General features: G+C 55.5%; 57 protein-coding genes and 1 tRNA gene (2 of these 58 running past the window's edge). 23 read left to right on the top strand and 35 right to left on the bottom strand.

The window, feature by feature from the left end; genetic code table 11:
* Positions 1-526, bottom strand: partial view of a cytochrome-c peroxidase gene (locus tag ACEWZM_RS17295; protein WP_414007618.1) — the start only. 716 nt of this gene lie to the left of the window's left edge; the window shows 526 of its 1,242 coding nt (coding positions 1-526); it begins with the start codon at positions 524-526; its stop codon lies beyond the left edge, outside the window.
* A 207-nt stretch (positions 527-733) separates the two neighbouring features.
* Here ACEWZM_RS17295 and ACEWZM_RS17290 point away from each other — a divergent pair, with 207 nt between their 5' ends.
* Positions 734-1,129, top strand: a complete 396-nt coding sequence (locus ACEWZM_RS17290; protein WP_414008073.1) for a tetratricopeptide repeat protein — start codon at positions 734-736, stop codon at positions 1,127-1,129.
* A gap of 61 nt (positions 1,130-1,190) precedes the next feature.
* Here the strand turns inward: ACEWZM_RS17290 and ACEWZM_RS17285 are convergent, their stop codons facing one another.
* The 6 genes from ACEWZM_RS17285 to ACEWZM_RS17260 are packed head-to-tail and all read right to left on the bottom strand — an operon-like array spanning position 1,191 to position 6,985.
* Positions 1,191-2,249 carry a TRAP transporter substrate-binding protein gene (locus ACEWZM_RS17285; protein ID WP_414007617.1) on the bottom strand — a complete coding sequence of 353 codons (1,059 nt, stop codon included), beginning with the start codon at positions 2,247-2,249 and terminating at the stop codon, positions 1,191-1,193.
* Between the two features lie 46 nt (positions 2,250-2,295).
* Positions 2,296-3,771 carry a TRAP transporter large permease gene (locus tag ACEWZM_RS17280; RefSeq protein WP_414007616.1) on the bottom strand — a complete coding sequence of 492 codons (1,476 nt, stop codon included), beginning with the start codon at positions 3,769-3,771 and terminating at the stop codon, positions 2,296-2,298.
* Positions 3,771-4,361, bottom strand: coding sequence for a TRAP transporter small permease (locus ACEWZM_RS17275; RefSeq protein WP_414007615.1), 591 nt, complete (start codon positions 4,359-4,361; stop codon positions 3,771-3,773). Before ACEWZM_RS17275 ends, ACEWZM_RS17280 begins: the two co-directional genes overlap by 1 nt.
* Positions 4,362-4,419: 58 nt before the next feature.
* Positions 4,420-4,941 carry a flavin reductase family protein gene (locus tag ACEWZM_RS17270; RefSeq protein ID WP_414008072.1) on the bottom strand — a complete coding sequence of 174 codons (522 nt, stop codon included), beginning with the start codon at positions 4,939-4,941 and terminating at the stop codon, positions 4,420-4,422.
* The gene (locus tag ACEWZM_RS17265; protein ID WP_414007614.1) at positions 4,941-5,831 is read right to left on the bottom strand and encodes an aldo/keto reductase; all 891 of its coding nucleotides are present in this window, start codon (positions 5,829-5,831) and stop codon (positions 4,941-4,943) included. Before ACEWZM_RS17265 ends, ACEWZM_RS17270 begins: the two co-directional genes overlap by 1 nt.
* The gene (locus ACEWZM_RS17260; protein ID WP_414007613.1) at positions 5,831-6,985 is read right to left on the bottom strand and encodes an LLM class flavin-dependent oxidoreductase; all 1,155 of its coding nucleotides are present in this window, start codon (positions 6,983-6,985) and stop codon (positions 5,831-5,833) included. The genes ACEWZM_RS17265 and ACEWZM_RS17260 overlap by 1 nt, the downstream gene beginning before the upstream one ends.
* Positions 6,986-7,086: 101 nt before the next feature.
* Here ACEWZM_RS17260 and ACEWZM_RS17255 point away from each other — a divergent pair, with 101 nt between their 5' ends.
* Positions 7,087-7,797, top strand: coding sequence for a GntR family transcriptional regulator (locus tag ACEWZM_RS17255; RefSeq protein WP_414007612.1), 711 nt, complete (start codon positions 7,087-7,089; stop codon positions 7,795-7,797).
* Positions 7,798-7,805: 8 nt separating this feature from the next.
* Entirely contained in the window at positions 7,806-8,912 is a 1,107-nt protein-coding gene (locus ACEWZM_RS17250) for a Gfo/Idh/MocA family protein (RefSeq protein WP_414007611.1), read from the top strand.
* Between the two features lie 24 nt (positions 8,913-8,936).
* Here the strand turns inward: ACEWZM_RS17250 and ACEWZM_RS17245 are convergent, their stop codons facing one another.
* Positions 8,937-10,256 carry an ATP-binding protein gene (locus ACEWZM_RS17245; protein ID WP_414007610.1) on the bottom strand — a complete coding sequence of 440 codons (1,320 nt, stop codon included), beginning with the start codon at positions 10,254-10,256 and terminating at the stop codon, positions 8,937-8,939.
* 95 nt (positions 10,257-10,351) lie between these two features.
* Between ACEWZM_RS17245 and ACEWZM_RS17240 the strand changes: the two genes are divergently transcribed.
* Complete coding sequence (locus ACEWZM_RS17240) at positions 10,352-11,266, top strand: MBL fold metallo-hydrolase (protein WP_414007609.1); 915 nt, start codon at positions 10,352-10,354, stop codon at positions 11,264-11,266.
* An 87-nt stretch (positions 11,267-11,353) separates the two neighbouring features.
* Positions 11,354-11,428 (top strand) — tRNA-Asn (locus ACEWZM_RS17235).
* A gap of 215 nt (positions 11,429-11,643) precedes the next feature.
* Here the strand turns inward: ACEWZM_RS17235 and ACEWZM_RS17230 are convergent.
* The 8 genes from ACEWZM_RS17230 to ACEWZM_RS17195 all read right to left on the bottom strand — a co-directional run bounded on the left by ACEWZM_RS17230 (position 11,644) and on the right by ACEWZM_RS17195 (position 19,687).
* Positions 11,644-12,849: an MFS transporter gene (locus tag ACEWZM_RS17230; protein ID WP_414007608.1), complete on the bottom strand. Its 1,206-nt coding sequence runs from the start codon at positions 12,847-12,849 to the stop codon at positions 11,644-11,646.
* 274 nt (positions 12,850-13,123) lie between these two features.
* Positions 13,124-14,563, bottom strand: a complete 1,440-nt coding sequence (locus ACEWZM_RS17225) for a sensor histidine kinase (protein WP_414008071.1) — start codon at positions 14,561-14,563, stop codon at positions 13,124-13,126.
* 13 nt (positions 14,564-14,576) lie between these two features.
* Positions 14,577-15,254: a response regulator transcription factor gene (locus ACEWZM_RS17220; RefSeq protein ID WP_414007607.1), complete on the bottom strand. Its 678-nt coding sequence runs from the start codon at positions 15,252-15,254 to the stop codon at positions 14,577-14,579.
* A 135-nt stretch (positions 15,255-15,389) separates the two neighbouring features.
* On the bottom strand, positions 15,390-15,758 hold the full coding sequence (locus ACEWZM_RS17215; protein WP_414007606.1) for a glycine zipper family protein: 369 nt from the start codon (positions 15,756-15,758) through the stop codon (positions 15,390-15,392).
* A 183-nt stretch (positions 15,759-15,941) separates the two neighbouring features.
* The gene (locus tag ACEWZM_RS17210; protein ID WP_414007605.1) at positions 15,942-16,400 is read right to left on the bottom strand and encodes a PepSY domain-containing protein; all 459 of its coding nucleotides are present in this window, start codon (positions 16,398-16,400) and stop codon (positions 15,942-15,944) included.
* Between the two features lie 121 nt (positions 16,401-16,521).
* On the bottom strand, positions 16,522-17,925 hold the full coding sequence (locus ACEWZM_RS17205) for a TRAP transporter large permease (protein ID WP_414007604.1): 1,404 nt from the start codon (positions 17,923-17,925) through the stop codon (positions 16,522-16,524).
* A gap of 11 nt (positions 17,926-17,936) precedes the next feature.
* Positions 17,937-18,587, bottom strand: coding sequence for a TRAP transporter small permease subunit (locus tag ACEWZM_RS17200; RefSeq protein ID WP_414007603.1), 651 nt, complete (start codon positions 18,585-18,587; stop codon positions 17,937-17,939).
* A gap of 83 nt (positions 18,588-18,670) precedes the next feature.
* Positions 18,671-19,687 (bottom strand): C4-dicarboxylate TRAP transporter substrate-binding protein, encoded by a 1,017-nt coding sequence (locus ACEWZM_RS17195; RefSeq protein ID WP_414007602.1) that lies wholly within the window; start codon positions 19,685-19,687, stop codon positions 18,671-18,673.
* 602 nt (positions 19,688-20,289) lie between these two features.
* On the opposite strand from ACEWZM_RS17195, the gene acs reads away from it, so the two are divergent.
* From acs to ACEWZM_RS17180, 3 genes are all read left to right on the top strand, one after another.
* The gene (acs, locus tag ACEWZM_RS17190; RefSeq protein WP_414007601.1) at positions 20,290-22,251 is read left to right on the top strand and encodes an acetate--CoA ligase; all 1,962 of its coding nucleotides are present in this window, start codon (positions 20,290-20,292) and stop codon (positions 22,249-22,251) included.
* 8 nt (positions 22,252-22,259) lie between these two features.
* The gene (locus tag ACEWZM_RS17185; protein WP_414007600.1) at positions 22,260-22,943 is read left to right on the top strand and encodes an adenylate kinase; all 684 of its coding nucleotides are present in this window, start codon (positions 22,260-22,262) and stop codon (positions 22,941-22,943) included.
* Between the two features lie 191 nt (positions 22,944-23,134).
* Complete coding sequence (locus ACEWZM_RS17180; protein ID WP_414007599.1) at positions 23,135-23,635, top strand: flavin reductase family protein; 501 nt, start codon at positions 23,135-23,137, stop codon at positions 23,633-23,635.
* Between the two features lie 39 nt (positions 23,636-23,674).
* On the opposite strand, the gene ACEWZM_RS17175 is transcribed toward ACEWZM_RS17180, so the two are convergent.
* The 8 genes from ACEWZM_RS17175 to ACEWZM_RS17140 form a co-directional block, all read right to left on the bottom strand.
* Positions 23,675-24,919: an ATP-binding protein gene (locus tag ACEWZM_RS17175; RefSeq protein WP_414007598.1), complete on the bottom strand. Its 1,245-nt coding sequence runs from the start codon at positions 24,917-24,919 to the stop codon at positions 23,675-23,677.
* Positions 24,920-25,239: 320 nt separating this feature from the next.
* A complete protein-coding gene (locus ACEWZM_RS17170) occupies positions 25,240-25,458 on the bottom strand; it encodes a DUF6500 family protein (protein ID WP_414007597.1) in 219 nt (72 codons plus the stop codon).
* 177 nt (positions 25,459-25,635) lie between these two features.
* The gene (locus ACEWZM_RS17165) at positions 25,636-26,622 is read right to left on the bottom strand and encodes an ABC transporter substrate-binding protein (RefSeq protein ID WP_414007596.1); all 987 of its coding nucleotides are present in this window, start codon (positions 26,620-26,622) and stop codon (positions 25,636-25,638) included.
* A gap of 118 nt (positions 26,623-26,740) precedes the next feature.
* Positions 26,741-27,586 (bottom strand): ABC transporter permease, encoded by an 846-nt coding sequence (locus ACEWZM_RS17160; protein WP_414007595.1) that lies wholly within the window; start codon positions 27,584-27,586, stop codon positions 26,741-26,743.
* Between the two features lie 88 nt (positions 27,587-27,674).
* Positions 27,675-28,592, bottom strand: coding sequence for an ABC transporter permease (locus tag ACEWZM_RS17155; protein WP_414007594.1), 918 nt, complete (start codon positions 28,590-28,592; stop codon positions 27,675-27,677).
* Positions 28,593-28,697: 105 nt separating this feature from the next.
* On the bottom strand, positions 28,698-29,537 hold the full coding sequence (locus ACEWZM_RS17150) for an ABC transporter ATP-binding protein (protein WP_414007593.1): 840 nt from the start codon (positions 29,535-29,537) through the stop codon (positions 28,698-28,700).
* A gap of 60 nt (positions 29,538-29,597) precedes the next feature.
* Entirely contained in the window at positions 29,598-31,052 is a 1,455-nt protein-coding gene (gene hydA, locus ACEWZM_RS17145; RefSeq protein WP_414007592.1) for a dihydropyrimidinase, read from the bottom strand.
* A 125-nt stretch (positions 31,053-31,177) separates the two neighbouring features.
* The gene (locus ACEWZM_RS17140; RefSeq protein ID WP_414007591.1) at positions 31,178-32,428 is read right to left on the bottom strand and encodes a Zn-dependent hydrolase; all 1,251 of its coding nucleotides are present in this window, start codon (positions 32,426-32,428) and stop codon (positions 31,178-31,180) included.
* 239 nt (positions 32,429-32,667) lie between these two features.
* Here ACEWZM_RS17140 and ACEWZM_RS17135 point away from each other — a divergent pair, with 239 nt between their 5' ends.
* Positions 32,668-33,294, top strand: a complete 627-nt coding sequence (locus ACEWZM_RS17135; RefSeq protein ID WP_414007590.1) for a TetR family transcriptional regulator C-terminal domain-containing protein — start codon at positions 32,668-32,670, stop codon at positions 33,292-33,294.
* 102 nt (positions 33,295-33,396) lie between these two features.
* Here the strand turns inward: ACEWZM_RS17135 and preA are convergent, their stop codons facing one another.
* The 4 genes from preA to ACEWZM_RS17115 all read right to left on the bottom strand — a co-directional run bounded on the left by preA (position 33,397) and on the right by ACEWZM_RS17115 (position 37,313).
* Entirely contained in the window at positions 33,397-34,701 is a 1,305-nt protein-coding gene (preA, locus tag ACEWZM_RS17130; RefSeq protein ID WP_414007589.1) for an NAD-dependent dihydropyrimidine dehydrogenase subunit PreA, read from the bottom strand.
* A gap of 53 nt (positions 34,702-34,754) precedes the next feature.
* Positions 34,755-36,089 carry an NAD(P)-dependent oxidoreductase gene (locus tag ACEWZM_RS17125; RefSeq protein WP_414007588.1) on the bottom strand — a complete coding sequence of 445 codons (1,335 nt, stop codon included), beginning with the start codon at positions 36,087-36,089 and terminating at the stop codon, positions 34,755-34,757.
* A gap of 347 nt (positions 36,090-36,436) precedes the next feature.
* Positions 36,437-36,832 (bottom strand): RidA family protein, encoded by a 396-nt coding sequence (locus ACEWZM_RS17120; RefSeq protein ID WP_414007587.1) that lies wholly within the window; start codon positions 36,830-36,832, stop codon positions 36,437-36,439.
* A gap of 217 nt (positions 36,833-37,049) precedes the next feature.
* The gene (locus ACEWZM_RS17115) at positions 37,050-37,313 is read right to left on the bottom strand and encodes a DUF2312 domain-containing protein (protein WP_414007586.1); all 264 of its coding nucleotides are present in this window, start codon (positions 37,311-37,313) and stop codon (positions 37,050-37,052) included.
* A gap of 233 nt (positions 37,314-37,546) precedes the next feature.
* On the opposite strand from ACEWZM_RS17115, the gene ACEWZM_RS17110 reads away from it, so the two are divergent.
* Positions 37,547-37,765: a hypothetical protein gene (locus tag ACEWZM_RS17110; protein ID WP_072504356.1), complete on the top strand. Its 219-nt coding sequence runs from the start codon at positions 37,547-37,549 to the stop codon at positions 37,763-37,765.
* 142 nt (positions 37,766-37,907) lie between these two features.
* On the opposite strand, the gene ACEWZM_RS17105 is transcribed toward ACEWZM_RS17110, so the two are convergent.
* A complete protein-coding gene (locus tag ACEWZM_RS17105; RefSeq protein ID WP_414007585.1) occupies positions 37,908-38,138 on the bottom strand; it encodes a hypothetical protein in 231 nt (76 codons plus the stop codon).
* A 303-nt stretch (positions 38,139-38,441) separates the two neighbouring features.
* Between ACEWZM_RS17105 and ACEWZM_RS17100 the strand changes: the two genes are divergently transcribed.
* The 4 genes from ACEWZM_RS17100 (at position 38,442) to ACEWZM_RS17085 (ending at position 40,756) form a co-directional block, all read left to right on the top strand.
* Positions 38,442-39,305 carry an MBL fold metallo-hydrolase gene (locus tag ACEWZM_RS17100; protein ID WP_414007584.1) on the top strand — a complete coding sequence of 288 codons (864 nt, stop codon included), beginning with the start codon at positions 38,442-38,444 and terminating at the stop codon, positions 39,303-39,305.
* Positions 39,306-39,427: 122 nt separating this feature from the next.
* Entirely contained in the window at positions 39,428-39,856 is a 429-nt protein-coding gene (locus ACEWZM_RS17095) for a YeeE/YedE family protein (RefSeq protein WP_414007583.1), read from the top strand.
* The gene (locus ACEWZM_RS17090; protein ID WP_414007582.1) at positions 39,856-40,287 is read left to right on the top strand and encodes a DUF6691 family protein; all 432 of its coding nucleotides are present in this window, start codon (positions 39,856-39,858) and stop codon (positions 40,285-40,287) included. The genes ACEWZM_RS17095 and ACEWZM_RS17090 overlap by 1 nt, the downstream gene beginning before the upstream one ends.
* A 10-nt stretch (positions 40,288-40,297) precedes the next feature.
* The gene (locus ACEWZM_RS17085; protein WP_414007581.1) at positions 40,298-40,756 is read left to right on the top strand and encodes a protein tyrosine phosphatase family protein; all 459 of its coding nucleotides are present in this window, start codon (positions 40,298-40,300) and stop codon (positions 40,754-40,756) included.
* Positions 40,757-40,963: 207 nt separating this feature from the next.
* Here ACEWZM_RS17085 and ACEWZM_RS17080 read toward each other — a convergent pair whose 3' ends face one another.
* The 5 genes from ACEWZM_RS17080 to ACEWZM_RS17060 form a co-directional block, all read right to left on the bottom strand.
* Positions 40,964-42,340, bottom strand: a complete 1,377-nt coding sequence (locus ACEWZM_RS17080) for a FliM/FliN family flagellar motor switch protein (RefSeq protein WP_414007580.1) — start codon at positions 42,338-42,340, stop codon at positions 40,964-40,966.
* Between the two features lie 81 nt (positions 42,341-42,421).
* On the bottom strand, positions 42,422-45,100 hold the full coding sequence (locus tag ACEWZM_RS17075) for an ATP-binding protein (RefSeq protein ID WP_414007579.1): 2,679 nt from the start codon (positions 45,098-45,100) through the stop codon (positions 42,422-42,424).
* Positions 45,100-45,435: a hypothetical protein gene (locus ACEWZM_RS17070; protein ID WP_414007578.1), complete on the bottom strand. Its 336-nt coding sequence runs from the start codon at positions 45,433-45,435 to the stop codon at positions 45,100-45,102. The genes ACEWZM_RS17075 and ACEWZM_RS17070 overlap by 1 nt, the downstream gene beginning before the upstream one ends.
* A complete protein-coding gene (locus tag ACEWZM_RS17065) occupies positions 45,432-45,875 on the bottom strand; it encodes a response regulator transcription factor (protein ID WP_414007577.1) in 444 nt (147 codons plus the stop codon). The genes ACEWZM_RS17070 and ACEWZM_RS17065 overlap by 4 nt, the downstream gene beginning before the upstream one ends.
* 97 nt (positions 45,876-45,972) lie before the next feature.
* The gene (locus tag ACEWZM_RS17060) at positions 45,973-47,286 is read right to left on the bottom strand and encodes a short-chain fatty acyl-CoA regulator family protein (protein WP_414007576.1); all 1,314 of its coding nucleotides are present in this window, start codon (positions 47,284-47,286) and stop codon (positions 45,973-45,975) included.
* A 230-nt stretch (positions 47,287-47,516) separates the two neighbouring features.
* Here ACEWZM_RS17060 and ACEWZM_RS17055 point away from each other — a divergent pair, with 230 nt between their 5' ends.
* The 9 genes from ACEWZM_RS17055 (at position 47,517) to aat (ending at position 56,354) form a co-directional block, all read left to right on the top strand.
* Positions 47,517-48,863, top strand: coding sequence for a substrate-binding protein (locus ACEWZM_RS17055; RefSeq protein WP_414007575.1), 1,347 nt, complete (start codon positions 47,517-47,519; stop codon positions 48,861-48,863).
* Between the two features lie 153 nt (positions 48,864-49,016).
* A complete protein-coding gene (locus tag ACEWZM_RS17050) occupies positions 49,017-50,039 on the top strand; it encodes a branched-chain amino acid ABC transporter permease (protein WP_414007574.1) in 1,023 nt (340 codons plus the stop codon).
* 4 nt (positions 50,040-50,043) lie between these two features.
* Positions 50,044-51,246, top strand: coding sequence for a branched-chain amino acid ABC transporter permease (locus ACEWZM_RS17045; protein ID WP_414007573.1), 1,203 nt, complete (start codon positions 50,044-50,046; stop codon positions 51,244-51,246).
* Positions 51,247-51,258: 12 nt separating this feature from the next.
* The gene (locus ACEWZM_RS17040) at positions 51,259-52,014 is read left to right on the top strand and encodes an ABC transporter ATP-binding protein (protein ID WP_414007572.1); all 756 of its coding nucleotides are present in this window, start codon (positions 51,259-51,261) and stop codon (positions 52,012-52,014) included.
* 69 nt (positions 52,015-52,083) lie between these two features.
* On the top strand, positions 52,084-52,839 hold the full coding sequence (locus tag ACEWZM_RS17035; protein WP_414007571.1) for an ABC transporter ATP-binding protein: 756 nt from the start codon (positions 52,084-52,086) through the stop codon (positions 52,837-52,839).
* Positions 52,840-53,018: 179 nt separating this feature from the next.
* On the top strand, positions 53,019-53,555 hold the full coding sequence (locus ACEWZM_RS17030; RefSeq protein ID WP_414007570.1) for a LuxR C-terminal-related transcriptional regulator: 537 nt from the start codon (positions 53,019-53,021) through the stop codon (positions 53,553-53,555).
* 160 nt (positions 53,556-53,715) lie between these two features.
* On the top strand, positions 53,716-54,213 hold the full coding sequence (gene accB / locus ACEWZM_RS17025; RefSeq protein WP_414007569.1) for an acetyl-CoA carboxylase biotin carboxyl carrier protein: 498 nt from the start codon (positions 53,716-53,718) through the stop codon (positions 54,211-54,213).
* Between the two features lie 9 nt (positions 54,214-54,222).
* Positions 54,223-55,575: an acetyl-CoA carboxylase biotin carboxylase subunit gene (gene accC, locus ACEWZM_RS17020; RefSeq protein ID WP_414007568.1), complete on the top strand. Its 1,353-nt coding sequence runs from the start codon at positions 54,223-54,225 to the stop codon at positions 55,573-55,575.
* A 146-nt stretch (positions 55,576-55,721) separates the two neighbouring features.
* Positions 55,722-56,354: a leucyl/phenylalanyl-tRNA--protein transferase gene (gene aat / locus ACEWZM_RS17015; RefSeq protein ID WP_414007567.1), complete on the top strand. Its 633-nt coding sequence runs from the start codon at positions 55,722-55,724 to the stop codon at positions 56,352-56,354.
* On the opposite strand, the gene ACEWZM_RS17010 is transcribed toward aat, so the two are convergent.
* Positions 56,318-56,482, bottom strand: partial view of a DUF2155 domain-containing protein gene (locus ACEWZM_RS17010; protein ID WP_414007566.1) — the end only. 198 nt of this gene lie beyond the right edge of the window; only the last 165 of its 363 coding nucleotides appear in the window; the start codon falls outside the window, past its right edge; its stop codon occupies positions 56,318-56,320. The genes aat and ACEWZM_RS17010 overlap by 37 nt on opposite strands.

Genomic DNA, 56,482 nt, shown 5'->3' with positions numbered 1-56,482 from the left:
ACGAAGCAATAAATCGATCTCCGTAGCCAGCCACCCCCCGTACGCGCTTGGCAATGATGGGCCAGGCCAGATCAATCCGGTCACGAGTCGCACCGATCACCGCGTTCTCACCAACATTACCAGCCATCTCTACGCTAGAGGTCATGGGAAACAGCGCCTGTGCTGCGAGCACAGACGTCAGCCCCTGCGGCAACCATTCCTCTGCCGGCGTGTTGAATCCATTCCCATAGATCGGATCGACGCTGATCCTCCCGTCATGCATCAGAACGTTGATGGATGTCGCCCCTAGATTCCAAAGTGCAGGTGCATTGCGTGGCACACGTTTTTGTACCCGATTGGTGCCGTTGTCCGATATGCGTGAGCGGCCCAGACCCTGTCCGCCCTCGCCCAGCCCTAAAGACAGCCCATCAGATGTGCCATGTCGCGGATGATGACAGCTTCCGCAGCTGATATTTCTGTTCCCAGACAGGATCTTGTCATAAAATAGCAGGCGACCCAGCTCCGCCTTGGCCGGATCGACAGGCAAAAAGTCTTCCGCCCCTAGAGGCCCAGGTAGCCGCACCTCTTCGGCGTAAGCCGAGCCACAACACAGACCAAGCGCCAGAACAACCGAGGAAAACACATGCGTGAGAGTTACAGACCGAGAGCGTCCTTGTTTCAGGCCACCCTTGTGGTGTGGATACTGGTCACCCCCCTGCCCGCACGCGCTGAAATTGAACAGGCGCGCGATCTGATGGAGGCGGGCGAATTTGCGGCAGCGCGCGAGGAACTTTGGCCGGCGGCGCGTTCCGGCAACGCCGATGCAGAAGAGTTGATCGGAGTGATGTATGCTATGGGGCTTGGGGTTGAGAAGGATGATGTCCGCGCATTTGAATGGTATTTGCGCAGCGCTATGAAAGGTCACCCCGGCGCGCAATCCGGCATTGGCTGGTACTATGAGATCGGTCGAGGCATGCCTGCCTCCGATCTGGTGCGCGCGTATATGTGGTACACACTCTCGGCTATTGGCGGCGATCCCGATGCGGCAATCAGCCTTGAAGAAGTGGTCAAAAAGATGACTACGGCGGAGATCGATAAGGCGCATATTCTGGTCGAGGACTATAAGGTCTGGATGTACCCGTTTCGGTAGCGAACGGGAGAGAAGCGGCGCGAGCAGATCCCGCGCCGCCCTATGGTCTATCGGCGCGCTATCAGTTCAGGTCTGCCGCGCGGGCCGCACCAATATCAGCTTCAGCCTCGGCCACCGCATCGGTCAGTGCGGTAAAGATCGCATCGCCTCGGGTTACGTTGGATTTGAACCAGTCATAGACCGGCTCAGCTGACGCTTTGAAAGCCGCTTTTTGCTCAGGAGTGGGCACATAGAGATCCCCGCCTCCGGCGACAAAATCCTCATAAGCCTGGATAGACTTGCGTTTTGGTGAAGCAAAGGTCGCCTGTTGCAGCGCGTAGAAGCCATCTACGACGACCTGCCGCATATCTTCTGGCATATCCATGAAGTTCTTATTCGACATCCACCACAACGCGCCCATATAGGCATGGCCGTCCAGCGTCACGTACTGTAGGCCCGCATCCGGGAATTTCATGCCCATGATATCGGTAATGCCGTTTTTGGAACCTTCAACCACGCCGGTCTGGAACGATGTGAAAAGTTCGGGCCAAGGGATGGGTGTAGGGGCAGCTCCCAGCGCCTTCACCAACTCCTGCGGCAGATCAGCAACCACGGTACGAATTTTCAAGCCGTCCATGTCGGCAGGCTCAGCAACTCGACGTTTGGTATTGGCAAAATTGCGCCAGCCGCCAGTATTCCCGATGGTCATCAGGCGGATAGCGTCACCGGAATCTTCAAGCGCCATCTGACGCATAGTACGGGTGAAATCGCCCGACAGCACATGCTCGGCGATACGGTCATCAGCCATCAGGTAAGGCAGATCCAGCACCTGCACATACGGAAATAGGCCGGACGCGCCGCCCGAGGTGGAGATATAGACGTCAATCGATCCATCAGCGACGCCCTGCAGACACTCCGCCCCGTTGGAACAAAGCTGGGTGCCGATGAACAACTCTACTTCGATGGCACCGTTTGAGGCCGCCTCAACGTAGTTCTTGAACACCACCAGACCGTCGTAGTCTTCGTCATTCTCGTTGGAATTCGCTGTAGCGCGGATCTTATAATCCGCTGCATAGGCCGACAGAGCAGTGCCTGCCATTAGCGCCGATAGCGCCACCGTCTTCACTATTTTCCTGAGCATTCGTTTCTCCTCCTGTTGCTCTTTTATTTTGGGTACTTGGGTATCCTCAGTTCAGAAATCCGGTCAGTCGCGGGATGGTCAGCGAAATGGCCGGCACGAAGGTGATCAAAAAGATCACCGCAATCTCAATCGCCAGAAACGGCAGGATCGCCTTGGCGATGGTTGTCACCCGTTCCTGAGAAACGGCGGCTGCTACAAACAGCACCAACCCCATGGGCGGCGTGGCCAGTCCCACCGTCAGGTTCACACACATGATAATGGCGAAATGGACCGATTCCACACCAAGATCGGTAAACACCGGTCCCAAAATCGGGCCCAGAATGATAATCGCTGGGCCTGCGTCCAGGAACATTCCGACGACAAACAGCAAGAGGTTGATCAGGAACAACAGGATCAGCGGATTTTCCGACAGCGTCAGGATGAAATCCGCCAATTGCTCCGGCGCATGACTAAGACTGACAACGGTCTTGAACGACATAGCCGCGCCCACCAGCAGCAGCACCACAGCCGAAGTTATGCCTGCGCGTGTAAACACCTCCGGTAAGTCCGCCAGCCGCATGGAACCGAGCACAAGAAAGCTGATCAACAAGGCGTATGCGACGGCCACAGCAGCAGCTTCGGTCGGGGTGAAGACACCCGCCAGAATACCCCCGAGGATCAGCACGGGCGTCTGCAAGGGCACCACAGCCCGTTTACAGATCGTACGAAACGCCGGGCTGACAACCCGGCGCAGCCCCAGCATCACCCCATGTGCAAACAGGACAGAACCAAGAAAGGCCAACCATGTCATACGGACCCCGGCGTCATCGCCAAGCGGAACAAACTGTACCAGTAGTAGACCAAGGTTGAGCCGCACGAGACCGAAAGAGAACCAACGCTCCATGCCGCCGATCTCAACACTATCAAAAACCACCCGCCGGGCGGCCGGCAGCTCGTAACGGTCGGCCAATGCACGCACCATGACCATTAGTCCGACGCCCACCAGAACTCCCGGAACAATACCCGCCAAGAAAAGAGCCGCGACGCTCTCTCCCATGACATACGCGTAAATGATCATGATGCCCGACGGCGGAATGATCGGACCGATGACGGAGCTGGCGGCAGTAACAGCAGCGGCAAATCTGCGGCTGTATCCTTCCTTTTCCATCGCAGGGATCAGCATGGAGCCAAGTGCCGACGTATCGGCCACAGCCGATCCTGATAGACCCGCGAAAAGGATTGACGACAGGATGTTCACTTGTGCCAGCCCACCGCGCAAATGCCCCATCAACGCCTGTGAAAACTCTACCAACCGGACGGTGATCCCCCCGCGGTTCATCAACTCTCCGGCCAGCATGAAGAACGGGATCGCCATTAGCGGAAAACTGTCCATACCGTTGTAGAGGTTGCGATATAGCAGCGTCAGGTCACGTTCCTGGCCGTTCAGCCAAAGTAGCGCGCCGGGGGCCGCCAGAAGGCAGAAAAACACCGGCAGGCCGACCAGCAGCAGAAATAAGAACAGAGGTAGAAACCAGATCAACATCACTCTGCCCCCCCTATGTTCAGGCCCGGACGTTCTGGCAAGCGGTCACCCTGACCAAACAATCGCACGATACGTTCAAGGATCAGTTCAATATTCACAAGGATCAGCAGGGCGATGCCAACAAGAAGCGATAGCATCATCCAGCTGCGTGGCACCCGGTACCAACTGTCAAACCCGAGAGAGGTCGGCACATAAAGCGACGCCGTGGCAAAGCGTCCGCCAAGACCGGTTACTTCTTTGTAGCCGATCTGCACGCCAACGATCAGCACTGTCAGCCCGATCGCCAGCAGCACCAGCTGCAAGACATGAAAGATTCGTCCACGCAAAATGGAATCGACGACGTCAATTGCGACGAAACCACCGCTACGCAGTGCGGTCGGCGCCATAAGGCCAGTCATCCACAACATGCAAAACCGCGCTGCTTCGTCCGGCCAAGGCAAGGCATTGCCCAGCACATAGCGAAAGAACACCTGTATAAGGATCGCAAGAACCATCAAACCAATGGCAAAAACGCCCACCCAACGGCCGACTGCAAGCAGGCCGGTGTTGAGCGGGCGCAGTATATTCAGGACAGATAGTACTGCCGTCATCGCATCTCTCTCCTCCCCATGTGCCGCGCCGACCTCCCTCAGTGCGGACAACCAACCGCTAGCTTGACCCAGCGATCTGGCCTATTTGGCCCTTGTAGAATGTCAGAGCATCCCCCTCTTCACGCATCGTGGCACGATCCACATGCCCCAGTACAATCGCATGGTCGCCTCCGTCATGAACGGCAGAACGTGTACATTCAAATCGTGCCAGACAGTTCTCGAGCAGCGGGACACCATTTTCATTCTGCTCCAGCTGCAAATGGGTCAGCCCAAAGGCATCTTTTGCGACCTGCCAACACAGATCATCCTGATCTGCAGCCAAGACATGAATGGCGTAGTGTCGTGCGGATTCAAAATAGGGAAAGCGGCGCGAATTTCTGTCAGGAGACCACAGCACGAGCGGCGGTGTCAGCGAAACCGACGAGAAGCTATTGGCCGTAATCGCAACCACACCCTGATCAGATGCAGCGGTGACAATGGCAATGCCAGTCGCAAACCGGCCAAAGGCATCCCGCAACAGTCGGGTATTGTCAGACGCGGGCACAAAGCTGTGTTTGCCCTGCCCTGCGTGTACCGACATCATGCGACCTCCCGGCCCAGTGCGGCCTCATAGAGTTTGAACCATGTCGGGCGATCAAGTTCGACTTTCAGCACATCGGAAGCCTGTTTGATCCGCGCCAGATTATTGGTACCCAATACCGGTAAGATCTTTGCCGGATGCCGCAGCAAAAATGCAATAGCGACAGCGGCACGTTCAACCCCTTGCGCCTGCGCAATCGCATCCAGCTGTTCAGCCAGCGCGCCACTGCCACTCACCAGCGCTCCGCCACCAAGCGGCGACCAAGCCATCAAAGGATGCTGCTGACGTTGATGGAAAGCCAAGTCTCCGTTGGTAAAGGGGCTGACTTCAGACAGAGAGATTTCGATCTGATTTGTAGCCAGTGGTGTCTTCATCGCAGATTGCAGGAGTTCCCAATCCCAGGGGCGGAAATTTGAAACACCAACAGCCCCCAGCTTGCCTGCTGCAACCAGCTCATCCAGTACAGCGCCGGTTTCAAAATGATCCATCAGAGGGTCCGGACGATGGATCAGCAGAAGGTCAATCTGCTCGATGCCCATTTCCGATAGCGATGTCTCAACCGATCGGGTGATATGCGCTGCCGACGTATCATAGTGCTTTACCGGTGTGTCCGCATAGCGCCCGACCGGAGCGACGATATCGCACTTGGTTACGATCTCCATCTGATCGCGCAGATTTGGATTGGCTTTCAAGGCCTTGCCCAGAATTCCCTCTGCTGTGTAGCCGCCATAGATATCAGCCTGATCAAAGGTAGTAATGCCCTGAGCTAAACAAGCCTCGATCTTGGCCGCGACATGGGCTGCCGAGGTATCGCTGTCATCGCCCAGACGCCACATGCCATACACCAAGCGGCTGAATTCCAGCCCTTCGGCGATCTTGATCCGTTCCATTAACGTCGTACTCCATTCCCAAGGGGTGTTGCCGGTGCGGACAGTGGCACCCGACCGTATTCATGTGGCAGTGAGCAGGTCTTCAGATGTGGCATCACCCGCTTTCCAAAATGCCGAGCTTCCTCAAGATGAGGGTAACCGGACAGGACAAACGATCGGATGCCCATTTTCTGATAGGCTTGCAGCTTAGACATCACCTGATCTGTCGACCCGACCAGTGCCGCTCCACAGCCAGAGCGTGCTCGTCCGATCCCTGTCCAGAGGTTCGGTTCAATAAATCCAAATTCATCTGCAATATCTCGGTTCTTGGCCTGATGTGCCACGCCCAGTGATGTTGCATCCAGCGCGCGATCACGAATGAGCTTCCCGGCCGTATCATCTAGTTTTGAGACGATGTAGTCAGCATATTCATAGGCCTCAGCCTCGGTGTCTCGAACGATCACATGCACCCGCAGGCCATAATCCAGCGTCCTGCCATAGGTTTCTGCAACGCTATGCACCGCCTTCATACGTCCCGCCAGTTCGTCCATCTTTTCCGGCCACATCAGGTAGACGTCACAATGCTCACCACATAGCTCGAGCGCCGCTGGCGAATACCCACCGAAGTAAAGCAATGGCCCGCCAGACTGATAAGGTTTTGCAGGATCAGTGGTCAGCCCCTCGAACTGATAAACTTCGCCATTGTGGTTTATCTCGTCGCGCGTCCAGGCCTGCTTGAGGATTTCCACCACCTCGCGCGAGCGTTGATAGCGAAATGCGCTTTCGGCCTTCTCGCCCGGGAAATCGGATGAGATGATATTGACCGTCAACCGACCTTCCAACATGTGATCCAGAGTCGCCAACGTCCGCGCGAGCATGATCGGCTGCATCTCGCCACAGCGCACAGCCGCCAACATATTGATCTTGTCTGTGATTGGTGCGCAGCCCGCGACAAAGCTGAGCGTATCCTGCCCAACCTGAAATGACGACGGGCAGAGAATATTGCGAAACCCCTGCGCTTCCGCCTCTTTTACGATGTCAGAGCAATGCGCCCATGAGGAGCGAAGATCACCGTCGGGCACGCCCAGGAACTGATAGTCATCAGAGCAAAGCGCGGCAAACCACGACACTTCAACCGCATCAAGATCCGCAGATGTCACCGGAACAACGCTCATCGGTCTCTCCCTCGCATTTTAACACTTACCCCTTGCATAGCCCGCACCTAAATGTAAATCAATGGTGTATCAATTTTCCTTTGATCGTACCGAGCAACCTCATGCCTACCGCGCGCACATCCGGCACAGCACTGCCGCTTTACCTCCAGATCAGTGAGGCGCTGACCCGCGAGATTGCCGCTGGACGACTGGCCGACGGGGAGCGGCTTGCGCCCGAGCGACAGCTGGCACAAGAGTACGGCACGACAGTAAGAACGCTTCGCAAAGCCCTGTCCGAACTCGAAAAGCAAGGCATGCTCGATCGGGTTCAGGGATCAGGCAACTACATCCGTACTACCCAGACCTTGCCGAGTGTCTATTCCATGTTTCGTCTGGAGCTGCATGGTGGCGGCGGTCTGCCAACAGCGGATGTGCTCTCCGTCGTGGAATGCACCAAGCCTGCAGACTTGCCAAATTTCGGCACCACTGATCGTGGCACCCGCATCCGACGACTGCGCTATCTGGACAACATCATTATTGCAGTAGAAGAAATCTGGCTGGATGCAGGCGCGGGCAGCGTAGATGCATCTCAGCTGTCCGATTCTCTCTATCGCTACTACCGGCTGCAATTGGGTTTCTGGATCAGCCGCGCCGAAGATCGTGTCGCCCTCGGTGAAGTTCCCAATTGGGCACCTGCCAATTTCACCAAATCCCCCGGCACCACGGTTGGTTTTATCGAACGCCTGAGCTGGGCGCAGGAGACCGCACCGGTAGAGTTTTCACGCACTTGGTTTGACACGGATAAGGCGCTCTACGTGCAGCGCCTGACATAGGAGGAAACATGTCCACACCCACGACTTATGGGATTATCGGCTGCGGCATGATGGGCCAGGAGCATTTGCGCAATATCGCGCTCCTTGAAGAGACGAAAATAGGTGCAATCTATGAACCAAACGCTGCCATGCGCGACGTCTCGAAGAGTTTGGCACCGGAAGCAGTGTTTGCTGACAGCATCGAAGCGCTCCTTGAATTTCAGGGCCTTGATTGCCTGTTGATTGCCAGCCCCAATTTCCGCCATCTCGAACAATTGGAGCTGCTGGCGCAGTGTCGCCCATTGCCTGTGCTTGTTGAAAAGCCGCTGTTCACCAGCCTGAACGATCTCGGTCGTCTGGATCGTTTTGCTGCGCAATACCCGGCACATGTATGGGTCGCGATGGAATATCGATACATGCCGCCCATAGCTGCCTTCCTTTCTCAGGTTGAGGCAAGCACCGGTGGTATCAAAATGCTGACCATCCGCGAGCATCGCTTTCCTTTTCTGGAGAAGGTAGACAACTGGAACCGGTTTGATGTCAAATCTGGTGGCACTTTTGTCGAGAAATGCTGCCACTTCTTTGACCTGATGCGTCTAACACTTGGCTCTGAACCTGTCCGGGTCATGGCCAGCGGCGGGCAGGATGTGAACCATCTGAATGAGAGTTACTCAGACGGCCCCCCTGACATACTCGACAATGGATATGTGATCGTTGATTTTAGCTGCGGTGCGCGCGCAATGTTGGAACTGTGCATGTTTGCAGAGGGAGCCGAATATCAAGAAGAGGTCGCAGCCGTCGGCCCCAAAGGCAAGATAGAAGCGTTTGTTCCGGGTCCCGGTCGCTTCTGGCCGGCCCATCTGGGCACGCCCCCTCTGCCCAAAGTGGTCACCTCTGCTCGTTTGCCCAAAGGCCCTGTTGTACAGAATGTGCCCGTAGACCCGGAGCTTCTCGCCGCAGGGGATCACAATGGGTCAACCTTCTACCAGCACCGCAAATTCCTGGAACTGGTACGCGGTAATTGCAGCGCGCCAGAGGTCAGCCTTCACGACGGGCGCATGGCCGTTCTGATTGGGCTAGCGGCACAGATCTCTATTGCTGAAAAGCGTGTTGTGGAGATGTCAGATCTGATCTGACATCTACTCCATACAATATGTATGTCACCGGCCGATCACGATATCGGCCTGCAGACCTCGCAGTTCGTCACTTTGCCCTAATCGAAGTGTTCCACCATGGGCACGGGCTATATCCGTAACAATGGCGAGGCCCAGCCCGACGCCGCTACCCAGATCCTGATTTCGGGCGGGGTCAAGCCTTGTAAAAGGACGTGTTGCTTCGATCCGGTCATCCTCTGCAATACCAGGGCCATCATCTTCTACCCTGATACGAAGGAATTTCTCAGTCATAGCGGCAGACACGCGCGCGCGTGTCCCATACCGCACAGCGTTGGAGATCAAGTTCTGCACCGCCCTGCGCATCGCGGCACCGCGCAGCATGACCGTGCCGTCGCCGCTCATCTCGCCTAGCATTACATCCTTGCCCTGCCGCCGCCAGCCGTCGACCAGCACCGTTATCATCAAATGCGGATCCACCTGCTCAGGCTCGCTTGTGGACACTCCACGTGAGAAATCAAGAAAAGCGTCCAGCAACGCCTGCATTTCATCTACGTCCTGCCGCAACGGCTCGGCGTCTTCATCATCCAGCATCGACAGCCCAAGCTTCATCCGGGTAAGTGGTGTGCGCAGGTCATGGCTTACACCTGACAGCATCAGCGTCCGCTGCTCCATCTGTCGTTCTATTCTTGCGCGCATGTCCAGAAACGCACTGCCCGCTGCGCGCACCTCATTTGCGCCACGGGGCGAATAAGGTTCTGTACGCCCTCGCCCAAACGCTTGTGCAACATCCGCCAATTGTTTGATCGGGCGCAGCTGGTTTCTCATATAAACAAAGGCAATAATCGTCATGAGAAAGCCAAAAGCAATCACCGTTACAATTAGCTGATGAGGCGCTGCTGCAGTGACACGACGCCGATCAAAAGCCAGCGCCATCGGACCATGTTTTGTTCTAACAATCAGCTGCACCCGGCGCGTATCCGGGAATTGGGCGGAAATAAACTGCGGTGCGGTCGCTTGAAGCGTATTTCGCACGACACGTCCAGAAAACTCCAATAGCCCAACTTGATCCAGCGGCACCCGCTCCTCTGCGGCGAGGAAGCGAATCTGCATTTGCAGCGGCTGCAACAGAGGCTCCGCCAACAACAACGCGTCCTCCGGTGTGGTGGCAGACGCCATAGTCTGCTCCAACAGCCGGAGTTCCCGCAGCATCGTGAGAGTCATTTGAACCGTCAGATCTTCAAGATCACGCTTAATAAACACAACCGAGACCACCAGCTGCAGGGTCACGATCGGCACCAGGAGGATAAGTGCTGCGCGGCCGTAAAGGCTACGTGGCAGATAGTGTTTGAGCCATTGAAAGAACATGCGCTACATCTACCTCGCGGCCCCGCCTCTGAAAAGCAAAACGCGCAATTATGGCGCATCGTTTGCTCCCTATTTGTCACCAAGGATTCGACCCCATGCAGGCACCAGATGATTTCAATCCACCGGCAGGGGTCGCAGAAGAGATAGAGACAGGACTGCGCCGCCTGCTTGCGCCAAACCCGTCACCAATGACCTACCGGGGCACCAATACCTATCTTCTTGGAACAACCGACATCGCCGTGATCGACCCCGGACCAGCGAGTAACACCCATCTGCACGCCATTCTTAAGGCGCTGAAACCAGGTCAGCACATCAGCCATATCCTTGTCAGCCATAGCCATCTCGATCACTCCCCACTCGCGCGGCCTTTGGCAAACGCAACCGGGGCTAAAATCTCCGCCTTCGGTGCGCCCTCCGCCGGACGTAGCACGGTGATGACGCAGTTGGCAGAGGCCGGGCTGGCAGGCGGTGGCGAAGGCATCGATACAGATTTCATTCCCGACATCAATCTGCGCGACGGCGAGACCTTGACCGGAGCAGATTGGCAGCTGGAGGTGATCCACACGCCAGGCCATCTCGGCAATCACATCGCGTTTGCATGGAATGACGCCTGTTTCACCGCGGATCATGTGATGGGTTGGGCCAGTTCACTGGTGTCACCGCCGGATGGTGATCTTACCGATTTCATGGCGTCCTGCCGTCGACTCGCTGAACGCGAGTGGCGCATTTTCTATCCCGGCCATGGAGCCCCTGTTGACGACCCCAGCGCCAGGCTCAACTGGCTGATCAGCCATCGCCAAGCTCGCGAGGCTGCGATTATGGATGAACTGTCCGATGGTCCTGCCACTGTGACAGAATTGGCCGCGCGCATCTACACCGAGACCCCGCCTGCGTTGCTACCCGCTGCCGAACGCAATGTCTTTGCACATCTCGTTGATCTTGCCGGGAAATCCCGTGTGAGGCCTGATGGCCCGTTATCGTTTGGTGCCATTTTCGAACGCCTGCCATAACCATGTCAGAGCGAGTGATTTTTTTCGAGAAAATCTCAAAACCGCTCTAGACCTCACCAGATCTGGCCGCTATACGGCACGGACCGTTCCGGCGTAGCTCAGCGGTAGAGCAGTTGACTGTTAATCAATTGGTCGTAGGTTCGATCCCTACCGCCGGAGCCAATTCACAATACATATAATGAATACCGCACATTGGTGCAGTTATTCTCACGCTCTGTGACTTGGGCACGAGGGATCTCCGCTCTTGTTAAGGCGGGTATGACCATTGCGGGCATTCGTCCTCTCAGCGATCGTAGATACTCGGGCGCACTTGGTGTTTGCTCATGCCTTTGCAGCGGTTAACCTCTGAAAGGCTACGGCGCCAACAGCTCTCTCTGCTAGCGAGTTTCATAGGCTTTGAGGCGGATCAGCAGCGGCACCAAAGCAAGCACCAGCACTGCTGTTACAAGGAAGGGGGCGCCGGGCAGATACCACTCGCTGTCGCCCACAAACCGCTCGAAGACCCCGGTCAATACCAATGGCGCAGCTACGGCTGCGACCGATGACAGGGACGCAATGACTCCATGAACAAGGCCCTGCTGATCCTCGCCGACGCGGTTTGCGGCAAAAGCGTTAATCAGGGGTGGTGCCATATCCGCCAATGCAGCGATCGGCAGGATAATCGCAACGATCCAGATCGCATTTGTAAAACCGAACCCAAACATGGAAATCACGGCCGCTGTAATCGCAATCATAAGCGCTTGGTAGTCACCCAGCTGTTTGGTGAGCCTCGGGAGAATTCCTGCCTGCACCACTGCGATCAGGATACCATAGGCGGAAAGCGTCAGGCCAATTGTAAACCCGTCCCACCCAAACACCTCACGCCCCCAGAATGACCAAAGCGTTGGGTAGACCAGATTGGCAAACTCAAAAACAAAAATGCAGATCAGGGGGATGGCCAGCCCCGGAATAGCGAACGCACGCAGGATTGTGCCGAAGGGATTGATATCGCGCTTCCCAAAAGCCCGGCGGTTCTCACTCTTGAGTGATTCCGGAAGCACGATGATGCCAAACAATACGTTCAAGGCAGACAGGCCCGCCGCAATCCAAAAGGGCGCGCTTATATGCAGGCCAGACGCCAGCCCACCCATAGCAGGGCCCAAAACAAATCCAATGCCAAAGGCGGCACCGATCATGCCAAAGGCAGCCCCTCGTTCTTCTGGTTTGGCAATGTCAGAAATATAGGCCGTCGCCGTAATGTAGGTGGCTCCCGCCATGCCCGCAATCACGCGCCCCACCAGCAAGACCGAATAGGTTTGGGCCATTGCCATAATGACATAGTCAACTGTCAGTGTCAGAAGCGCCAGTATCAGGATTGGCCGACGCCCATAAGCATCCGACAAGCTGCCAATGACGGGTCCGAACAGAAACATCGCGGAAGCGTATGCCGACATCATAACCCCGCTCCAGAGCGCACCCTCCGCGGTGCTCACCGCGCCGACCCGTTCCATCAGGTCCGGCATAATCGGAAAAACGATTCCAATGCCAACGGCATCAATCATCAATGTCGCGAGAATAAATAAAAAGGGACCGTTCAATTTCATAGGTATTGTCTTTTGGTTGGAACAGGCAGACCGGTGCCATGTCCCGGCAGCAATCAGGTGTGGGATGGCGTCTTTCGGTGCTCAGATAGCAACCCATGAAAGGTAGCGGTAACCCTTTTTCAGCGCCCTCCGTGGAATTCGTACCAATGATACAAATTGGCACCCCTTTCTCCGGTCAAGCCGATTGACCCAAAGCCTGGTGGTTGTTCCGACTGGCGTGCGATCGCCGCTCTAAATCAGTTTTGAAACCGCTGCTATGCCTATCCTGGTTCACTCATAGCGGATCAAACCGAATGGCCACCTTCAGACCGTGTTTGCTATAGCTATGATCCAACACAAGTTCTGCCTCATGCAGTTCTGCTATGGCTTTCACCATCGCGAGACCCAAACCGGCACCGGCGGTATTGCGGCTGCGATTAAGCCGGTAAAGCGGATCCAGAACACGGGCTCGCTCGGCCTCGGGTATGCCGGGCCCATCATCCGTCACGCGTAGGGTATTCTCAGACAGCTCAATGACTATACTTGCGCCCTGCCCTGCGTGGCGAATTGCGTTTTCGATCAAATTCGCAAGCAGCTGCATGATCAAACTACGATCAGCATTGACGGTGACAGGGGTTGCAATGCGATAGGAGAGCGTCTGCCCAGCGTCCTGTGCGACCGCTTCATAGATTTCATGCACCTGTTCAACGACCTGCTCCAAATTCAACGGTGCAAACCCATCGCGTCTTCCTTGGCTCTGCATCCGCGCGATCCGTTGAATGGCACCGAATATCGCAATGATATCATCCATCTGCTGGCTAGCGGCCTCAAGGTGGGCGGATTGATCCTCTGCCTTCTCCGCTTGATCCAGATGCAAGCGGAGGCGCGTCAACGGTGTGCGCAGATCATGGGCAATGTTTGCGGAAAAGTCGGACATCTGGCGCACCGACGCTTGCAGTCGCTCTGTTGCGCCATCAATCCGTGCCGCCAGCTCATCAATGTCGTCCTTGATCACCTTGGGGGCCAATCGCAGTTCAAGATCGCCATCAGCAATGCGATCAAAGCCGGTACCGATCCTGTTTATGCGCCTCTGGGCCAAGATGCCAAAGATAAGCCCAATAACCAGCGCAGGCAGCGACAGGATGACAACAAAGATAATAATCACACTGGTGAGATCTGATCCGAAGCCGCCAATGCCCGGCGCATAGACCACAAGACGGCCATCAAGAACCGGACCGCTGTAAAGGCGCCAACCCAGATCAGCCTCGTTTTCGAATTCGACATCAAAACTAATCTGTCCAATCGGTGCTTCGTCCGGCTCTACATCGGCAGGAGGCGACGTCTCATCAATGTCTTCCTCATCTTCATCGAGTAGCTCAAAAATGCGCTCCAACGTCTCAAGAGCTTCGGGTTCAAACAGGTCTTCAGCCTGAAAGATATCAAAACCCTGGCCGTCAAAGGCTCCGGGCAAGACTGGTCCCAACACCTCACCGTCCGCGCGCAACACCGCGTAGCCAACACCGCTGTCAGAAAAGACTTCTGCAGTGTCTATCTTGTCCGGGAATTTACCGGCTCGCGTCAGGCGCGCGCTGATGCGTTGATATTCCTCGCGCAGCGCCTCTTCTGTTTCGGCCCGGAATTCTTCGGTAATCGCATCATCCAGCAGCACCCCACCAATGGTCAGCAAGATCAGAAACACCAGTGACAGAACCAGTGCCTGCCGCAGCGCACTCATACGGAACAAACGTCTAATCAATGAACAAATACCCCGATCCGCGTACGGTCTTAATAAACTCAGTCCCGAAGGGTTTCTCGATCTTGTTTCGCAGGCGGCTCATGTGGGTTTCCACGACACTTGTCGAGGGATCAAAATTGATGTCCCAGACCCGTTCCAGCAGCATTGCACGGGTTTGAATGCGCCCCTTGGAGCGCATCAGCACCTCCAGCAAGCGAAACTCCTTTGGATTTAGCAGGACCGCTTCTCCATTGCAGGTACAGGTCTGGCTCAACAGATCCAGATCTAGGCCTCGATGGGAGATCATGGTCTCCGTTTCAGAAGCGTCAGCCCTGCCACGACGGCCGAGCGCTGTGATGCGGGCCAAGAGCTCTGACATTGCAAAGGGCTTGCTCAGATAGTCATCGGCCCCTGCTTCCAGCCCTTCGACGCGATCTTCTACCGCGCCCAATGCCGTAAGTAAGATCATTGGTGTGGAAATACGCGAAGCACGCAGGATTTTCAGTGCAGACAACCCGTCAAGATCAGGGGTCATACGGTCAAACACAAGCACATCATAGTCGCGTGTGGTCGCGGCAATGAGCGCCTCGCGGCCGTTCTCGATCCAATCAACCACATGGCCCGAGGCGCTTAGCCCCTTGACTGTCCATGTGCCAATTTCGGTATCATCTTCCAGCAAGAGTATTCGCATCAGTGCACCGGCAAATTAAATTGCTCGACCAAAGAGCCACCGAAGTGACCCTTTGGTACCGCAGTCGGACGACACCGTGTACCTGTGAACAGCCCGAGGCCGCACGCCGATCCCGGACGCCGTAACGTCCAAGTATTATGCAAGGACACGATGCCCACGCCCCTGCATACAACGGATAAGGATGGTGCGCCGCTCCTTGTCACGCTCATTTTGTCCTTCAAGCGCGCCGACACCTCCGCCAAGCACCGCCCCGACCAAAGCATCATCCCCACGGTCTCCATCTTCACTATCTACAGCACCGATGATGCCACCGATCACAGCTCCTTGAATAGCCTTCGATTTCAGTGTTTTGTCTGTGTGCCCTTCTGCCAAGGCGCGGCACGCCCCTAGATCCGCCTCAAACCCCAACTGTTTGGGTCCATCGATCAGAAGCGGTTCCTCAAAGCTGTCGCTGCAGGCACCCAGGGTCGCAAGCAGTGCACATCCGGCCATTATCATTCTCATTGGTTCGTATCTCCGTCATCGTCCGACTGATCCGCGCCCGGAGTGTGGGCCGTGGATCGTTCGACGATGGCCGCTATCCGCAGCGGCAAAAAAATGTCAACTAGAAGTCTGCGCCGCTATCCGGCCTACCCAAAGATGTTAGGGGCAAAAAACCGGATAGCAGCAGTTGGTCAGCGTCGAGGTTTAACCTTTGTCGCTGTGTCCATCGCACTCGCCTTCAATAAGGATGTCATCCTCGAACATAACGTCCATCATGGCGACACATTCCATCACTTCGCCAAAGTCGTCTTCTTCCAGCAACTGCTGCAAGATCTCGGGCGTTGCAGCCGTCTGACGTGCGGTGCTTAGAACGCCACCGTCGGTGGCGCTGATGACGACCTCGGTCAGGCTGGTAGGTTCAGCGATGACAGCCTCAAATACCGGCTGATTGTTGAAGTCACTCAAGACGATCTCTACCAGACGGCCCTTTGCCTGTTCTTTGGCAATGGCCATAGCCCGTTCAAGACTAACCGGAGCGTTTAACATCTGTTCGTAGCTCAGCTCTGGCTCTGAAGTCGTTTCTGCACGCGTGGTCTGAGCAGCAAATCCAAAGGCGATCAGCGTGGCTGTCATAACGATACTAGCGGTGGTCTTGGTAATCATGAACTTTCCTCTCTTCGGTATGACCGGAACGTTTAAAGCGCCCCGGCTGATGAGAGTAACTTGGCGGTTCAGAGTTACATGGTCTCTTCCGGCTCCTTACAAATTTGTAAGCTTTGAAAAATTATCCGGCGAGGCTTGGTAACCAAAGAACTATCGAGGGGAAGGCCACCAAAATCGCTATAGTGATCCCATCTGCGATAAAGAAGGGTGTAACGCCTTTGAACACATCCTGCACGGTCAGATCGTCGCGCACCCCTGCCACTACAAAGCAGTTTAGCCCGATAGGAGGTGTGATCAGACAGAACTCTGCCATCTTCACCACCAAGATGCCGAACCAGATCGCACACATGGGCCCCGACATACCAAAGGTGCTTTCAGCGGCGGACACATATTCACCACCGTTGAGCGCCATCACCGCCGGATAGACAACCGGCAAGGTCAAAAGCAGCATACCGATAGCATCCATGAACATGCCCAGCACCGCATAGGCCAGCAGGATGCAAACCAAAATCAGCATTGGCGACAAGGTAAGAGACGTGATCCAATCGGAGAATGCCGCTGGCAGCTCGGCAAAGCCCAAGAACCGCACATAGACCAGAACACCCCAAATGATCGTAAAGATCATTACCGAGAGCTTGGCCGTTTCCAATAGAGCGTCCTTAAACTCGGCCCAACGCATGCCGCGATAAAGCGCCATCAGAAAAACGACAAAGGCCCCAATCGCGCCGCCTTCGGTAGGGGTCCCCCAAGCATCACCGCCAAAGGGGTTGTAAACAAATAATATGATGGTCGCGACGACAAAGACTATCGGCAGCGCCGGTGGTAGTGAGATCAGACGTTCGCGCCAAGTAAAGCCGGTCACAGCCGGGCCGAACCCCTTTATCGTCATGGCCATGCCGATAATCAGCAAACCATATACCAACGCAGAAAACGCACCTGGGATAAAACCTGCAAGCAGCAGTTTCCCCACATCCTGCTCAACGATAATCGCATAAATCACCAGAATAGCAGATGGAGGGATCAGCGAGGCAAGCGTGCCCCCGGCAGCCACAACACCTGCGGCGAAGCGTTTGTCATAGCCAATGGCCAGCATCTCGGGGATCGCGATACGGGCAAAGACCGCAGAGGTCGCGACAGAAGCACCGGATACTGCGGCAAAACCCGCGGTGGCAAACACGGTTGAAACCGCCAAACCACCCGGCACCCAGGCCAACCAACGTTTCGCGGCCTCAAATAGTGCTTTGGTGAGGCCTGCATAATAGGCAAGGTAGCCAATCAGAATGAAGGTCGGTATCAGGCTCAGGGCTTGCGAAGACACTTTGGAATGCGGTACCTGCCCCGCGGTTTTTATCGCAATGGTCGCAGCCTTGGTAAACCGCGCAGGATCGTAGCCGAACTTCGCCCAGAAGATCCACACAAGGCCTACCAACCCTGCCAAACCAGCGGCAAACGCCACCCGCATACCCAGCAGCACCGTCGCCAGAAGAAAGCCGCTTACCCAGAGGCCAATTTCGATGGGTTCCATGTTCTGCCCTTTTAATCGCGGTCACTGGCAGTGGCTGAAACCCCGCCCAGATGTTCGGCTTCAGCCGCCGCTTGTTCGGCAGCGCTTTGAACCAGGGGCACGGCAGCCGGTCGGGCCAGCCCCAGCACCAGCGCGCGACCATAGCCCCAGACCTGAAGCATAAGCCGCAAACACAACACGCCAAAGGCCACCGGTACCAGTAGTTTGGCAGGCCAGATCGGGAGACCGATATCGATGGAGCTATCGCGGCTCCACAAAGGCGCAGCAAAGTCAAACGAACGCAGGAAATGTGACCAGCTGCCCCAGACAAGTGCCACCATGAGAGTCAGTATCAACAACACCGAAATCAGCTCAAACAACCACAACGCCCGGCCGCGCAAAGAAGAGATCACCAGATCCATCCGGATATGGCTCCCGTCGCGCTGGACAAAGGAGATGCCCATGAAAGCGATAAGCGGCATCACCTGCTCGATCCAATCAACGTAACCCGGTAGCGGTGCATTAAACCCGTTACGCCCGCCGACTGACACCACAGCCAGCACCATGAGCGAAAACACCGCAAGCCCGCTCACCAAAGCCAAGCCACGCTCCAGTCGCAATAAACGCCTGTCCAAACGGCTGATAAGGCTGCCGTCTTCCAGCACCGCCGCACTGCCTGCCATGCCCTGCCCCCGATGTGTCTAGAGTGGACTTAAGAAAGAAAGGGCCGAAGCATTGTACTCGGCCCTTTCTTATTTACTGGTGATCAGCTGCCTGAGCGATGGTCGCTCAGAGTTTTCTGAACCAAATCGTATAGCTCTTGAGCAGGAAGGCCTTGCCCGCTCATGTCGGCGATCCACTGTTCGCGGATCGGGTCGGCTGCAACTTTGCGGAACTCAGCCAGTTGATCCTCAGATATGGTTACTTTCGCCACACCTTTTTCGGCCAGAACACTGTCCCATTTCTCAAGAAGAGCAGCGTAGTTTGCCAAATAATGTGCGATGGATTCCTCGATCGAACTGTCAAGCGCTTCACGCTCAGCATCGCTCAGGGCATCATATGCGTCAGTGTTCACAACCACCGGACAGTTTACCGTACCTGGGTTTAGGTTCTCGGTCCACCAATCCGCCTTATTGATCGTGCCAAAGCTCAGATGCGCATGCTGGGCAAAGGCAACGGTATCAACAACGCCTGACTCCATAGCGTTATACGCCTCAGTTGCGGTTACCGATGTCGGCACCGCTCCTACGGCAGAAAACGCTTTGCCGATACCACCAGTGGCACGGACACGCATATCCTTGAACTCACCCAGCTCATCACGGGCCTCACCGGTACCCACGATATTATATTGGGGCATGGGAGAGGTCATGAGCAGTTTCGCATTCCAGCGTGCCAGATCTTTTTGAACTGCAGGATGGGCGTAAACCGCGTGGCTGACGGCGACTTCTTCTTCAAGATTGTTCACGCCAAGAAACGGCAGCTCCAGCACCGTGATTGATGGGTTCTTGTCACGGTGGTAGCCCGCGCAGAACTGCGCCATCTCAAACGCACCGATGGAAATACCGTCGAGGTTTTCCTTATTCTTGGAAAGACCGCCATAGCTGACGTTCATTGTAAATGCGCCGTCAGTCTTCTCGGATACCAACTCGGCCAGTTTTTCTACATGCTCAGTAAAGGCGCGGCGCTTGCCCCAGACAGAGACGTTCCATTCAGTCGCAGCAGCACTACCTGCAATCGATAGGCCAGCAATCGCCGCTGTAGCGGCGGTCAGATAAGTCTTCATGAGTTCCTCCCGGTTTGTGCCCTTGCGCCTTACATCGTTCTGGCACCAGGGCATTGACCGGGTACCGGGCCGCTTGGTGATCATCTGATCCTGGCCCTCAGAACCGCAAAGTTGCGAGCATCTGGGAACACGCTAGCGCTAAGCCATGGTTCTGCCAACCCCGGATCACGCAAGCGCCGATTGAGTGCGAAACCGTTTCACTTTGCGGAAATATGGACCGCTAGGTACCCGACGCCATATCGCGCCGATCGGCTCTGTGGTCATCCACCTGAAACAGTTTGCCGCAGGTCATGGAGCCAGTCACCTCCCAGCGATAACGCCAGCCCAAAGCTAGGCGAGGTGCTCCGGCGCCCCACATCCGCCTCAACGTTTACATCTAATATATTGATAAAAAACACTTTAAATAATCCCACCAATAAGAAGTTTACAATTTTCAGTCGCGGCGGAAATAGATTTACAGGTAAACTGTTATTCCCCGGACACTTATTTCCTTATTTTCAAGCTCGGGTATTATCGCTGCGGATGACGGAAAAGATTTGACACATCTCGCCGAGCGCTGTGGTGTGCCAATCCGAGAACAGACTGGAGGGAGGGACACCATCATGACCCAGGAGAGCGATAGCAAAGCCTATGCACCGTCAGACGAGACGGTTGCACGCGCCCATATCAATGCGGCTCAATATGACGAAATGTACGCAGCTTCGATGCAAGATTCCGAAGGTTTCTGGCGTCAGCAAGCCGAACGGATCGACTGGATCAAGCCCTTCACCCAGGTGAAGGATGTGGACTTCACCCTCGGAAACGTGTCGATCAACTGGTATGGCGACGGCACATTGAACGTAGCTGCCAACTGTATTGATCGCCATCTTGAGACGCGGGCTGACCAGACAGCAATCATCTGGGAACCCGATAGTCCGGATGAACCCGCCCAGCATATTTCCTACAAACACCTCCATGCCAGTGTTTGCCGCATGGCAAACGTGTTGACAACAATGGGCGTAGGTAAGGGCGACCGGGTGGTGATCTATCTGCCCATGATCCCCGAAGCCGCCTATGCAATGCTGGCCTGCGCCCGTATCGGCGCGATCCACTCTATCGTGTTTGCTGGTTTTTCCCCTGATGCACTGGCAGCTCGGGTCAATGGCTGCGACGCGAAGGTCATCATCACCGCAGATGAAGCCCCCCGCGGTGGTCGCAAGACACCTTTGAAATCGAACGCCGACGCTGCCCTATTACATACAAAAGACACAGTGAAATGCTTGATCGTTAAGCGCACCGGTGGCCAGACCACTTGGGTGGACGGGCGCGATTACGACTACAACGAGATGGCGTTGGAAGCGGACGACTATTGCGCCCCAACCGAGATGAACGCCGAAGATCCCCTGTTCATCCTCTATACCTCCGGCTCCACCGGTCAGCCCAAAGGCGTGGTTCACACAACCGGCGGATATCTTACCTATGCCGCAATGACGCACGAGATCACATTTGACTACCACGAAGGCGATATCTACTGGTGCACGGCCGATGTTGGTTGGGTCACGGGCCACAGCTATATTGTCTATGGCCCGCTGGCCAATGGTGCCACAACACTGATGTTCGAAGGCGTGCCGACCTACCCAGATGCCAGCCGGTTCTGGCAGGTCTGTGACAAGCATAATGTCACGCAGTTCTATACCGCCCCCACGGCACTTCGCGCATTGATGGGCCAAGGCAACGAATGGGTCGAAAAATGTGATCTGTCCTCGCTGCGCACCCTTGGCACGGTCGGCGAGCCGATCAACCCAGAAGCCTGGAACTGGTACAATGACATTGTCGGTAAGGGCAAATGCCCGATTGTAGACACCTGGTGGCAAACTGAAACCGGGGGTCACCTAATGACCCCCCTGCCCGGCGCCCACGCGACCAAACCCGGCGCCGCGATGAAACCCTTCTTTGGCATCGCCCCAGTTGTTCTTGATCCGCAATCAGGTGATGAAATCTCTGGAAACGGTGTTGAAGGCGTACTGTGCATTAAGGACAGCTGGCCGGGCCAGATGCGTTCCGTCTGGGGTGATCATGAACGGTTCGAGAAAACCTACTTTTCGGACTACAAAGGATATTATTTCACCGGCGATGGCTGCCGACGCGATGGCGATGGCGACTATTGGATCACCGGCCGCGTTGACGATGTGATCAATGTCTCTGGCCACCGCATGGGTACCGCCGAGGTCGAAAGCGCACTGGTGGCGCATGCGGCCGTCGCGGAAGCCGCCGTAGTAGGCTATCCCCATGATATCAAGGGTCAGGGCATCTATTGCTATGTCACGCTGATGAACGACCGGGAGCCGTCGGACGCTTTGGTGAAAGAACTGCGGACCTGGGTACGGACAGAGATTGGCCCGATTGCCAGCCCGGACGTGATCCAATGGGCGCCGGGCCTGCCCAAAACCCGCTCCGGTAAGATCATGCGCCGTATCTTGCGCAAAATTGCTGAGAACGACTTTGGCAGCCTGGGTGATACGTCAACGCTCGCGGATCCCTCGGTGGTGGATGATCTGATTGCAAACCGGACTGACAAAGGATGATTTCTGACATGGAAACTGCCGTAATCACCCGCCCTGCTGTCCTGATCCTGCTTGGCCCGCCCGGTGCTGGCAAAGGTACGCAAGCTCGTAAGTTGGAACAGCGGTTTGGACTAGTACAGCTGTCCACTGGGGATCTGCTGCGGGCAGCGGTTGCTGCTGGCACCCCTTCCGGTTTGGCGGCAAAGGCTGTGATGCAATCCGGGGAACTGGTCAGCGACGAGATTGTGATTGGCATCCTGCGTGACAGGCTTGCAGAACCTGACTGTGCCAAAGGCGTTATTCTGGACGGCTTCCCACGCACCACAGTTCAGGCCGAAGCTCTGGACCGGCTGCTTGAGGAAACTGGTCAGCGTATCAATGCCGCGGTCAGCCTTGAGGTGGATGATGCCGCCATGGTCGCCAGAGTAGCCGGGCGTTACACCTGCAGTAACTGCGGCGAGGGTTACCATGACCAGTTCAAACAGCCCCGAGTTGCCGGCACCTGCGATAGCTGCGGCAGTACCGAAATGTCGCGACGCGCGGATGACAATGCGGAAACCGTGGGCAGCCGTTTGGCCGCCTACCATGCGCAGACTGCACCGTTGATCAGTTACTACGATGGCAAGAACGTTCTGAGCCGAATCGATGCAATGGGCGAAATCAATCAGATCGCCAGTGCGCTCATCACACTGGTCAAATCGGCAACCGCCTGACCGGCACGCTCAAAGTTACAATTTCGGTCTATCGACCTCTTTATCCAACACATTGAACAGGCTCGCATAAAAATGTGAGCCTGTTTTCAATCCTCTCTGGCTTTTCAAAAAGGGCGTGCCAAATTGGAAGCTGGTGGACATGGAGCTTTTCCCGTGGCACCCAGCATCCAACAGAAGTGAAGGCGCGCAGCATGTCCGAAACCAGCTTTATTCCCGGCCCTGACAGCCTGCGGGCCTACCGCGACGCGTTAGGATGTTTTGGAACAGGCGTCACCGTAGTAACGACGCACACGGATCGGGGGCCTCTGGCAATAACAGCAAATAGCTTTACATCAGTCTCGATGGACCCTCCGCTTTTGCTCTGGTGCCCTGCACGCCAATCCAAACGCCACGATCCTTTTGTTGCTGCCTCACATTTTGCCATCCATGTCATGGCAGAAGATCAGCTGGATATGGCCATACATTTTGCCCGCAACGGAGACGATTTCTCCTGTGTGCCAGAAACCGTCAACGATCACGATGTACCCGTGTTACCAAATGTCATCGCTCGGTTCGACTGTAAGCAACATGCCTGCCACGACGGCGGCGACCACAGCATTGTCATCGGTGCGGTCCTACGCACCACCAGCAGGCCTGGTAAAGGTCTGATTTTCAAACGGGGTCAATACGGCGGGTTTCTAGAGAAAAACTAGTCGCTTCTTCCTTCGATACACTCGCTCCGGTTTGAACAGCTAGGAAAGTTTATCTTCCCGCTTCATGCCAAGCAAAGCCAGTATACTGGCTAAATCCAGCAGTGTGTCGCCACGGCCTGCCGCCGGGCCATCTGCCTGTGCAACAGGCGCAGCGCCATTGATCGGATCGAAAGTCCCATCTGAGCTACAACCGGGCCCGGCGTTCGGCCAATCATCTGGACCATTGTTGTCAATTTGGGTAGCAGTTACCTTCTTACCTGTATCATCATCCGCCGCAGGGCCGTTTGGCCCGTTCGTCGCTCGACAAGTTTCGTCAACCGGATTGACTACATCCTTCGGCTTGGCCTCGACATTTTCAGACGTATCTTCTGACTTGAAAAGATCCTGATCAGCGAGCGAGACCAACACCCGGCCCTCTGTCATCTCCAGACGCGGCACCAACCGTAGCGCGTTCTGACGACACATCGACACGCACAGCCCGCATTGCATGCAATCGGCTTCGACGAAAGCCAGCCCTCCGCCATCTTCGTCGACAATCAACGCATTGGTCGGGCACACCCATGTACAAGACTGACACAGAGTGCAGTCGTCAGTCAGTTCGATCCCCCCATAGGGCGCATCATGCGGCAATGCGATAGCATCAGTAACCTCGGGCAAGGTTACGCTGGCAAACAGTTGAAGCGCCTCACGGCGACTGGTTGGCTGCGCACTCACATCGCTGCTGACGCTGCGATGTGCTATCACCGGCAATTGTGAGATACCTTCGGTCAACAGCTGTTCAAGATGCGCTACGGAATTGAACAAAACAACGCGCCCCTCAAGCCCGAGACAAGCCGCTAGCTCCATCTCGCGTAGCTGAGTTAGTCGGGCGTTGTCGTCAGCTGCGGCCGCCAGCAGTACCCAATCAAAGCCGTCAGCAACAGCATGTAGAAGATCAGCATGGCCTGCGCGCCCGAAACCATAGGTTGCCGCGGCCGTAACATCCATACCAGTCAGCTCAACGCGTCCCTGCAGCCCGGTCAAAAGCCCCGAGCAGAGGGCATCATACATCACCAGAACCTGGTCAATCCGCGGAATGTTACTATCCGACGTGTGATGCTGCTGTTGGCGTTGTGCCGCAGCCTGGCAAAGTTCGGCCAAGGGCCATTGTAGCTGACGCTCTGGATTATAGCGACGATAGGATGAACCGGGGTGCGATACTCGAACTGTCGTTTTACAATCAGCCAGTTCATATGCGGTTGGCTGAGCAATTAAACTCAATTGCACGTCGTCCCATATAGTCATGGCCTCTCCCTTCGGATTGAGAACCAAACCACAATCTACCCCCATCGTTTGCTACCCTTAGACTACCATGGGTTTTAATCCTGTAACGTGTAATTTCAAATTAGAATCAACTTTTAACTGTTATTTATCCCTCAAACAAATTTCGGAAACGATGAAAACACACCTATGAATGCTGGCAATCGTAAAAATACATTGGGCTAAGGCCTGAATTCTTGTTCCATGCGGAGAGGTTTGGCGAACCAAACCAGATTGCGCGACGAAAGCACTGACCGATACAAAATCTGTAGTGACCCACCAATACTGGCAGACCACAGCTAGGCTCAAAGGCCAGCGGTTACCATGTCACGGATCTTTACTGCTTTTTCGAAATGATCCAATTCATGCGTTTTTATCCACCATTCCGCCGCCTCCATTAAGGCCTCAGGATCATCATTCCGATTGGCAAAAAAAGCATAGAAAGAGAGACCAACCCCGTCCCCCTTTTTGGCAATCTTCTCATCACAAACACTTATAATCTTAGCTCTCAAACTATCTCGCATCCCAAAGTCTTTCTAATAGACAGGTGCTGTTTCTAACAGGATGCGGATAGCCGAAGCATCCACTCATTACCATGCCTTCAGAACGTCACTCTCCAGATCCACTCTTCAAAGCCCCTGCCCATAAGAAAACCCTGCCCACAATCGTGGACAGGGTCAGCTGCATTCTACTATTGTGGATCAGTTCAGCGCAGCATCCGTAATGGCATGCGTCCAGGCACCAGTCGGTTCTGCTGTAATAACAGGGCTGGAACCGCCCTCCAGCAGCGTTTTCACGGTGCGCAGGTAGTCGGCTTCGCTCAGTGAACCATTGCTGCCTGCCGTCAGTTTGGCCACTTCTGCCATCATCCGTTTTTGATGCTCTTCGGTCTGGGCACCAGAGGCATCATTGTCCAGGATAATCTCCGCCGCGTCATCTGGATTTTCCTCGGCCCACTTCCAGCCTTTCATCGAGGCCCGTACAAACCGCTCCATCTTGTTGACAAAGGCCGGGTCGGAGAGGTTCTCTTCGAGAACATAGAGACCATCTTCCAGCGTCGCGACGCCCTGATCTTCATATTTGAAGGTAATCAGCTCATCAGGCGCAACACCCGCATCAATCACCTGCCAATATTCGTTATAGGTCATGGTGGAGATACAGTCAGCCTGACGCTGCAACAGTGGATCGACATTGAAGCCCTGTTTCAGAACCTCGACACCGTTTTCACCTTTGCCCTCAGTAGAAATCCCCAGCTGGCTCATCCAGCTCATGAACGGGAATTCATTGCCAAAGAACCACACACCAAGCGTACGATTGGCCAGGTCTTGCGGTGCTGCAATTCCTGTGTCTTTCCAACAGGTCAGCATCATGCCCGAGCTTTTGTAGGGCTGCGCAATATTGACCAGCGGCAGCCCCTTTTCGCGCGCAGCAAGGGCCGCAGGCATCCATTCAACAGTGACATCCGCACCGCCGCCGGCGATTACTTGAGTTGGCGCAATATCCGGTCCACCGGGCAGAATGGTCACATCCAGGTTCTCAGCTTCATAGAAGCCCTGATCTAGCGCCACGTAGTAGCCAGCGAACTGTGCCTGCGTCACCCATTTTAGTTGCAGTTTAACTTCGTCAGCGGCCTGTGCCACGGACGCAGCGCCCAACGCCATCGCGGCGGCGGTCAGCAGTGTCTTCATCTGTCTTCTCCCTGTTGTTATATCTGTTGTTATTTCGAAATTCTGCGGGACTTCCCTTATGTTATTCAAGGTTTTTTCCGATTTTCTCAAAGTTTCTTCTGGCACCGTTCGTACCTGCCTAACTGCGTTGCGACGGGTGCCAGAAGGTCAGCGTTTTCTCGACCAGTGCCATCATGCCGTAGAAGGCCGATCCGGCAAGCGCGGCGACCAAAATTTCAGCCCAAACCATATCCAGTGCCAGCTGCCCGACCGACGTTGAGATACGAAAGCCCATACCAACTGTGGGTGAGCCGAAGAATTCGGCCACGATCGCGCCAACCAGCGCTAACGTGGTCGAGATTTTAAGCCCATTGAAAATGAACGGCAGCGCCGCAGGTAGCCGTAGCTTGAAAAAGCTCTGCCAATAACTCGCGGCATAGGTCTGCATCAAATCGCGCTGCATTGCCGAGGTCTCGCGAAGCCCGGCCACAGTGTTTACCAGTACCGGAAAAAACACCATCACAACCACGACCGCCGCCTTTGACTGCCAGTCAAAGCCAAACCACATCACCAGGATGGGCGCTGTCCCAACAATCGGCAACGCCGCCACAAAATTGCCGACGGGCAATAACCCGCGACGCAGGAAGTCGCTGCGATCAACGGCAATCGCCATCAGCAGCGCTGCAACACATCCAATAATGTAACCAGAGAGAGCCCCCTTTAGGATAGTCTGCTGGAAATCCTGCCAAAGGATCGGCAGGCTGGTGGCAAATCGCTCCGCAATCAGGGTCGGTGCGGGTAGTATCACCAATGAGACCTCAAGCCCGCGAACCATCAGTTCCCAGACGATCAGCAGTGTCAGACCAAAGATTGCTGGCACCATCAGTTTTACTGCACGGGTCTCAGCCCCAGAACCATTGGCAAGCCGACTGTTTAGCCACCAGCCAACGCACCAGGTAAAGACCGCAAGGATCACTAAACCCATGTGACTGCTCCTGTCCTTGTCTTTTGAGACACATCTATGCTGAACCGTGCAAGAAGCTCAAATTGCGAATAAGTACCAAATGCTGCACTCATGCCTGCACACCCATCCGGCTCAGAACAACCCGCTCAATCAACCCCAAGATGGCAACCAGCGTGGCGGCCAAGATAGCGGCCGCAAAGAGCGCAGACCAAATCTGTACTGTTTGCCCGTAATAACTTCCCGCCAGCAAACGCGCACCTAGACCTGCAACCGCGCCAGTAGGCAATTCCCCCACGATGGCACCGACAAGCGACGCGGCAATGCCGATCTTGAGCGAGGCAAAAAGATACGGCATCGACGCTGGCAGACGCAGTTTCCAGAACCCCTGCCCGACGCTTGCACTGTATGTTTTCAGAAGATCGAGCTGCATTTGGTCCGGGCTACGCAACCCCTTCACCATGCCAACGACAACAGGAAAGAAGCTGAGATAGGCCGAGATCACCGCTTTCGGCAGAATACCCTGCACCCCTATGGAATAGAGAACAACGATGATCATTGGCGCCAGTGCTATAATCGGGATGGTCTGGCTCACGATGGCCCATGGCATCACCGACATATCCATCACGCGGCTATGCACAATCCCGACGGCCAGGAGGATCCCCAACCCGGTACCAATCACAAATCCAAGGAACGTCGCCGAAAGGGTCACCTGACCGTGATAGATCAGGCTGCGTTTGGAGGTGACTTTTTTTTCCACAGTGGTTTCCCACAATTCAACTGCGACCTGATGCGGAGCTGGCAGGCGTGGCCTGTCCTGCGACCAGACATCTTTGATGGCAAAGGAATTGCCTGCAACCAACCCAACCGCGCCCAGGTCGCGGCGTTCTCTCGCAGTGGTCGGGGTCACTTCAACGCCTGCGCGTTCGGCGGCATCAAGAACACCCTTGATGTTCATCGGAACACAAGCAGCGTACCAGATCACAGCAATCGCTGCGAGGACGCTGAATACAGCGAGCGCCGTTTTCATGATTGCGCTCCTTCTGAAACCAAGTGTCTCAACGCGGACTCTCGGCGCAGGCGATCACCAGACAAATAGGGATCTATCGACATGCGGCGGATGCAGGAAAGCGGATCAGTCATCCGCATGCCCAGCTCTCAGTCCATCGCGTACCCTATGCGCAATCTCAATAAACTCCGCACTGTCACGAATATCCAGCGGCCGATCCTTAGGCAGAGGACTGTCGATAACGTCGTGAATCCGCCCCGGCCTTGGCGACATCACCACAATCTTGGTCGAAAGATAAACCGCCTCAGGAATGGAATGGGTCACAAAGCCAATCGTCTTATTTGTGCGAGCCCATAGCTTCAGCAATTGCTCATTCAGATGGTCGCGAACAATCTCATCCAGCGCGCCGAATGGTTCATCCATCAACAAGATATCAGCATCGAAAGCCAGCGCACGCGCTATTGATGCCCGTTGCTGCATGCCTCCAGACAACTGCCAAGGGTACTTACCGCCAAACCCTGCCAGTTCCACCAGGTCCAACACCTGTTCGACCCGCTTGTTCTGCTCCTGCTTGGAATAGCCCATGATCTCTAGCGGCAGCTTTATATTCTTGGCGATGCTGCGCCATGGATACAACCCTGCCGCCTGAAACACATACCCGTAAGCCCGATTTCGCCGGGCCTCATCCGGGGTCATCCCGTTTACGCTAAGGCTACCGCCCGTGGGCTGTTCCAGCGCGGCGATGCAGCGCAGGAATGTTGTTTTGCCGCAACCCGATGGACCAATGAAGGAGACAAAGTCCCCGCGATTGATTTGCAGGCTTACATCCTTCAACGCATGTACCGGACCATCATTGGTCTGGAACGTCAGATCCAGATTGCGCGCTTCAATGACCGGCGCTTGAAGATTGGTATCGGAAGCGGCGGCCTGGGAGTCGAGGGCCTGGGTGGTCGTTTCCATATTCATGTCTTTGCCTTGCTTCAAAACAGAAAAACAGGCCGCCCATTCTGGCAGCCTATTCCTGATTTACACACCTGTCACCGGAATACCCGACCGTTCTACGGGGCGTGGCGCGGTCAGATCCTTCCAGGTCGACAGCGCCTTGTTCACCGTGGCATTTGCTTCGCGTTCAACGAATTTGCCATGCCCCTCCTGGCATCGGATTTCACCGTCATGAACCGCCACATGGCCACGTGTAAGTGTAAAGCGCGGCAGGCCTTTGACCTCTTTGCCTTCGAACACGTTGTAGTCAATGGCTGACTGTTGGCTCCCGGCGGAAATAGTCTTGGTCTTTTCAGGGTCCCAGACAACAAGATCGGCATCAGCGCCAACCAGAACTGCGCCCTTTTTCGGATAACAGTTCAATATCTTAGCGATATTCGTTGAGGTCACCGCTACGAACTCATTCGGCGTCAGGCGGCCGGTTTCGACACCGTGCGTCCAGAGCATCGGCATCCGATCCTCAAGCCCGCCTGTGCCATTGGGGATTTTGGTGAAATCACCCAGACCGTAGCGTTTTTGCTCGGTCGAAAACGCACAATGATCGGTGGCCACCACTGACAAGGATCCTGATTGCAGACCGGCCCAGAGGCTGTCCTGATGTTGCTTATTGCGGAACGGCGGCGACATCACTCTGCGTGCAGCGTGATCCCAATCGGCATTGAAATACTCACTTTCATCCAAAGTCAGATGCTGGATCAGCGGCTCGCCCCAGACCCGTTTGCCCTGCATCCGTGCCCGGCGAATGGCCTCGTGGCTGTCCTCACAGGAGGTATGCACAACATAGAGCGGCACCCCCGCCATATCGGCGATCATGATTGCGCGATTTGTCGCCTCACCTTCTACCTGCGGAGGCCGCGAATAGGCGTGTGCTTCCGGGCCGGTATTGCCTTCTGCAAGTAGCTTTGCCGAAAGCTCCGCCACCACATCCCCGTTTTCAGCATGCACCATGGCGATTCCGCCAAGCTCAGACAGCCGTTGAAACGATGAATAAAGCTCGTCATCATTGACCATAAGGGCGCCTTTGTAGGCCATGAAATGCTTGAAGGTGTTGATGCCACGCGTCTCGATCACGGTTTTCATATCATCGAAAACCTGTTCGCCCCACCATGTCACCGCCATGTGGAACGAATAATCACAATTGGCGCGGGTTGATTTGTTGTCCCAACGCTTTAGCGCGTCGAGCAGGCTTTCACCGGGATTGGGCAGTGCAAAATCCACCACCATAGTGGTCCCACCAGCCAACGCGGCGCGGGTACCGGATTCAAAATCATCCGAGGAATAGGTGCCCATGAACGGCATCTCAAGGTGAGTATGCGGATCGATCCCACCCGGCATGACATAGCAGCCGGTTGCGTCCAGCTCCTCATACCCTTTCAGGTTGGGGCCAATCTCTGCGATCACCCCGTTCTCGATCAACACATCCGCTTTGTACGTCAGATCAGCGGTCACAATCGTGCCGTTCCGGATGACTTTCGTCATGTCTCTTCTCCCTGTGAGAGTGCGGTCATTACCGCTTTGTTTCTTATCGATTTACAGTCACCCGGCAGGCTTCTTCTGGCTCATAGTTACCGGGAAAACCGCGCAAGTACGGCCGGAGCCGCCCCCTATTCGACGATCTCGGCTGTTTCCAACACCGCATGCAGCATGACATCCGTGCCTGCGGCCGCCCAGTCCTTGGATATATCTTCAGCCTCATTGTGGCTCAGCCCGCCTACGCAGGGGCACATGATCATAGCTGTTGGCGCCAAGTCATTGATCCAGCAGGCATCATGCCCTGCACCTGAGACGATATCCATATGGCCATACCCCAACCGCTCTGCAGCGGAGCGCACGGCCGATACGCACCCTTCATCAAAGGTGACGGGATCAAAATGCCCAACCGGTTCTATCGCAAGGCCGAGCCCCAGTTCATCGGCGATCTCCTTCGCCTTTACCTCATATTGCTTCCGCATCGAGGTGAGCTTTGCCAGATCCGGAGATCGAAAATCGACGGTAAATACAACCTTGCCCGGAATGACGTTGCGCGAATTCGGATAGACATCGCAGTGACCAACAGCCCCTACTGCATGAGGTTGATGTGCCATGGCTATTTGATGTGCAGCCTCGGTCATTCGCGCCATGCCAAGCCCGGCATTGACCCTCATGTCCATCGGCGTCGATCCGGTGTGCGCATCTTTTCCGGTGACCGTGCACTGCAACCACCATAGGCCCTGCCCGTGAGTGACCACACCGATTTCTTTATTCTCAGCTTCAAGAATTGGTCCCTGCTCGATATGTAGTTCGAACATCGCGTGCATCTTGCGTGCGCCGACCTCTTCTTCCCCGACCCATCCAATACGTTTAAGCTCGTCGCCGAATGTCTTGCCCTCGGAATCCTCGCGCGCATACGCCCAGTCTTGCGTATGTTTCCCAGCAAAGACGCCGGACGCCAGCATGGCCGGTGCAAACCGGGTCCCTTCCTCATTCGTCCAATTCGTGACCACGATGGGATGTTTGGTCCTGATCCCCAGATCATTCAGCGTACGGACCACTTCCAACCCGCCAAGAACACCTAGGACACCGTCGTATTTGCCGCCGGTCGGCTGCGTATCCAAATGTGATCCCATATAGACTGGCAGCGCATCCGGATCGGATCCTTCACGTCTGGCAAACATATTGCCCATGGTATCCAGCCCCATGGCGCAGCCCGCGTCTTCGCACCAGGTTTGGAACAGAGCACGCCCCAAGGCATCTTCGTCGGTCAGTGTCTGGCGGTTATTGCCGCCCGCGACTCCCGGTCCGATTTTTGCTATTTCCATCAGACTGTCCCACAGCCTGTCACCATTGATCTTCAGATTCTGTCCAAGCGACGTCATCTCAGCTTCCTTCCCTGTTGCCCCGCTTTTTGCAGAGTCATTCGGCTTTGCGCCTTGTCGGTGGCTTTGAAACGCTGGTCATGATTTGACCAACTGGTCAAACTCACGCTATCACGGGTGGACATTCAGTCAAGAAATTGCGTCTAACAAGAAAAGAAAACTCCGGTTAACAGAGCCGGTCGAGTGAAATTCAGGCGCGCAGCGGTGTTGCGGCCACCAGCGAGAGCCAAAACAACACTATGCCCAAGGATCGCAACCCGACCCGCATCCAGAAAAAGAATCGCGCCACTATTCTGGACGCAGCACTTGAGGTGTTTTCCAACAGCGGATTTCGCGGTGCGACCGTTGACCAGATTGCCCGAGCTGCCGGACTGAGCAAGCCAAATCTGCTGTATTACTTCCCCTCAAAAGAGGCAATTTTCACCGAGCTTCTCTCTGGGCTACTCGACACCTGGCTTGATCCGTTGCGTGCAATTGACCCCGAAGGTGACCCGTTGGAAGAATTGTTGGCCTATGTGCAACGAAAACTGCAGATGAGCCGGGATTTCCCGCGTGAAAGCCGGTTGTTCGCCAATGAAATTGTGCAGGGGGCGCCGCGTATGCTGGAGACCCTCTCCAAAGATCTGAAACCGCTGCTGGAAGAGAAATCAGACCTGATTCAGAGCTGGATGGCAGTCGGCAAGCTGAACCCGACACACCCCAAGCACCTGTTGTTTTCGGTATGGTCCCTCACCCAGCATTATGCCGATTTCGATGTTCAAGTGCGTACATTGATGGGCGATGAGGATCCGTTTGATGCAGCACCGGAACATCTGGATCGTATGTTTCGCCGCATGCTCACACCGCCCACCCCCGGTAATCTCTGAACACGGTGTCTATTGAGCACATGAATAGCAAACGGCGCGCCAGTCAGGACGCGCCGCTTTTGCTTCTTATCAAATAGATAAGCTGTCTTTTATAACCGAATCCTATTCCGCGGCTGTTACCGACGGATTGTTGGGATGCGTTGTCCAGTTCGCATAGTCATCTGAAACCACCTGGCCCGTACGCTCATCGATCTGGCCTGCGGCTACTTCTTCCATGGTGATACACCCTTCAACGGGGCACACATTGACGCAGAGGTTACAGGCCACGCATTCATCATCCTTCACGGTGAACACGCGGTCCGCGCTCATCGCGATTGCCTGATGCGAGGTATCTTCACAAGCAGCAAAACAGCGGCCACATTTGATGCAGTCGTCCTGATTGATCTTGGCCTTTGCCACATAGTTCAGATCAAGATACTGCCAATCGGTGACATTTGGCACAGCCTTGCCGACGAAATCATCCAGCTCAGCATATCCCTTGTCATCCATCCACTGGTTCAGACCGGAGATCATCTCCTTCACCACGTTGAATCCGTAGGTCATGGCGGCGGTACAAACCTGCACGTTGCCTGCGCCCATGGTCATGAATTCAGCAGCGTCACGCCAGGTTGTCACCCCCCCGATGGCCGAAATCGGCAGACCATGGGTCTGCGGGCACCGGGCAATTTCAGCCACCATATTGAGCGCAATCGGTTTTACAGCCGGTCCGCAATAGCCGCCGTGCGTGCCCTTGTCACCGATCATCGGCTCGGGCGCCATAGCATCCAGATCAACCGAAACGATGGAGTTGATTGTATTAATCAGACTGACCGCATCAGCGCCCCCTGCTTTGGCCGCGCGCGCAGGTTGACGAATATCCGTGATATTCGGTGTCAGTTTCACGATCACCGGTTTGGAGTAGTATTTCTTGCACCACGCCGTAACCATCTGAATGTACTCAGGCACCTGCCCGACAGCGGATCCCATGCCGCGTTCAGCCATCCCATGTGGACAGCCAAAATTGAGTTCGATACCGTCAGCGCCGGTTGCCTCCACTCGAGGCAAGATGTCTTTCCATGCCTGTTCTTCACAGGGCACCATCAGCGATACGATGATCGCCCGGTCAGGATAGTCTTTTTTGACGCGGGCGATCTCTTCTAAGTTCACCTCCAGCGGGCGGTCGGTAATCAACTCAATGTTATTGAGCCCCAGAAGACGACGGTCAGCCCCCCAGATCGCGCCATAACGCGGGCCATTAACATTAACAACTGGCGGCCCTTCTGAACCTAGGGTCTTCCAGACGACGCCACCCCAGCCTGCTTCAAAGGCACGGCGTACGTTATATTCTTTGTCCGTCGGCGGCGCAGAGGCGAGCCAGAACGGGTTTGGAGATTTAATCCCCAGAAAATCTGCTGTAAGATCAGCCATTTGTCTTTTCCTTACACTGGCAACGCAGGGCCTGATAAAGCCCTGCTGCGGGCTTAGCCCATCAGGCTGGTGTGAATATCCATGGCGGCATCGCGACCTTCAGCAACCGCTGTCACCGTCAGATCATCTCCGCCAGAGGCACAATCACCACCGGCCCAGACACCGGCAACTGAAGTACGACCTTGCGCGTCAACCATGATCTTGCGCCCCTCGAGCACTAGCGTATCAGGCTGACCTTCCAGGGTTTGCCCGATCGCCTTGTAAATTTGGTCCGCCTCGATGCGTACCGTTTCACCTGTTCCGCGCAGTCCGCCAGCGTCACAAGTTGTGTATTCCAGCTCAATCTCGGCGCAGGCCCCGTTGCCATGTACGGCCACCGGCTGCACGTTGAACATCAGGCGCACGCCCTTGGTGGCTGCAAGATCCTGTTCAAACCGGCTTGCTCCCATGGCCTCACGACCACGACGATAGGCAATGGTTACAGTGTCCGCGCCCAGCAGTTTGGACTGCACCGCCGCATCAACTGCAGTCATGCCGCCGCCAATCACAACCACATTGCGCCCAACCGGCAGGCTGGTCAAATCTTGGGTCTGCCGCAGTTCGGCGATAAACTCGACGGCATCCCTGACACCGTCCTTGTCCTCACCCTCGGCCCGCAGCGCATTCACACCGCCAAGGCCAATCGAGAGGAACACCGCATCATATTCAGCCTTGAGAGCATCCAGCGTCAGATCAGTGCCAAGCGCTTTGCCATAGTCCATGGTGATACCACCAATCCGCAGCAACCAATCAACCTCGCGGCTGGCAAAATCTTCTGTGGATTTATAGGCGGCGATACCAAATTCATTCAATCCGCCCGCCTTCGGCTTGGATTCGTACATCACAACGTCGTGGCCCTGCATCGCCAGACGGTGCGCCGCCGCCAGTCCCGCAGGTCCGGCCCCGACAACCGCGATACGTTTACCCGTCGCTTCCGCGCGGGTGAATGGATGCAGGCCTTTAGCCATCAGCGCATCGGTAGCATGACGCTGAAGGCGGCCAATCTCAACCGGCTTGCCTTCTGCTGCTTCGCGTACACAGGCTTCCTCGCATAGCGTTTCGGTTGGACAGACCCTCGCGCACATACCGCCAAGTATATTCTGCTCCAAAATGGTCTTAGCCGCTGCTTCCGGATGGCCGGTTTGGATCTCACGGATGAACTGAGGAATGTCGATGGAGGTAGGACACGCCGTCATACAGGGGGCATCATAGCAGAAATAGCAGCGATCCGCTGCCACTGCCGCCTCATGCGCCTCGTATTGCGGATGCAGATCTCCAAAGTTATCGGCAATCTCCGAGGCGGACAATCGCCCTGCCTGAATGCCGGATGCCTGATGGCTGGTCGCCATTGGGTGTCTCCCTGGATTTGTTTTATTATGGGACCCAGAGTGCCACAGTTTGATTTTTTATCAACTGGTAAAAAATTGAAGCCGGCAAAAAAAATTCGAATCAAGATGAGATCTTGCAAGTAGATTATTGTTTCAAAACAAAAATATAAAATGCACAAAAAACTGGCAGCAGGACCAAACGTTCCATTTGCCAATAAAACTAACCAAGCACTCACCTAATCAAGGTCAGTATAGCTGACTTAAAAACAGAGAATTGGTCCGCCTGAAGACATGTGTACATACACGCATTAGGTCAGCGCGACTCTGAGTCTCTATGAGATGAGTCTTAATGTTGCCGTCGGTTCAAATCAGGACAGCATAGCGGTGGCTTCGATCTCGATCTTGGCTTCATCTTCGACAAGACCAGCCACGATGACCATGGTCATCGCTGGAAAATGGTATCCCATGACCGCACGATATGCTGCTCCCACCTCTCGCTGATGAGCCAGATACTCTGCCTTGTCGGTCACATACCAGGTTAGCCGCGTGATATCGCTTGCTTGGCCACCGGCCTTCTGCACCACGGCAAGGATATTCTGTAGGGCTTGGCTCATCTGTCCGATAAAGCTGTCTGTCTCGAATTTCTGCTCAGCCGTCCAGCCGATCTGACCACCAACAAACAGAATACGCCCCTCACCGATCATGCCGTTGGCATAACCTTTTGCAGGTTTCCAACCATCGGGGTGCACGTTCACTGTGGGCATTAGGGGCTCCTGCATTCGCGGAAAAAGCATCAGTTATTGGCTAATATCAGCCAACCACAAAAATACTTCAAGCTTAAAATTTACAAACCTAAAGAATGCATAGCATCAACACCGGTTGTGGTCTTCTCACAAACAACAAAGCCCCCCGCACATGCGGAGGGCTTGTTTCTTCATCGGTCTGCCTGACAGTGACGATCCCCTATGTGGATATCGCCGATCACATGCCGAGCGCTTCTTTGTACATCTCAAGAACGGCTTCTTCTTCGGCAATGTCATCTTTGTCGCGCTTACGCAGGGCGATCACCTTGCGGATCACCTTGGTGTCATAACCACGTGCCTTAGCCTCGGCCATAGTCTCTTTTTGCTGCTCAGCTAGCTCTTTTTTCTCGGCGTCCAGACGCTCAAACCGTTCGATAAACTGGCGTAGTTCACCAGCGGTCACACGGTAGCTGTCGCTTTTTTCGTCTTCTGTTACATCCATCGTGGGCTCCGTCGGCAAAGGGTGGAAACTCGGATCAGCCCTCCAAATACAAGCGCACCTCACACTCTGCAAGCGGTGATCCAGCAATCGAGCAGCCCATCTGTTCGAATAGGCGTAAACAGTCACATCCCCTTGCTGACAGCTGCCTTGCTCGGCTTGCTCTAGACACAGCAATGGGGTAGCGCTGCGATAAATGCGACCTGCGCAGAAACGCGCTGCCATCGGAGATTGCGATGTATGAGATTCTGGTTTGGGCCGGCGCGGCTGTTTCGGTAGCTGGTCTTGTTGGATTGATGTGGAGCGTGGTGCGTGTGATGCAAGCCAAGCGCCAGAAACTGGATGATGACGCCCTACGCGCCGTCGTTCAAAAGGTGCTGCCCTATAATTTAGGCGCACTCTTTCTATCAGTCATTGGCCTTATGCTGGTTATGCTCGGACTGACACTTGGATAAGATCATGTTGTGATTTGGCCCGGAATGATGATCCGGGCCTGATACCGGGACCAGCCCCTTAGACAACGAACCGGTGCAGAAAACAGCCAGCAGGACATTTTTGGACAGGTCCATAAGTGCAAGATCAACACGTTGTGCGGGTTTACACCGGCATATTGTCGAACACCTCCTCAGCAACCTCCTCGCTCAGAATCTGCTCCAACCGAACCAGACGCGTCGGCACCCTAGCGCCCGCAACACGCAAACGCACCAAACTTTGACTAAATTTGGGATGCAATGCGAGCCGGTCGATACGGTGAGCGGCCAATATCCTAAGCTCAAGCTCCTCAACCTGTTGCATCAGATTGTCGATCTTGTTGTCATCGTTGATCATTCTGCACTCCTCCCTAAGCTCCTGCGCGGTTGCATAAATTGCGCAACGATGCGGGCTTACATCGGGAGAGAGGACAGCTGTCCTCCTTTATCTCCCCAGCACCCAAGAACCGCACAGGCTATCGCGGCTCACCATGCCGCTTGCGCCACGTGAACATAGTATCCGCCACGTGACTTTGCCAAAACAACCATAGCGGGAAATCACCTTCTTGCAAGCTATGTGCTCACACAAGTTTTACTATCTATGCTCTTGAACACATTCATATTTCAATATATGTACTCCATGAAAGCAGGAGGTTCCCCCATGAAGCCGATCGTCAAAGCCTTTTTTGATGAACAGACAAACACCGTGTCCTATGCCGTGCGAGAACCCGATGGTACTGCCTGCGCGCTTATCGATTCCGTGCTCAATTTCGACCAAGCTGCTGGACGGACCGATACACAATCTGCTGATGAGATGATCTCCTGGGTCAAGGCCGAAGGGCTGCGGGTTGAATGGATCCTGGAGAGCCACGTCCACGCCGACCACCTATCCGCAGCTCCCTACCTGCAGGAGCATTTAGGTGGCAAAATTGGTATCGGTGCCAATATTACGATGGTTCAAAATACCTTTGGCAAGGTTTTCAACGAGGGGACAGAATTTCAACGCGATGGCAGCCAGTTTGATGCACTTTTTGAACAGGGTGACAGCTTTCACATCGGCCAGATGCGGGGGGATGTTTTGCACACTCCAGGGCATACTCCGGCATGTCTCACCTATGTTATCGGCGATGCGGCCTTTGTTGGCGATACGCTATTCATGCCTGACTTCGGCACGGCTCGTTGTGATTTTCCCGGCGGCTCCTCCGAGGCGCTGTTTCAATCAATTCAAAAAATCCTTGTTCTGCCCGATGAGACCCGAATTTTTGTCGGCCATGACTACAAAGCCCCGGGCCGCGACGATTATGCTTGGGAAACCACCGTCGGTGAGCAAAAAGCGCTCAACATTCATATCGGACAGGGTCGCCCGATTGACGAATTCGTTGCCATGCGGGATGCACGCGATGCAACGCTGGCAATGCCAAGGCTCATCCTGCCGTCGTTACAGGTCAATATACGCGCTGGCCAAATGCCGGAACCGGACGATGATGGGAATGTCTACCTCAAAGTGCCTCTTAACAAACTCTGAGACCAACATCCCTCCGACCGCCATCTGAACCACCTCAGCAGGGTCAACACAAATCCAGTCCCGGCGTTAATTTGCGCCGAGGCGGTCCACAGCGGTGACCATCAACTATAGGGAAGACCACAATGGAAGCAGACTGGATTTGGGGACTGATTGGCGGTGGGCTCATTGGCACAGGCGGCGCGGTGTACCTGCTCGGCAATGGTCGCATCATGGGAGCCAGTGGCATCCTTGGAGGTCTGCTTGACGGCAGTGGCCGCAACACAGCTGCTGAGCGGATCGCCTTTGTCGCAGGTTTGATCTTAGTACCAATGCTCGCATGGTTGACACTTGCCGAGGCACCGCAAACACATCTGACCTCAAATTTCGGAGTGATTGTTGTCGCTGGCTTACTTGTCGGGCTTGGCACACGCATCGCCAATGGGTGTACGTCTGGCCACGGTGTTTGCGGCATTTCTCGGCTTTCTTTTCGGGGGCTGATCGCGACAGTTGTCTATATCCTGGCTGGCGCTATCACAGTGGCCCTGTTTCGCCACGTCTGGAGCCTGGTCTGATGCGCCTCATTCTCTCTTTCGCTTCTGGTGGCCTCTTTGGCTTAGGCTTATTACTCTCAGGCATGACCGACACTCAAAAGGTTAAGGGCTGGCTTGATTTCTTTGGCAATTGGGATCCGACACTTGCTTTCGTTATGGGCGGCGCAATCCTCCCGATGACGCTGGCCTGGCGCTTCACCCATGGTCGCACACCTTTGGCTGGCGGTTCATTTCCCGGCCCTCCACGACAGGAATTTGATCGGCGCCTGATCATCGGTTCCGCCCTATTTGGCATGGGCTGGGGGTTGACCGGCCTTTGCCCCGGCCCTGCCATAGCTTCGCTCAGCTACGGTGGCCTTGGCGGTGTTATCTTCATGTTGTCCATGAGTATCGGCATGATTGCCTCAGCACCGGTCGCCCTGCGGCTGGACCGCAACATTGCAAGCACGTAAAAGACAGGCCATGGACGCACGCACATTGACCCCCCGCTATTCTGTCTCACCGCAAATCTCGGTTGAGGACCTACCACAGCTGGCCAAAGCCGGCTTTACCACGGTGATCTGCAACCGACCCGACGCCGAGGTCCCGCCCAGCCATCAGGCTGAAGCCATCCGCGCAGCTGCCGAAGCACATGGCCTGCGGTTTGAAGTGCTTCCTCTAACACACCAAACCATGACGCCCGAAAACGTTGCAAAACAACAGACATTGATTGAGACTTCAGAGGGAGCCGTGCTGGCATATTGTGCATCGGGTACACGCTGTTCGGTGGTCTGGGCTCTGTCACAGGCATCTGTCATGCCGATCGATGATATCCTTACAACAACTGCACAAGCGGGCTATCAGCTGGACGGGCTTCGCCCTACCTTGATCGCGGTAGCGACCCAGGCCGCTCAGTCAAACCTCGCCAACAGCGAAGATTAATACCACCGGAGAAACTCACTTATATCAAGTGAACTTCACACTGTAATTTTTTGAAATAAAAGGGGCACAGCGACTTTTGCTGTACCTTTTCCGTTGATGTATCTGGATCAGAAGACGACACCCACTAGTAGAATACGGCTCTCAAGGCCTTCGTTGTCACGCGATAGCATCTCGACCATCTGGTCAAATCAGCTGACCCAAACTTCACTAGCCTGTGCCGTTATTCAAACCGGCTAGATCCGATATCTCCATCGCAGCTGCGTCAGCACTGAAATCACCCAAACCGTCGCCCAGCCCATCTCCTAAGCCGTCTCCCATTGGCATCGCTCCAAGATCAGGCAGATCTCCGAGATCAGGCAGATCGCCGGACATCGCATCGCCTAAACCGCCCCCCAGATCACCGCCTAATCCGTCGTCAAGACCACCCGGCATTGGCAGACCACCCAGATCGCCACCTAGATCTGCGCCAAGGTCACCCCCGAGATCGCCGCCGAAACCGCCACCCAAGTCACCGCCAAGGTCACCCATCATGTCTCCGCCCAGGTCACCCATGCCGCCCATCGGGTCCTGCAAACCGCCAGCCGCAACTGACAGATCCAGTGTTGGCGGCTCATGCTCCAATGCCCCTGCGCCATCGCCCATGTGCGTCGAGAACGCTCCTTCATCGGCAGAGCTATCGTTTACCAATTTTTCTCTTGCATCGGTCAAGCGCACAGCACGTGCGCCATTCATCTGCCCCAACCGTCCATGGGCTATGGTCTGTCCACCGATCGAAATCATCTCTGTCTCGTACAGATACGCCTGATCAAGCGGCAAAAGATCACCTTCTTCCAGCGCTGAAAATTCGTTCGCAGGGACTTTCATCTTGCAAAGAACTGCGCGCAGTTCCGCACGCATTGACCCCATATTACTGCCAAGTGATGGCCCCGCTGAATGCGCCGCATTCCCCTCCTGCCCCAGATCATCTGCCGTTGGCTCAGGTAAGATCAGTGTCAAGCCGCCCTGCATGGCACCGCAGGCGAGGTCGAGCGTCAACTCGATTACCCGGTAGTCTTCGGCCTCCAAACCCAAGACAAGGCTTCGCACATCCTCGACCTGCGCTCCAAACCGGTAGCCGGAAAAGATAGCTTCATCCTTTTGCTGCGCCAGCATGGACACAACTTTTGCAAAGGTCCGTTCGAGAAATTCTGCAACCATCGCGGCGTCGGTGGGCGTATAGTGGCGTTCACTCGGCGCTTTACCAAGGACCTGCCCCATGGTCTGCTGTTGGATAAGCGCCGTTACCGTTGGGGCATCCAACGTCGCAGCCCCGATACGGCCGTTTGGTCCATCAAGAACGACCAGCAGATGCTTATCCGATAGATTCGGGGGCAAATCTTCCGGAATACGGTTTGCTTGGCGGGCTGCCAGCACGGCCACAGGCAAATCGCACAGATCAGCCGCCGCCCGAGCAATCGAGCGGCGCAAAGCCTTGAGAGTAAGCGAACTGGTTAGTCCGCCTTTACCCTCTTTGGTGGCTGCCAATTTGCGGGCCAAGACCCCGCCGCCACCATTCGCTGCCGATTCCGATTTCGTTTCAGACATAGGTTGTAAACCTGCCCCTCTCGCACCGCTTCGCCCTAGATCTAACGCAACAGTGGTTACCAACAACTTTACGATAGGCAGTTATACTAGGTTTTCCGGTCGAAGAGGAACCGAAATCTGAAAAGCTCCACCAGTCTCGCCGGGAAGATAAGCAACATCGCCGCCAAGGCGCTGCATAATTTCCCGGCAAATGGCCAATCCTAACCCAGCGCCACCGGCCCTTTCCGGGCTAACCCTTGAGAATTTCTCAAAAATAGTGGTGCGAAATTCCGGCGGGATCCCTTCGCCATTATCAATGAAATCAATGAACAACCAGTCACTGCTCTGCCGCGCGCAAACGCGAAGAACCGGGTTCTCTGCGGTGCAGTATTTATCGGCGTTGGCAATCAGATTTATGAAAACCTGCGCCAACCGATCTAGATCCGAAGACAGCCGCATATCGTCCGTCGCCGGGTCACGCAGAACCTTCAGTCGCGTCGAGCCATCGGCAAGCGCAGTTGCAATTGAGTGATCAAATATATCACCCAAACGCCCTGCACTAACGTTCAGACTGACCTGGCCGTTTTCAAGCACGCTAAGATCCAGAAGATCATTCAACAGACGGGTAAGCCGTTGCGCCTCATCATGGATAATGCCTGCATATCTGCTGTGATCCTGAGACTCCAAGTTTTCCGTGTCGCGCAGGATTTCTGAGAACGCCCGAATGGAGGTCATCGGCGTGCGCAATTCGTGACTAACCTGGCTGAGAAACGCGTCCTTCTGTTGCGACAATTGCGTCAATTTTTCATTTGTTTCCTGCAGTTTACGGGCTGTTGTTGAGAGTTCCTCTGATTGGGTTTCAAGCCGATTAGAATACTCCAGTATCTGCGCCGTCTCATCCGCCACAGCAAGTAGATCCTGCACGGAAACCGAAGATCCACCAACGATTTGCCCGACCATAGCATGAGCCGCCGCTGCCCCGATTGATGCACTCAATTCGCGTTCCAGGCGTTCCAGAAACGCCGGGGTTGGTTCAGGCAACGGGCCGCGCCCACCTTGACGCGCCAACTCGCTTTGAAAGAATTGCTGGGCCTCGCCCGCCCCAAGGATTCGCTGGGACATGATCATCAGATCCTCGCTCTGTGCAACAGAGCCCGTCCACCCCCGCGGACCAGAGGAATGTTCGAACACATGAACAAATTGTGCCGCCTGCAATCGCTCCAATGGGCTGGGGAACGTCATCAGCGAGCCGATAACAAAAGCGGCAGTATTTAACGCCATAGACCAAAGCACCGCATGAACAGTAGCATCCAGCCCTTCAACACCAAAGAGAGCATGCGGACGGAGCCACGACAGGCCGAACAGCCCGTTGGAGAGCATCTCTGCCGTTAGCAGCCCGCCGCCCAACTCGGGCAACAGCATGGTATAGAGCCAGACGGCAAATCCAAAAGACAGGCCAGCCAGTGCGCCGGTCCGCGTGGCACCGCGCCAGAACAGCCCACCAACGAGGCTAGGGAGCATTTGAGCAATACCGGTGAAAGAAATTAGCCCGATTGCAGCCAGCGCTGCACCACCCCCGGACAGTATATAGTAGAAATACCCCAGTGCCATAATGCCCGCGATAGACAGTCTCCGCGACAGCAGGACCACGTGCCGCACATCCCCGGACACAGAAGCACCAACTTCCTGCCAACGCAGCCAGATCGGCATAACAATGTGGTTGGACACCATGGTGGACAGCGCCATCGCGGCCACGATTGCCATGGATGTTGCAGACGAAAAGCCACCAAGAAAAGATAACATCGCCAACCCCTGCTGGCCTTCGGCCAGTGGCACTGTCAGAACAAACAGATCGGGATTTGATCCAACCGGAAGCAGTTCAAGTCCGACAACGGCAATAGGGACCACAAAGATCGAGATCAGTAGGAGATACAGAGGGAAAGCCCAAGCCGCCACGCGCAGATGCCGCTCGTCCTCACTTTCCACCACCATGACCTGAAACATGCGCGGCAGGCAGACGAAAGCCGCAGCCGAGAGAAAGGTGATCGCCGCCCATCGGCCACCATCAACCTGCCATTGACCGATAGTGGAGGCATCAATCCGCGCCATGGTCTCACTGATGCCACCCGCGACCCCCCAAACGACAAAGATACCGACAGCCAGTAGCGATACAAGCTTGACCACCGCTTCGAGCGCAACCGCAGTGACCACCCCGTGATGGCGCTCATTGGCGTTCAGGTTTCGCGTTCCAAACAGAATGGCAAAGGCAGCCAATCCCGCCGCCACCCAGAACACCGTCTGCCTTTCATTGACGCTCCGTAGTGGATCAGCCTCGGCAAAGATCGAAAAAGACAGAGTAATCGACTGCAATTGAAGCGAGATATAAGGAGTGGTTCCGATCACGGCCAAGATCGTCACGCCAATCGCCAAGAGATTTGATTTGCCGTAGCGCGCCGACAACAAATCTGCGATCGACGTGATCCGCTGGCTGCGCCCAATGCGGACCAGCTTACGCAGCCCCCACCACCAGCCGATCATGACCAAGGTCGGACCAAGGTAAATGGTGATGTACTCGAATCCAGAGCGCGCCGCATATCCGACCGCCCCGTAAAAGGTCCAGGCAGTACAGTAAATTGACAGTGATAGCGTGTAGATCAGCGGCGATCGCATCCAACGGGCCGCCCGACCATGGTTGGCCTGGCGATCCGCAGCAAAGGCCACAATGAACAGCAAGGCAACATAGCTTAGGCAGACCAGCGCAAGAAGATTGAGCGAGGCCATCAGTCCGTGTCCCCACCCCGACGGCCATCACCGCCCTCAGTCCAATGCTCTGCCCAGCGTCGTACCGCCATGGCAAAACCAAAGCTGGCCAATATCAACGCCGCCCAAACCACAAAGACATAGATCATCGCCCGTGAAAGAGGCATGCCGCCCATGCTGTCGGGGGCAGGATAGGGATCAGGATCCGGCCACATCAGCGGCACTGCAAACAATAACGCCCCAAACACCGGCAATACTCGGGCGACATCCATCAGGCGGCGGCGGCGGTAGGTTTTGCGCGCGACAAAGGGCGCAGCGGTTTCACCCTCTTGCTCAGCACCGTCGCCACGGATCATCCCTGGCGGGCCTGTGCAGTTGGATCCACAATGACACTCCCTTGCTCGGATGTCTCGGCCCGGCTGATGGCGGCCTGTGCGTGCAAATCGCGGACGGCTGTCAGCACCTCGTTGTTGACAAAGGGCTTGGTCATAAACCGTGTTACCCCGGCCTGCTCTGCCATCTCGCGATCGCGCAATTGCCCACGCGCGGTCAGCATCAACACCGGCAACCCCGGCAAATGCGCGCTATCGCGCAGCTCCCGGATGATTTCCAACCCACTCTTACCCGGCAGCATCAGATCTAAGATCACCAAATCTGGCTTCGCCGCGTAAATCACCTCTACCGCATCGCTACCATCGGCATGCGTATCCACCTGCCAGCCATCGCGGGTCAGTAAAAATCGTATCGCCTCGGTGATATTCGGCTCGTCTTCAACCAGAACAACATGTCTGCCCATGGTGTTGATATACCTCCCCTACGCCCGTTTTTTTGAGGTTCCGACCTCAAGGCGTCTCCGTCCCTGGCGCAACAGTAGCGTCGCGGCTGCGCTGCTGTCAAAACTCTTCCTTCAGGATCGAAGGTTCCCGCCGCGCCGGACAGCTGCGACGAGAACAGATCCGACAACTGGCCCCAACCGGCTGCGCAGTTTCCGCGACATCGCGTTTTGGTAAGATCAGCATAACCGCGTGGTACAGCGGATCACTGTCGAAATCCGGTCGTTGATGGGGCCAAGACACCGCCAGACAGTCAAAGCCGACAGCGCTGCGCCCCTGCTGAACCACATCCCGTCGCACCGGCTCCTGCGGGCGGGATATGGCTGTGTAAAGTGGCCACAGTGGGCAGGACGCCCCAAACCGTGGCAACGCAAAACCCGTCACCGGCTTGCGAAACAGGATTGAACCTGACGCATCGCAAACAACCAACCCCGCCTCTTGCCCAAGTATGCTGGGCGGTATGGCGCCCAATCGACGCAGCACAGTTGACAACCCACAGCCAAAGCTGCGCGCTAATGCCACCGGGACGATCCCGTCACGCGCGATTGCCTCTGCCAGCGGGTCCAGCGGCATTGCCGCGGCATCACTACAATAGTGCTGCAAGGCCGCACGTGCGATCGTTTTACCAGCCTCACTGACCAGCTCATCCGCCCCCGTTACCAGTTCTTCAATCAGACCAGCTTGTGCATCAGCTTCGGCCGCTTCCAAGGCTGGGAAATGATGTTCATGGGTGATGAAAAACTGTTCCACTTCCTCCTGCGGCATACCGCGACGTTCAGCGGACGTATCGCTCTCGTCGAGAAAGTTCACCAATGCACGGCTGCTCTCTGCCAAACGAAGAGAGTCCTCATTAAGATTATTATGGAACCGGTCCCGCCATTCCGCTTCCAGTTCGCCGGTTTCCGCAAGAATCGACGCCGTTGAGCGGATCGCAGCTGCGGTGGACAACACCTCATGCAACGACGCCGCCAATTGAGGATCATGCGTCAGCCGGTCAGACAAAGTCTCAACAGTGCGTTCAAGGCTGGCGGTGCGATGCTGGCTCTGGGCCAAAACCTTGGCCCAGCCGGGAAACCGGCCTGCAAATTCATCCACCCGGTCCAACTCCGCAACAGGCTGGGCCAAATCAGCCGCAGCTTCGCGCAGGGTCGCCAACAATGCCACCTCGGCCCCGTCTGTGAGCATAGATGGTTCAACCGCCAACACACGGGCGAGATCCACCAGCAGCTTTCCGCCGATTCTACGGCGGTTGTGTTCAATCAGGTTGAGATAGGAGGCCGAGATCTCGACCTGTCGTGCCAACTCGGCCTGCCGCAGGCCAAGCATCAGCCGCCTTTCCCGGATCCGGCTCCCTGTCAGCGTGTCGCGCCCCATGATGGCCCCCTCTCAAAAACATGCAGGATCAAGGGCTTTCTGCAATGCAACATAAGTTAATTTACAATAATTACCCAACCCCTGTTCATTTGTTTACAAGATAACCGTGCATTTCAAGGGTTTTATTGCGCGTTTTTACAACACGCGCCCATATTGGTTTTGCACGAAAACGTGCGGACGTCAGCGGAAGTGAGGAGCTGTTGTCGTCATTACACATAAGGGAGGATTACATGTCCAAGACTGACGTATCGCGTCGCGGAGTTCTGAAGACCGGTGCCATTGCTGGTGCCGGCGTTGCTCTTCCGACGATCTTTACCGCATCTTCTGCGGCCGCATTTACCAATGAGCCAACCGGTAGCACAGTAACACTAGGCTTCAACGTGCCCCAGACCGGTCCTTATGCGGACGAGGGTGCGGATGAGCTGCGCGCTTATCAGCTGGCGGTCGAACATCTGAATGGCGGCGGCGACGGCGGCATGATGAACACCTTCTCATCCAAGGTGCTGAACGGATCTGGCATCCTGGGCAAAGAAGTAAAATTCGTAACTGGTGACACTCAGACAAAATCTGACGCAGCCCGTGCATCGGCCAAGTCGATGATCGAAAAAGACGGCGCCGTAATGATAACTGGTGGTTCGTCCTCCGGCGTGGCAATCGCTGTGCAAGGTCTCTGCCAAGAGGCTGGCGTTATCTTCATGGCGGGTCTCACCCACTCCAACGACACCACAGGCAAAGATAAAAAAGCCAATGGTTTCCGTCACTTCTTTAATGGCTACATGTCGGGCGCTGCTTTGGCACCGGTACTGAAGAACCTCTATGGTACCGACCGGAACGCCTATCATTTGACGGCGGATTATACCTGGGGTTGGACTCAGGAAGAATCCATCGCTGCCGCTACCGAAGCGTTGGGCTGGAACACTGTAAACAAGGTCCGCACGCCTCTGGCCGCGACTGACTTCTCGTCCTACATCGCTCCGGTTCTGAACTCCGGCGCAGACGTGCTGGTTCTGAACCACTATGGCGGCAACATGGTGAACTCGCTGACCAATGCGGTTCAGTTCGGCCTGCGTGAAAAAGTTGTAAACGGCAAGAACTTCGAAATTGTTGTGCCGCTTTACTCTCGCCTGATGGCAAAAGGTGCTGGCGCCAACGTGAAGGGTATTCACGGTTCTACCAACTGGCACTGGTCGCTGCAGGACGAAGGCTCGCAAGCGTTTGTACGCTCGTTCGGCTCCAAATACGGCTTCCCACCCAGCCAGGCTGCACACACTGTCTACTGTCAGACACTGCTGTATGCAGATGCGGTAGAGCGTGCCGGATCGTTCAGCCCTTGTGCTGTTGTCGAAGCTCTCGAAGGATTCGAATTCGACGGTCTGGGCAATGGCAAGACGCTGTATCGCGCCGAAGACCACCAGTGCTTCAAAGACGTTCTGGTTGTGCGCGGTAAGGAAAACCCGACCTCGGAATTCGACCTTCTTGAAGTTGTCGAAGTTACGCCGGCGGAACAGGTTACCTACGCACCGGATCACCCGATGTTTGCGGGCGGTGCTCTCGGCACCTGCAACAACGGCGCCTGATCACAACATCAGGGGCGGGTTCACTTAATGTGCCCGCCCTTCCTCTCTCCCGGCGTACCCCTGCACGACAATCCATGACGACAGGACCAGCGCCATTGGCGCTGCACAGCCGAATTATGCTAATTCCAGACGGACCAACCGAAGGTGGGGACAATGGACGCAATCCTATTGCAAATCTTGAACGGGCTCGACAAGGGCTCGGCCTATGCGCTAATTGCGCTTGGTTTGACACTCATCTTTGGCACGCTTGGCGTTGTGAACTTTGCCCACGGGGCTCTGTTCATGATCGGCGCTTTTTGTGCGGTCACCGTACAACGTGTCCTGAGCCTCAGCTTTGAAACTGTAGACGAATCCCAGAAGGACTTCTTGGGCAATCCGCTGAAGGTCAAAACCCCCTACGTTGAGAGTTGGCTGGGCCCAGATGTCGGTGGGACAATCATTGATTGGTCCGTGCCACTTGCAATCCTTTTTGCCATTCCGATCATGATTACGGTTGGCTATGTGATGGAGCGGGGCTTGATCAAGCATTTCTACAAGCGCCCCCATGCCGATCAGATTTTGGTAACCTTCGGTCTCGCCATCGTTCTGCAAGAGGTCGTAAAGTACTTCTACGGTGCAAACCCGATCCAGACACCTGCCCCCGAAGCATTGAATGGCGTGGTCAATCTGGGCGCTATCATCGGCATGGACATCGTCTATCCGGTTTGGCGTGTTGTCTATTTCTTCTTCGCAGTCGTGATCATCGGCGGCATCTTCTCCTTCCTGCAATTCACAACATTTGGCATGGTTGTCCGGGCCGGCATGGCCGACCGCGAGACCGTGGGCCTTTTGGGCATAAACATTGATCGTCGCTTTACCATCATGTTTGGTATCGCCGCCGCGGTCGCGGGATTGGCCGGCGTGATGTATACGCCGATCAACTCCCCCAACTACCACATGGGCATGGACTTCTTGGTGCTGAGTTTTGTTGTGGTCGTGGTCGGCGGCATGGGCTCGCTGCCCGGCGCTGTGCTTGCAGGCTTCCTATTGGGTGTACTCGAGAGCTTTGCCTCAATGAATGAAATCAAATCGCTGATCCCCGGCATCGACCAGATCATCATCTACGTGGTTGCAATCATCATTCTGCTAACCCGCCCACGAGGCCTGATGGGCCGCAAAGGTGTGATGGAGGACTAAGCACATGTTCGGACTAAGTAAAAAAGATAAATCATTGCTGCTGGTCGTGGCTTTCCTGACCATTTTCGCCCCCTTCATCCTCAACCCGTTTCCAACTGACAGCGCTCTGGCGCAGTTCAATGCGGGTTATCCGGACCTGATGCAGCGGTTCGTGATCTTTGGCATCTTTGCCATCGGGTTCAACATTCTCTTTGGGCTGACGGGCTACCTTTCCTTTGGTCACGCCGCGTTTCTGGGTGTCGGATCATATTCGGCAGTCTGGATGTTCAAACTGCTGAGCATGAATGTGGTACCAGCGATTGTGCTGTCAGTGATTGTCGCCGGGCTCTTTGCACTGGTGATCGGCTATGTCAGTTTACGCCGCTCTGGCATCTACTTCTCGATCCTGACACTGGCTTTTGCGCAGATGTCGTTCAACCTAGCCTATTCGGTATTGACCCCAATCACCAACGGCGAGACCGGCCTGCAGCTGACTTTGGATGACCCGCGCATTCTGGGCGTATCCTCCACGGCTGATGGCTCGATCCCGGTAACCAGCCTCTTTGGCCTGGAGATGCGTTCGACCTTTGAAATGGCTGTTGGCCCATGGGCGTTCCAGTTCAACACGGGCTATTACCTCTGCGCGTTGATCCTGTTGGTCGCATTCTATCTGTCGATCCGCATTTTCAGCTCACCATTCGGTCTGATGCTCAAGGCAGTAAAGTCGAACCAGCAGCGGATGAATTACACCGGCCTGAACACGCGGCCCTACACACTGGCGGCCTTTGTAATCTCTGGCATGTATGCAGGTCTGGCCGGCGGCCTTATGGCGTCCATGGACCCACTGGCCGGCGCTGAGCGGATGCAGTGGACCGCATCGGGTGAAGTTGTACTTATGACCATTCTTGGTGGTGCCGGTACGCTGATCGGCCCAGTTCTGGGCGCAGGTTTCATCAAGTACTTCGAGAATATCTTCTCCAAGATCAACGACAACGTGCTGCACAGCTGGTTCAGCTTCATGCCCGACGGACTTGAAGACGCAATGGTGTTCATCGTTCACCCCTTCATCGGCAAGGGCTGGCACCTGACACTCGGCATCTTATTCATGCTGGTTGTGATCTTCCTGCCAGGTGGTCTGGTCGAAGGGGGACAACGGATCAAAGGTTGGATCCAGGGCCGCAACACCCAAAAAGACAGTGCCTCCGGCAAAACTGAACCTGCGGAATAAGGAGCAAGACCAATGGGTATCCTTGAAGTCAAAAACGTGGGCAAACGGTTCGGTGGCCTTCAGGCGCTGTCAGAGGTGAACCTCAGCGTGCGCGAAAACATCGTCCACGCCATAATCGGCCCCAACGGCGCGGGCAAATCGACACTACTGAACTGTCTGGTTGGCAAGCTCATCCCTGACACAGGGTCAGTGATGTTTGATGGTAAATCCGTGCTGGGCCGCGCCCCTTACGAGATCAATCAGATGGGCATTTCCCGCGTGTTCCAGACGCCGGAAATCTTTGGAGATCTGTCGGTTCTGGAAAACATGATGATCCCCTGCTTTGCCAAACGCGATGGTGCATTTGAGATGAACGCAATTAGCGCAGTCTCCGGTCAGCGCGATATCCTGGAAAAAGCGGAGCATATGCTGGAGGAGATGAACATGGCCGACAAGCGGCACATGAACGCCGCCTCCATGTCGCGCGGGGACAAACGTCGGCTTGAGATTGGTATGTGCCTGTCTCAGGAACCGCGTCTACTGCTACTGGACGAACCGACAGCGGGCATGGCCCGGGCCGACACCAACAACACCATCGATCTGCTGAAACAGATCAAGGACGAGCGCGACATTACCATCGCCATCATTGAACATGACATGCACGTCGTCTTCTCACTCGCGGATCGAATCACGGTTCTGGCTCAAGGCACGCCATTGGTGGAGGACGACCCTCAGAACATCAAAGGCAACCCGAAGGTGCGCGAAGCCTATCTCGGCGAGTCGGCGTAAGAACATACATCACTCATCCCGAAGACGGTAACACGTTTTCGATAGTGTCGAGTGAGAAAGGATAAAACCATGAACGTCAAACCAGACTTCTCCAAACACGCCAACCACGCCGCTACTGCACCGGCTTTTCTGTCGATCTGGGACATGCACGCCTACTATGGCGAAAGCTACATCGTGCAAGGCATTTCTTTCAACGTCCATGAGGGCGAGATCCTCGCCCTTCTGGGCCGTAACGGTGCAGGTAAGACCTCAACCCTGCGGTCCATTGCGCGTACCGGATCGCCATTGGTGACAAAGGGGGAGATCTGGCTTGATCACCAGCCCCTGCACAATATGTCCTCGCATGAGGCTTCGGCTGCTGGTCTTGGTCTCGTGCCAGAGGATCGCCGGATCATCCCCGGCCTTACGGTTGAGGAAAACCTTCAACTTGCGCAGATCGCGCCCCCTATTGGCTGGTCTCTTGAACGGCTCTACGAGCTGTTCCCCCGTCTTGGTGAGCGGCGCAAGCAAGAAGGTGTGACACTATCCGGCGGTGAACAGCAAATGTTGTCCATCGCGCGTGCGTTGGCGCGTGACATTAAGGTGCTGCTGCTGGATGAACCCTACGAGGGCCTTGCACCGGTCATCGTGGACGAAATCGAAAAGACGCTGCTCCACATCAAACAGCAAGGTATCACCACAGTTATCGTTGAACAAAACGCTGTGCGAGCCCTGGAGCTGGCTGATCGGGCCGTGATCCTAGACACTGGTGGCATCGTATTTGACGGCGCGGCCACCGAGGTGCTCGAAAACGAAGAGCTGCGCTCCGAGTATCTGGCCATCTGATCCCGCCCTTCACAGTCGGACGGAGAATTTGCCGATTTTGGTACCTAGGGGCTGATGCGCTTTCATCGGCCCCTTTTCTATTACCCGCTCTTTTCCCTGCATGGTTCTTGGCTTGAGTGGCCTCCGTCTATCTGCACAAATCACTTTGCCTTACATCAGAACAGCGGTTATCTGCCCCCATGACTGATCTAGCCTTCGAATTTGCGCCGGTGGGCATTGCCTTGCTCGACAAACGGGTGATCCAGCGCTGTAATCAGCAGTTCGCCGAAACCTTTGGCGGGCAGCCTGACAGCTATATCGGATTGCCGATTGCTAACCTCTATCCCAGTCAGGAAGACTTCCAGCGCATAGGTGATCGTCTGCAACAGGCAGAGGCACAGTCCGGGCAGTATAACGATGAACGCATCATGCGCCGCCGCGACGGAGATCTATTCTGGTGCCGTGTACGTGGTCGGTCACTGACACCTGAGCAACCATTTCGCAGCGGTGTTTGGAGTTTCGCCGATATCTCGGATGATCGTCCCGTCGTCAGCCTCACGCCACGCGAGCGCGATGTTGCTATCCTTACCTGTCGCGGGCTATCGGCCAAAGAAATCGGCGCGGAGCTGAACCTATCCTATCGCACGATCGAAACCCATCGTGCACATCTTCTGGTCAAGTTCTCCGCCCGCAAACTGCCGGAACTGGTCGCGAAACTGACTGGTATGCCGCTCTGAGCGTTGATTTGCGTCGTAAGATTGCAAATCGCGCCGAGGACGGCCATGTTATCGTCAATCTTGTCAGCGCTTTCCTTGTGGTAATGCATACCCTATAAGCGCCTTCAAATCTTATGCCCGTAGGTATCTGCGGGCCTGTCGGAACCGGCTGAGGACAAAAATGACAAATAAGACCCACGAAGCAGACGTATCCTTCATCAAAGCGCTGGCGGAACTCCTGCGCGACAATGATCTGACCGAGTTGCAGGTAAAGCGTGACTACGGCGAAGATGACAGTCTGAATGTACGTGTTTCGCGCCAGACCATGGCCGCACCGGCACCAGTGCAAGCTTACGCTGCACCCGCTCCCGTAGTGGCACCCGCAGCCCCTGCAGCGGCCTCCGCCGCAGCGCCCACAGCTGTAAATGATGATCCAGCCAGCCATCCCGGCGCGGTACCCTCGCCAATGGTCGGAACAATCTATACCCAACCGGAACCCGGCGCGCCGACTTTTGTAAAAGTGGGTGACCAAGTGGCCGAAGGCGACACACTGCTGATTGTCGAAGCCATGAAGACAATGAACCACATCCCGGCACCGAAGGCCGGCACCATCAAACGTATCCTCGTCGAAGACGGCGCAGCGGTCGAATTTGGTACACCGCTGGTCATCATCGAGTAAGGGTCCACCATGTTTGACAAGATCCTGATTGCCAACCGCGGTGAGATCGCTCTGCGCGTGATCCGTGCCTGTCGCGAAATGGGCATCCAGTCGGTCGCCGTACATTCCACCGCCGACGCGGACGCAATGCATGTGCGTATGGCTGACGAATCCGTCTGTATTGGCCCGCCCTCCGGCACCCACAGCTACCTGTCGATCCCCGCCATTATCTCCGCCTGTGAGATCACAGGCGCGCAGGCGATCCACCCCGGCTATGGTTTTCTGTCCGAGAACGCGAACTTCGTGCAAATCGTCGAAGACCACGGCCTAACATTTATCGGCCCAACCGCCGAACATATCCGTGTTATGGGTGACAAGATCACCGCCAAAGACACAATGAAGGCCCTTGGCGTACCATGTGTGCCTGGCTCTGATGGCGGCGTACCCGATCTGGAAACAGCTCAGAAACTCGGCGAAGAAATCGGCTACCCCGTGATTATCAAAGCCACCGCTGGCGGCGGTGGGCGGGGTATGAAAGTCGCCAAGACTGCAGCCGACATGGAGCAGGCGTTTATGACTGCCCGTGCCGAAGGCAAGGCGGCCTTTGGCAACGACGAAGTCTACATCGAGAAATACCTGACCACGCCCCGCCACATTGAGATCCAGGTCTTTGGCGACGGCAAGGGCAAGGCGGTCCATTTGGGCGAGCGTGATTGCTCCCTTCAGCGCCGTCACCAAAAGGTGTTCGAAGAAGCCCCCGGTCCCAGCATCACCGCTGAGGAACGCGCGCGGATCGGCAAAACCTGCGCAGACGCTGTGGCCAAAATCAACTACATAGGCGCTGGCACGATCGAGTTTCTCTATGAAAACGGCGAGTTCTATTTCATCGAGATGAACACACGTCTTCAGGTGGAACACCCGGTGACCGAAGGTATCTTTGACGTCGATCTTGTGCGTGAACAGATCCGTGTCGCGGACGGTCTTCCAATGTCCTTTAGCCAGGATGATCTGGAGATCAACGGTCACTCCATTGAGGTCCGTATCAACGCTGAGAAATTGCCAAACTTCTCACCCTGCCCGGGTAAGATCACCCAGTATCACGCCCCCGGCGGTCTGGGCGTTCGGATGGATTCTGCGCTGTATGATGGCTATTCGATCCCACCTTATTACGACAGCTTGATCGGCAAATTGATCGTGCACGGTCGTGATCGGCCCGAAGCGCTGGCACGCCTCAGCCGTGCTTTGGGAGAGCTGATCGTGGACGGTGTCGAAACCACGGTGCCGCTGTTCCACGCTCTGCTTGAAGAAAAAGACATCCATACCGGTGAGTACAACATTCACTGGCTTGAGCATTGGTTAGAAACCAATCTCGGCAACGCGTGATCATCGCTATGGGCGGCCTTTTTGGGCCGCCCTTTTCATAAATCACAACCTGCCTTTGGGGCTTTGATAGTCGCAACGCGGTCGCGTTTTATCATGACGTTTTCCATTTCCTTGGCGGGCAGCCAATCCCAATCTAGACTAACACCATGACTCTCACGCCAGATCTGCTGCTGCACGCCTATTCAGTCGGCGTTTTCCCAATGGCGGAAAGCCGGGATGATCCTGAGGTGTTCTGGGTTAATCCTAAACGCCGTGGCGTATTCCCAATTGGTGGCTTTCACCTGTCGCGCTCCCTCATCAAAACCCTGCGCCAAGGCGACTACCAGATTACCGTAAATCGGGATTTTGCCGCCGTATTAGATTGTTGCGCAGATCGAGAGGAAACCTGGATCAATCCGGAAATCCGCGCCCGCTACATTGATCTACACAATCAAGGCAACGCCCATTCGCTTGAGGTTTTTCGACAGGATCAGCTGATCGGCGGCGTCTACGGCGTCGTACTTGGTGGCGCGTTCTTTGGAGAAAGCATGTTTTCGCGGCAGCGGGATGCATCAAAAATCGCGCTCGCCTATCTAATGGATCGCTTGGCGCAGGCTGGTTTCACGCTATGTGACACGCAATTTCTAACGCCACATCTGGCATCGCTAGGGGCCGTTGAAATCAGCCGTGCCAGCTACCGTAGCCAATTGCGCGAGGCACTTGATATCAAAGCAGATTTCATCACGCCGGAGCAGCCAGAACCTCAGGCGCTGGTACAGCGCATGACCCAGATGTCGTAGCGGCTGTGGTCCAGCGCATTCAGCGCCGGGCTCGAGGCGACCATCCAGCCATCGAAGTAAACCGTTGCATCATTTGGATTGCGAACGGTCAGATAGGCGTAGGCGTCTCCCGTAGGGTTGTCAGCGGG

Origin of the sequence: Phaeobacter cretensis, assembly GCF_047372505.1 — a bacterium.
Lineage (GTDB): Bacteria > Pseudomonadota > Alphaproteobacteria > Rhodobacterales > Rhodobacteraceae > Phaeobacter > Phaeobacter cretensis.
The sequence above is the reverse complement of the archived record's forward strand: the minus strand, read 5'-3'. Positions and strand labels throughout refer to the sequence as shown.

Bases quoted from the DNA above. Each gene is read 5' to 3' on its own strand.
- ACEWZM_RS17110 (WP_072504356.1), top strand. From the start codon at position 37,547: ATGTATGAGATTCTGGTTTGGGCCGGCGCGGCTGTTTCGGTAGCTGGT.
- ACEWZM_RS17030 (WP_414007570.1), top strand. From the start codon at position 53,019: ATGACTGATCTAGCCTTCGAATTTGCGCCGGTGGGCATTGCCTTGCTC.
- ACEWZM_RS17120 (WP_414007587.1), bottom strand. From the start codon at position 36,832: ATGCCCACAGTGAACGTGCACCCCGATGGTTGGAAACCTGCAAAAGGT.
- ACEWZM_RS17225 (WP_414008071.1), bottom strand. From the start codon at position 14,563: ATGAGTGCGCTGCGGCAGGCACTGGTTCTGTCACTGGTGTTTCTGATC.
- ACEWZM_RS17125 (WP_414007588.1), bottom strand. From the start codon at position 36,089: ATGGCGACCAGCCATCAGGCATCCGGCATTCAGGCAGGGCGATTGTCC.
- preA (WP_414007589.1), bottom strand. From the start codon at position 34,701: ATGGCTGATCTTACAGCAGATTTTCTGGGGATTAAATCTCCAAACCCG.
- accC (WP_414007568.1), top strand. From the start codon at position 54,223: ATGTTTGACAAGATCCTGATTGCCAACCGCGGTGAGATCGCTCTGCGC.
- ACEWZM_RS17115 (WP_414007586.1), bottom strand. From the start codon at position 37,313: ATGGATGTAACAGAAGACGAAAAAAGCGACAGCTACCGTGTGACCGCT.
- ACEWZM_RS17185 (WP_414007600.1), top strand. From the start codon at position 22,260: ATGGAAACTGCCGTAATCACCCGCCCTGCTGTCCTGATCCTGCTTGGC.
- ACEWZM_RS17155 (WP_414007594.1), bottom strand. From the start codon at position 28,592: ATGAAAACGGCGCTCGCTGTATTCAGCGTCCTCGCAGCGATTGCTGTG.
- ACEWZM_RS17210 (WP_414007605.1), bottom strand. From the start codon at position 16,400: ATGATTACCAAGACCACCGCTAGTATCGTTATGACAGCCACGCTGATC.
- hydA (WP_414007592.1), bottom strand. From the start codon at position 31,052: ATGACGAAAGTCATCCGGAACGGCACGATTGTGACCGCTGATCTGACG.
- ACEWZM_RS17050 (WP_414007574.1), top strand. From the start codon at position 49,017: ATGGACGCAATCCTATTGCAAATCTTGAACGGGCTCGACAAGGGCTCG.
- ACEWZM_RS17165 (WP_414007596.1), bottom strand. From the start codon at position 26,622: ATGAAGACACTGCTGACCGCCGCCGCGATGGCGTTGGGCGCTGCGTCC.
- ACEWZM_RS17205 (WP_414007604.1), bottom strand. From the start codon at position 17,925: ATGGAACCCATCGAAATTGGCCTCTGGGTAAGCGGCTTTCTTCTGGCG.
- ACEWZM_RS17095 (WP_414007583.1), top strand. From the start codon at position 39,428: ATGGAAGCAGACTGGATTTGGGGACTGATTGGCGGTGGGCTCATTGGC.
- ACEWZM_RS17140 (WP_414007591.1), bottom strand. From the start codon at position 32,428: ATGACGTCGCTTGGACAGAATCTGAAGATCAATGGTGACAGGCTGTGG.
- ACEWZM_RS17180 (WP_414007599.1), top strand. From the start codon at position 23,135: ATGTCCGAAACCAGCTTTATTCCCGGCCCTGACAGCCTGCGGGCCTAC.
- ACEWZM_RS17100 (WP_414007584.1), top strand. From the start codon at position 38,442: ATGAAGCCGATCGTCAAAGCCTTTTTTGATGAACAGACAAACACCGTG.
- ACEWZM_RS17035 (WP_414007571.1), top strand. From the start codon at position 52,084: ATGAACGTCAAACCAGACTTCTCCAAACACGCCAACCACGCCGCTACT.
- ACEWZM_RS17260 (WP_414007613.1), bottom strand. From the start codon at position 6,985: ATGAGCGTTGTTCCGGTGACATCTGCGGATCTTGATGCGGTTGAAGTG.
- ACEWZM_RS17170 (WP_414007597.1), bottom strand. From the start codon at position 25,458: ATGCGAGATAGTTTGAGAGCTAAGATTATAAGTGTTTGTGATGAGAAG.
- ACEWZM_RS17250 (WP_414007611.1), top strand. From the start codon at position 7,806: ATGTCCACACCCACGACTTATGGGATTATCGGCTGCGGCATGATGGGC.
- ACEWZM_RS17055 (WP_414007575.1), top strand. From the start codon at position 47,517: ATGTCCAAGACTGACGTATCGCGTCGCGGAGTTCTGAAGACCGGTGCC.
- ACEWZM_RS17245 (WP_414007610.1), bottom strand. From the start codon at position 10,256: ATGTTCTTTCAATGGCTCAAACACTATCTGCCACGTAGCCTTTACGGC.
- ACEWZM_RS17040 (WP_414007572.1), top strand. From the start codon at position 51,259: ATGGGTATCCTTGAAGTCAAAAACGTGGGCAAACGGTTCGGTGGCCTT.
- ACEWZM_RS17080 (WP_414007580.1), bottom strand. From the start codon at position 42,340: ATGTCTGAAACGAAATCGGAATCGGCAGCGAATGGTGGCGGCGGGGTC.
- ACEWZM_RS17175 (WP_414007598.1), bottom strand. From the start codon at position 24,919: ATGACTATATGGGACGACGTGCAATTGAGTTTAATTGCTCAGCCAACC.
- ACEWZM_RS17200 (WP_414007603.1), bottom strand. From the start codon at position 18,587: ATGGCAGGCAGTGCGGCGGTGCTGGAAGACGGCAGCCTTATCAGCCGT.
- ACEWZM_RS17085 (WP_414007581.1), top strand. From the start codon at position 40,298: ATGGACGCACGCACATTGACCCCCCGCTATTCTGTCTCACCGCAAATC.
- ACEWZM_RS17280 (WP_414007616.1), bottom strand. From the start codon at position 3,771: ATGTTGATCTGGTTTCTACCTCTGTTCTTATTTCTGCTGCTGGTCGGC.
- ACEWZM_RS17160 (WP_414007595.1), bottom strand. From the start codon at position 27,586: ATGGGTTTAGTGATCCTTGCGGTCTTTACCTGGTGCGTTGGCTGGTGG.
- accB (WP_414007569.1), top strand. From the start codon at position 53,716: ATGACAAATAAGACCCACGAAGCAGACGTATCCTTCATCAAAGCGCTG.
- ACEWZM_RS17265 (WP_414007614.1), bottom strand. From the start codon at position 5,831: ATGGAACGGATCAAGATCGCCGAAGGGCTGGAATTCAGCCGCTTGGTG.
- ACEWZM_RS17135 (WP_414007590.1), top strand. From the start codon at position 32,668: ATGCCCAAGGATCGCAACCCGACCCGCATCCAGAAAAAGAATCGCGCC.
- ACEWZM_RS17090 (WP_414007582.1), top strand. From the start codon at position 39,856: ATGCGCCTCATTCTCTCTTTCGCTTCTGGTGGCCTCTTTGGCTTAGGC.
- ACEWZM_RS17070 (WP_414007578.1), bottom strand. From the start codon at position 45,435: ATGATCCGTGGCGACGGTGCTGAGCAAGAGGGTGAAACCGCTGCGCCC.
- ACEWZM_RS17075 (WP_414007579.1), bottom strand. From the start codon at position 45,100: ATGGCCTCGCTCAATCTTCTTGCGCTGGTCTGCCTAAGCTATGTTGCC.
- ACEWZM_RS17240 (WP_414007609.1), top strand. From the start codon at position 10,352: ATGCAGGCACCAGATGATTTCAATCCACCGGCAGGGGTCGCAGAAGAG.
- ACEWZM_RS17060 (WP_414007576.1), bottom strand. From the start codon at position 47,286: ATGGGGCGCGACACGCTGACAGGGAGCCGGATCCGGGAAAGGCGGCTG.
- ACEWZM_RS17150 (WP_414007593.1), bottom strand. From the start codon at position 29,537: ATGAATATGGAAACGACCACCCAGGCCCTCGACTCCCAGGCCGCCGCT.
- ACEWZM_RS17230 (WP_414007608.1), bottom strand. From the start codon at position 12,849: ATGAAATTGAACGGTCCCTTTTTATTTATTCTCGCGACATTGATGATT.
- ACEWZM_RS17285 (WP_414007617.1), bottom strand. From the start codon at position 2,249: ATGCTCAGGAAAATAGTGAAGACGGTGGCGCTATCGGCGCTAATGGCA.
- ACEWZM_RS17195 (WP_414007602.1), bottom strand. From the start codon at position 19,687: ATGAAGACTTATCTGACCGCCGCTACAGCGGCGATTGCTGGCCTATCG.
- ACEWZM_RS17045 (WP_414007573.1), top strand. From the start codon at position 50,044: ATGTTCGGACTAAGTAAAAAAGATAAATCATTGCTGCTGGTCGTGGCT.
- ACEWZM_RS17255 (WP_414007612.1), top strand. From the start codon at position 7,087: ATGCCTACCGCGCGCACATCCGGCACAGCACTGCCGCTTTACCTCCAG.
- ACEWZM_RS17275 (WP_414007615.1), bottom strand. From the start codon at position 4,361: ATGACGGCAGTACTATCTGTCCTGAATATACTGCGCCCGCTCAACACC.
- acs (WP_414007601.1), top strand. From the start codon at position 20,290: ATGACCCAGGAGAGCGATAGCAAAGCCTATGCACCGTCAGACGAGACG.
- ACEWZM_RS17270 (WP_414008072.1), bottom strand. From the start codon at position 4,941: ATGTCGGTACACGCAGGGCAGGGCAAACACAGCTTTGTGCCCGCGTCT.
- ACEWZM_RS17065 (WP_414007577.1), bottom strand. From the start codon at position 45,875: ATGGGCAGACATGTTGTTCTGGTTGAAGACGAGCCGAATATCACCGAG.
- ACEWZM_RS17215 (WP_414007606.1), bottom strand. From the start codon at position 15,758: ATGAGAATGATAATGGCCGGATGTGCACTGCTTGCGACCCTGGGTGCC.
- aat (WP_414007567.1), top strand. From the start codon at position 55,722: ATGACTCTCACGCCAGATCTGCTGCTGCACGCCTATTCAGTCGGCGTT.
- ACEWZM_RS17220 (WP_414007607.1), bottom strand. From the start codon at position 15,254: ATGCGAATACTCTTGCTGGAAGATGATACCGAAATTGGCACATGGACA.
- ACEWZM_RS17290 (WP_414008073.1), top strand. From the start codon at position 734: ATGGAGGCGGGCGAATTTGCGGCAGCGCGCGAGGAACTTTGGCCGGCG.
- ACEWZM_RS17105 (WP_414007585.1), bottom strand. From the start codon at position 38,138: ATGATCAACGATGACAACAAGATCGACAATCTGATGCAACAGGTTGAG.